General features: G+C 67.4%; 57 protein-coding genes and 1 riboswitch (2 of these 58 running past the window's edge). Of the genes, 26 read left to right on the forward strand and 31 right to left on the reverse strand.

The window, feature by feature from the left end; all coding sequences use genetic code 11:
- The 5 genes from RC2_RS00845 to RC2_RS00865 form a co-directional block, all read left to right on the forward strand.
- A protein-coding gene (locus RC2_RS00845) for a hypothetical protein (RefSeq protein WP_072680904.1) crosses the window boundary here: on the forward strand, positions 1-1297 show its 3' portion. 32 nt of this gene lie to the left of the window's left edge; 1297 of the gene's 1329 nt are visible here — the last part of the coding sequence; its start codon lies beyond the left edge, outside the window; it ends in the stop codon at positions 1295-1297.
- Between the two features lie 124 nt (positions 1298-1421).
- Positions 1422-3407, forward strand: a complete 1986-nt coding sequence (locus RC2_RS00850) for a CocE/NonD family hydrolase (protein WP_072680934.1) — start codon at positions 1422-1424, stop codon at positions 3405-3407.
- Between the two features lie 29 nt (positions 3408-3436).
- Positions 3437-3533: riboswitch (adenosylcobalamin (AdoCbl) riboswitch) on the forward strand.
- A 52-nt stretch (positions 3534-3585) separates the two neighbouring features.
- Complete coding sequence (locus RC2_RS00855; protein ID WP_068153396.1) at positions 3586-4611, forward strand: ABC transporter substrate-binding protein; 1026 nt, start codon at positions 3586-3588, stop codon at positions 4609-4611.
- Positions 4608-5654 (forward strand): FecCD family ABC transporter permease, encoded by a 1047-nt coding sequence (locus tag RC2_RS00860; RefSeq protein WP_245810898.1) that lies wholly within the window; start codon positions 4608-4610, stop codon positions 5652-5654. The genes RC2_RS00855 and RC2_RS00860 overlap by 4 nt, the downstream gene beginning before the upstream one ends.
- Before the next feature lie 94 nt (positions 5655-5748).
- Entirely contained in the window at positions 5749-6624 is an 876-nt protein-coding gene (locus RC2_RS00865; RefSeq protein ID WP_068153404.1) for a type IV toxin-antitoxin system AbiEi family antitoxin domain-containing protein, read from the forward strand.
- Between the two features lie 62 nt (positions 6625-6686).
- On the opposite strand, the gene RC2_RS00870 is transcribed toward RC2_RS00865, so the two are convergent.
- Entirely contained in the window at positions 6687-7334 is a 648-nt protein-coding gene (locus RC2_RS00870; protein ID WP_169818426.1) for a class I SAM-dependent methyltransferase, read from the reverse strand.
- Positions 7335-7355: 21 nt separating this feature from the next.
- Positions 7356-9077 (reverse strand): EAL domain-containing protein, encoded by a 1722-nt coding sequence (locus tag RC2_RS19250; protein ID WP_139277212.1) that lies wholly within the window; start codon positions 9075-9077, stop codon positions 7356-7358.
- Between the two features lie 242 nt (positions 9078-9319).
- Here RC2_RS19250 and modA point away from each other — a divergent pair, with 242 nt between their 5' ends.
- The 3 genes from modA (at position 9320) to RC2_RS00890 (ending at position 11012) form a co-directional block, all read left to right on the forward strand.
- The gene (modA, locus tag RC2_RS00880) at positions 9320-10114 is read left to right on the forward strand and encodes a molybdate ABC transporter substrate-binding protein (protein WP_068153412.1); all 795 of its coding nucleotides are present in this window, start codon (positions 9320-9322) and stop codon (positions 10112-10114) included.
- A gap of 71 nt (positions 10115-10185) precedes the next feature.
- The gene (locus RC2_RS00885; protein WP_068153415.1) at positions 10186-10749 is read left to right on the forward strand and encodes a dihydrofolate reductase family protein; all 564 of its coding nucleotides are present in this window, start codon (positions 10186-10188) and stop codon (positions 10747-10749) included.
- A gap of 65 nt (positions 10750-10814) precedes the next feature.
- Positions 10815-11012 (forward strand): hypothetical protein, encoded by a 198-nt coding sequence (locus tag RC2_RS00890; protein WP_068153418.1) that lies wholly within the window; start codon positions 10815-10817, stop codon positions 11010-11012.
- Between the two features lie 225 nt (positions 11013-11237).
- On the opposite strand, the gene RC2_RS00895 is transcribed toward RC2_RS00890, so the two are convergent.
- Complete coding sequence (locus RC2_RS00895) at positions 11238-12281, reverse strand: zinc-dependent alcohol dehydrogenase family protein (protein WP_211266837.1); 1044 nt, start codon at positions 12279-12281, stop codon at positions 11238-11240.
- Between the two features lie 74 nt (positions 12282-12355).
- On the opposite strand from RC2_RS00895, the gene RC2_RS00900 reads away from it, so the two are divergent.
- Positions 12356-13237, forward strand: coding sequence for an amidohydrolase family protein (locus RC2_RS00900; RefSeq protein WP_068153426.1), 882 nt, complete (start codon positions 12356-12358; stop codon positions 13235-13237).
- A gap of 36 nt (positions 13238-13273) precedes the next feature.
- Here the strand turns inward: RC2_RS00900 and RC2_RS19255 are convergent, their stop codons facing one another.
- The 10 genes from RC2_RS19255 to RC2_RS19360 all read right to left on the reverse strand — a co-directional run bounded on the left by RC2_RS19255 (position 13274) and on the right by RC2_RS19360 (position 23606).
- Positions 13274-13888, reverse strand: coding sequence for a CatB-related O-acetyltransferase (locus tag RC2_RS19255; RefSeq protein WP_068151779.1), 615 nt, complete (start codon positions 13886-13888; stop codon positions 13274-13276).
- A gap of 116 nt (positions 13889-14004) precedes the next feature.
- Complete coding sequence (locus RC2_RS00910; RefSeq protein ID WP_068151781.1) at positions 14005-15003, reverse strand: GDP-mannose 4,6-dehydratase; 999 nt, start codon at positions 15001-15003, stop codon at positions 14005-14007.
- Between the two features lie 311 nt (positions 15004-15314).
- The gene (locus RC2_RS18530) at positions 15315-16136 is read right to left on the reverse strand and encodes a hypothetical protein (RefSeq protein ID WP_139277213.1); all 822 of its coding nucleotides are present in this window, start codon (positions 16134-16136) and stop codon (positions 15315-15317) included.
- Between the two features lie 584 nt (positions 16137-16720).
- Complete coding sequence (locus RC2_RS18535) at positions 16721-18100, reverse strand: lipopolysaccharide biosynthesis protein (protein ID WP_139277214.1); 1380 nt, start codon at positions 18098-18100, stop codon at positions 16721-16723.
- Positions 18101-18102: 2 nt separating this feature from the next.
- Positions 18103-18636 carry a serine acetyltransferase gene (locus RC2_RS19350; RefSeq protein ID WP_082895701.1) on the reverse strand — a complete coding sequence of 178 codons (534 nt, stop codon included), beginning with the start codon at positions 18634-18636 and terminating at the stop codon, positions 18103-18105.
- A complete protein-coding gene (locus RC2_RS00920) occupies positions 18633-19469 on the reverse strand; it encodes a glycosyltransferase (protein WP_139277215.1) in 837 nt (278 codons plus the stop codon). Before RC2_RS00920 ends, RC2_RS19350 begins: the two co-directional genes overlap by 4 nt.
- 196 nt (positions 19470-19665) lie before the next feature.
- Positions 19666-20478, reverse strand: a complete 813-nt coding sequence (locus RC2_RS19355; protein ID WP_282955893.1) for a glycosyltransferase family 2 protein — start codon at positions 20476-20478, stop codon at positions 19666-19668.
- A gap of 166 nt (positions 20479-20644) precedes the next feature.
- Positions 20645-21718, reverse strand: a complete 1074-nt coding sequence (locus tag RC2_RS00930; RefSeq protein WP_169818410.1) for a glycosyltransferase — start codon at positions 21716-21718, stop codon at positions 20645-20647.
- A 59-nt stretch (positions 21719-21777) separates the two neighbouring features.
- Positions 21778-22566 carry a WecB/TagA/CpsF family glycosyltransferase gene (locus RC2_RS00935; RefSeq protein WP_346243065.1) on the reverse strand — a complete coding sequence of 263 codons (789 nt, stop codon included), beginning with the start codon at positions 22564-22566 and terminating at the stop codon, positions 21778-21780.
- A 197-nt stretch (positions 22567-22763) separates the two neighbouring features.
- Complete coding sequence (locus RC2_RS19360) at positions 22764-23606, reverse strand: glycosyltransferase family 2 protein (protein ID WP_072680910.1); 843 nt, start codon at positions 23604-23606, stop codon at positions 22764-22766.
- 293 nt (positions 23607-23899) lie between these two features.
- Here RC2_RS19360 and gmd point away from each other — a divergent pair, with 293 nt between their 5' ends.
- From gmd to RC2_RS00965, 6 genes are all read left to right on the forward strand, one after another.
- The gene (gene gmd, locus RC2_RS00945; RefSeq protein ID WP_174552277.1) at positions 23900-24922 is read left to right on the forward strand and encodes a GDP-mannose 4,6-dehydratase; all 1023 of its coding nucleotides are present in this window, start codon (positions 23900-23902) and stop codon (positions 24920-24922) included.
- A 5-nt stretch (positions 24923-24927) separates the two neighbouring features.
- Positions 24928-25899, forward strand: a complete 972-nt coding sequence (locus RC2_RS00950; RefSeq protein WP_068151786.1) for a GDP-L-fucose synthase family protein — start codon at positions 24928-24930, stop codon at positions 25897-25899.
- A 1240-nt stretch (positions 25900-27139) separates the two neighbouring features.
- Positions 27140-27736, forward strand: coding sequence for a GAF domain-containing protein (locus RC2_RS00955; RefSeq protein ID WP_068151787.1), 597 nt, complete (start codon positions 27140-27142; stop codon positions 27734-27736).
- Positions 27736-27939 (forward strand): ANTAR domain-containing protein, encoded by a 204-nt coding sequence (locus RC2_RS00960; protein ID WP_139277217.1) that lies wholly within the window; start codon positions 27736-27738, stop codon positions 27937-27939. The genes RC2_RS00955 and RC2_RS00960 overlap by 1 nt, the downstream gene beginning before the upstream one ends.
- A 90-nt stretch (positions 27940-28029) precedes the next feature.
- The gene (locus RC2_RS18790; RefSeq protein ID WP_156509768.1) at positions 28030-28179 is read left to right on the forward strand and encodes a hypothetical protein; all 150 of its coding nucleotides are present in this window, start codon (positions 28030-28032) and stop codon (positions 28177-28179) included.
- Positions 28176-29051, forward strand: a complete 876-nt coding sequence (locus tag RC2_RS00965; RefSeq protein ID WP_068151796.1) for a type II toxin-antitoxin system death-on-curing family toxin — start codon at positions 28176-28178, stop codon at positions 29049-29051. Before RC2_RS18790 ends, RC2_RS00965 begins: the two co-directional genes overlap by 4 nt.
- Positions 29052-29057: 6 nt before the next feature.
- On the opposite strand, the gene RC2_RS00970 is transcribed toward RC2_RS00965, so the two are convergent.
- Both RC2_RS00970 and RC2_RS19260 read right to left on the reverse strand, forming a co-directional pair.
- Complete coding sequence (locus RC2_RS00970; protein ID WP_068151804.1) at positions 29058-29243, reverse strand: hypothetical protein; 186 nt, start codon at positions 29241-29243, stop codon at positions 29058-29060.
- Positions 29244-29307: 64 nt separating this feature from the next.
- The gene (locus tag RC2_RS19260) at positions 29308-29439 is read right to left on the reverse strand and encodes a hypothetical protein (RefSeq protein WP_281250834.1); all 132 of its coding nucleotides are present in this window, start codon (positions 29437-29439) and stop codon (positions 29308-29310) included.
- A 59-nt stretch (positions 29440-29498) separates the two neighbouring features.
- Here RC2_RS19260 and RC2_RS18540 point away from each other — a divergent pair, with 59 nt between their 5' ends.
- The 3 genes from RC2_RS18540 (at position 29499) to RC2_RS00980 (ending at position 32016) form a co-directional block, all read left to right on the forward strand.
- A complete protein-coding gene (locus RC2_RS18540; protein WP_139277218.1) occupies positions 29499-29687 on the forward strand; it encodes a hypothetical protein in 189 nt (62 codons plus the stop codon).
- Positions 29684-30955 carry an O-antigen ligase family protein gene (locus RC2_RS00975; protein ID WP_068151806.1) on the forward strand — a complete coding sequence of 424 codons (1272 nt, stop codon included), beginning with the start codon at positions 29684-29686 and terminating at the stop codon, positions 30953-30955. The genes RC2_RS18540 and RC2_RS00975 overlap by 4 nt, the downstream gene beginning before the upstream one ends.
- Positions 30956-31215: 260 nt before the next feature.
- A complete protein-coding gene (locus tag RC2_RS00980) occupies positions 31216-32016 on the forward strand; it encodes an SGNH/GDSL hydrolase family protein (protein ID WP_139277219.1) in 801 nt (266 codons plus the stop codon).
- 139 nt (positions 32017-32155) lie between these two features.
- Here the strand turns inward: RC2_RS00980 and RC2_RS00985 are convergent, their stop codons facing one another.
- From RC2_RS00985 to RC2_RS18550, 4 genes are all read right to left on the reverse strand, one after another.
- Entirely contained in the window at positions 32156-32725 is a 570-nt protein-coding gene (locus RC2_RS00985; protein WP_068151808.1) for a hypothetical protein, read from the reverse strand.
- Positions 32726-32946: 221 nt separating this feature from the next.
- Complete coding sequence (locus RC2_RS18545) at positions 32947-33312, reverse strand: hypothetical protein (protein WP_139277220.1); 366 nt, start codon at positions 33310-33312, stop codon at positions 32947-32949.
- A 308-nt stretch (positions 33313-33620) separates the two neighbouring features.
- Entirely contained in the window at positions 33621-35876 is a 2256-nt protein-coding gene (locus RC2_RS00990) for an outer membrane protein assembly factor BamB family protein (RefSeq protein ID WP_068151811.1), read from the reverse strand.
- A 350-nt stretch (positions 35877-36226) separates the two neighbouring features.
- Positions 36227-37003 carry a variant leucine-rich repeat-containing protein gene (locus RC2_RS18550; RefSeq protein ID WP_139277222.1) on the reverse strand — a complete coding sequence of 259 codons (777 nt, stop codon included), beginning with the start codon at positions 37001-37003 and terminating at the stop codon, positions 36227-36229.
- Between the two features lie 709 nt (positions 37004-37712).
- Here RC2_RS18550 and RC2_RS01005 point away from each other — a divergent pair.
- Positions 37713-38054, forward strand: a complete 342-nt coding sequence (locus tag RC2_RS01005; protein WP_068145324.1) for a hypothetical protein — start codon at positions 37713-37715, stop codon at positions 38052-38054.
- Positions 38051-38200, forward strand: a complete 150-nt coding sequence (locus RC2_RS18795; protein WP_156509721.1) for a hypothetical protein — start codon at positions 38051-38053, stop codon at positions 38198-38200. Before RC2_RS01005 ends, RC2_RS18795 begins: the two co-directional genes overlap by 4 nt.
- Before the next feature lie 299 nt (positions 38201-38499).
- Here the strand turns inward: RC2_RS18795 and RC2_RS01010 are convergent, their stop codons facing one another.
- Positions 38500-39192, reverse strand: a complete 693-nt coding sequence (locus RC2_RS01010; RefSeq protein ID WP_068145405.1) for a GAF and ANTAR domain-containing protein — start codon at positions 39190-39192, stop codon at positions 38500-38502.
- 168 nt (positions 39193-39360) lie between these two features.
- On the opposite strand from RC2_RS01010, the gene RC2_RS01015 reads away from it, so the two are divergent.
- Genes RC2_RS01015 through RC2_RS01025 form a run of 3 tightly spaced genes read left to right on the forward strand, consistent with a single transcriptional unit; the run spans position 39361 to position 41572 of the window.
- Positions 39361-40104 carry a polyprenol monophosphomannose synthase gene (locus RC2_RS01015; RefSeq protein WP_068145327.1) on the forward strand — a complete coding sequence of 248 codons (744 nt, stop codon included), beginning with the start codon at positions 39361-39363 and terminating at the stop codon, positions 40102-40104.
- A gap of 29 nt (positions 40105-40133) precedes the next feature.
- Complete coding sequence (locus RC2_RS01020; RefSeq protein WP_068145329.1) at positions 40134-40847, forward strand: GAF domain-containing protein; 714 nt, start codon at positions 40134-40136, stop codon at positions 40845-40847.
- Entirely contained in the window at positions 40844-41572 is a 729-nt protein-coding gene (locus tag RC2_RS01025; protein WP_068145330.1) for a GAF domain-containing protein, read from the forward strand. The genes RC2_RS01020 and RC2_RS01025 overlap by 4 nt, the downstream gene beginning before the upstream one ends.
- 10 nt (positions 41573-41582) lie before the next feature.
- On the opposite strand, the gene RC2_RS01030 is transcribed toward RC2_RS01025, so the two are convergent.
- Genes RC2_RS01030 through RC2_RS01040 form a run of 3 tightly spaced genes read right to left on the reverse strand, consistent with a single transcriptional unit; the run spans position 41583 to position 44305 of the window.
- Positions 41583-42701 (reverse strand): hypothetical protein, encoded by a 1119-nt coding sequence (locus tag RC2_RS01030; protein WP_245810900.1) that lies wholly within the window; start codon positions 42699-42701, stop codon positions 41583-41585.
- A gap of 9 nt (positions 42702-42710) precedes the next feature.
- Positions 42711-43820: a GGDEF domain-containing protein gene (locus RC2_RS01035; protein ID WP_068145335.1), complete on the reverse strand. Its 1110-nt coding sequence runs from the start codon at positions 43818-43820 to the stop codon at positions 42711-42713.
- Complete coding sequence (locus tag RC2_RS01040; protein WP_068145338.1) at positions 43817-44305, reverse strand: Lrp/AsnC family transcriptional regulator; 489 nt, start codon at positions 44303-44305, stop codon at positions 43817-43819. Before RC2_RS01040 ends, RC2_RS01035 begins: the two co-directional genes overlap by 4 nt.
- Before the next feature lie 224 nt (positions 44306-44529).
- Here RC2_RS01040 and RC2_RS01045 point away from each other — a divergent pair, with 224 nt between their 5' ends.
- Positions 44530-46032 (forward strand): tyrosine-protein kinase domain-containing protein, encoded by a 1503-nt coding sequence (locus tag RC2_RS01045; RefSeq protein ID WP_068145342.1) that lies wholly within the window; start codon positions 44530-44532, stop codon positions 46030-46032.
- Positions 46033-46036: 4 nt separating this feature from the next.
- Here the strand turns inward: RC2_RS01045 and RC2_RS01050 are convergent, their stop codons facing one another.
- The 6 genes from RC2_RS01050 to RC2_RS01075 all read right to left on the reverse strand — a co-directional run bounded on the left by RC2_RS01050 (position 46037) and on the right by RC2_RS01075 (position 52766).
- Positions 46037-47356 (reverse strand): MCE family protein, encoded by a 1320-nt coding sequence (locus tag RC2_RS01050; RefSeq protein WP_068145344.1) that lies wholly within the window; start codon positions 47354-47356, stop codon positions 46037-46039.
- Positions 47357-47399: 43 nt separating this feature from the next.
- Positions 47400-48134, reverse strand: a complete 735-nt coding sequence (locus RC2_RS01055; protein WP_068145347.1) for a TetR/AcrR family transcriptional regulator — start codon at positions 48132-48134, stop codon at positions 47400-47402.
- A gap of 15 nt (positions 48135-48149) precedes the next feature.
- Positions 48150-49769: an FAD-dependent oxidoreductase gene (locus tag RC2_RS01060; protein ID WP_068145408.1), complete on the reverse strand. Its 1620-nt coding sequence runs from the start codon at positions 49767-49769 to the stop codon at positions 48150-48152.
- On the reverse strand, positions 49769-50740 hold the full coding sequence (locus tag RC2_RS01065) for an AurF N-oxygenase family protein (protein ID WP_068145349.1): 972 nt from the start codon (positions 50738-50740) through the stop codon (positions 49769-49771). Before RC2_RS01065 ends, RC2_RS01060 begins: the two co-directional genes overlap by 1 nt.
- 327 nt (positions 50741-51067) lie before the next feature.
- On the reverse strand, positions 51068-51583 hold the full coding sequence (locus RC2_RS01070) for an arsenate reductase/protein-tyrosine-phosphatase family protein (protein ID WP_068145352.1): 516 nt from the start codon (positions 51581-51583) through the stop codon (positions 51068-51070).
- A 22-nt stretch (positions 51584-51605) separates the two neighbouring features.
- The gene (locus RC2_RS01075) at positions 51606-52766 is read right to left on the reverse strand and encodes a diguanylate cyclase (RefSeq protein ID WP_068145355.1); all 1161 of its coding nucleotides are present in this window, start codon (positions 52764-52766) and stop codon (positions 51606-51608) included.
- 195 nt (positions 52767-52961) lie between these two features.
- Here RC2_RS01075 and RC2_RS01080 point away from each other — a divergent pair, with 195 nt between their 5' ends.
- Positions 52962-54308 (forward strand): NAD(P)/FAD-dependent oxidoreductase, encoded by a 1347-nt coding sequence (locus tag RC2_RS01080; RefSeq protein ID WP_245810902.1) that lies wholly within the window; start codon positions 52962-52964, stop codon positions 54306-54308.
- A 137-nt stretch (positions 54309-54445) separates the two neighbouring features.
- Positions 54446-55924: a DUF7159 family protein gene (locus tag RC2_RS01085; RefSeq protein ID WP_068145362.1), complete on the forward strand. Its 1479-nt coding sequence runs from the start codon at positions 54446-54448 to the stop codon at positions 55922-55924.
- A gap of 91 nt (positions 55925-56015) precedes the next feature.
- Here the strand turns inward: RC2_RS01085 and RC2_RS01090 are convergent, their stop codons facing one another.
- On the reverse strand, positions 56016-56567 hold the full coding sequence (locus tag RC2_RS01090) for a YdcF family protein (protein WP_068145365.1): 552 nt from the start codon (positions 56565-56567) through the stop codon (positions 56016-56018).
- A gap of 6 nt (positions 56568-56573) precedes the next feature.
- A protein-coding gene (locus RC2_RS01095; RefSeq protein ID WP_139277224.1) for a sugar transferase crosses the window boundary here: on the reverse strand, positions 56574-57671 show its 3' portion. The gene runs 477 nt beyond the window's last position; the window shows 1098 of its 1575 coding nt (coding positions 478-1575); its start codon lies beyond the right edge, outside the window; it ends in the stop codon at positions 56574-56576.

Below are 57671 nucleotides of genomic sequence, written 5' to 3' on the forward strand. Positions count from 1 at the left end.
CGGTCTCGGCGGGTCGACGGACCTGCCGATCCCCGTCACCTACGCGCTCATCGGCGGGGCATGGGCGCTCGCCGCGTCGTTCGCCATCCTGTTGGTGGCGTGGAAGACCCCGCGTCTCGACGCGAGTCGGGTGCGTCGTGTGCTGCCGGGACTCACGCGGGTGGTCGACTCGCCGGCCTTTCGCGGCGTCGTCGGCGTCCTGTCGGTCGCGTTGGCCGTGTGGGTCGCTCTGGCCTCGGTGCTGGGTCCGCAGGACTCGTCGAACGCCCTGATGGGGGTGTTCTATGTGCTGGTGTGGGTGGGGTTGGTGCCGGCCTCGCTGATCGCCGGTCCGGTGTGGCGGGTGGTCTCGCCCGTCCGCGCGCTGCACCGCGGGGTGTGTGTCCTGCTGCGGCGCAACCCTTCTCGCGGCGCGGTACCGATCCCGGCCGTCGGAGTGCTCCCCGCCGTCGTGGGGCTGTTCGCCTTCGTGTGGCTCGAACTGGCGTCCTCGGACCCCGGTTCCGTTGCCGCGGTGCGACTCTGGTGCCTGATCTACGTGCTGGTGCTGCTGGTCGGTGCGCTGGTGTTCGGTGATCGGTGGTTCGCCGCCGCCGATCCGTTCGAGGTGTTCTCGGACGTCGTGGCGCGCCTGTCCTGGCTTCGTCGTGACCGGGAATCGGGGCAGCTCGCGGCGGTGAGCCCGCTGGACAACGCCTCGTCGCTGCCGATCCGTCGCGGCACCGTCGCCGTGATCGCGACCCTGCTCGGGTCGACGGCGTTCGATTCCCTGGCGCAGACACCGTTCTGGAAGGACCTGGCCCGCGGAGCCGGTGACCCGGTGATCGCCCGCACGCTGGGCCTGCTCGCCTGCATCGCGATCGTGGGCGCCGCCTTCTGGCTCGCCGCCCGCACCACCGGCGGGGTCACCCGTGCAGAACGCGCGAGACTGCCGGGGCTGCTGGCACATTCGCTGATCCCGATCGTCGTGGGCTACTTCGTGGCCCACTACCTGACCTATCTGGTCGAGAAGGGGCAGCAGAGCGTCTACACGCTGTTCGATCCGTTCGACCGCGGCTGGAATCCGCTCGGCATCGCCGATGCGTCGGTGAACTACGCACTGTCCTCGCACCCGTCGGTCCTCGCGAGCATCACGGTGCTGGCGGTGGTGATCGGCCACATCGTCGGCGTCACTCTGGCGCACGACGCGTCGTTGCGCATCCTGCCGAAGCGGCACGTGCTCACGGGGGAGTTGGCGCTGATGATGGTGATGGTGCTCTACACGTTCCTCGGGCTGTATCTCCTGTTCGGAGCGTGAGCGTCGGGCCGGACGGATAGGCTCCGGACACCGTCACGTAGGTGACCGCCCGGCGTGGGGCTCGGGCACGGACCAGCAGGGGGTTGCGGTGGGGTTCTCGCGAGTCGTCCGGTCGACCGCGGTGATGGGCACCGCACTCACGGTCCTGATCGGAGCGGCGGCCACCCCCGTCGCCGCCGACCCCACGGGCGGCGCGGACGCCGCCGCGTGGACCGCCGCGGCCGACGCGCCGCCGCAGTACCCGCAGGTGGCCGTCGACTGGGACGTCCCGGTGACCATGAGCGACGGAACCGTGTTGCAGGCCAACGTCTATCGGCCCGCGGACGCCGCCGGACGGCCCATCGACACCGCCCTGCCCACCGTTCTCAACATCACCCCGTACACCAAGCTGGTCGGCAATCTCATCGATTCCATCCAGCAGATCCCCGGCGTGAGCGAGCCGGTGCTCGACTTCCTGGCCGGGCTGAACTTCGCGGGTACGCCGTTCGACGGCATCACCGAACTCACGCAGGCCGTCGACGGCGGCGGGCTCCGCACCTTTGGCGTCAACCGCAACCTGGTGCAGAACGGCTACGCGCAGGTGGTGGTCGACGCCCGCGGAACGGGGTTCTCGCAGGGCACCTGGGACGTCCTGGGTCCGCGTGAGCAGCAGGACTCGGTGGAGATCATCGACTGGGTGTCGCGGCAACCGTGGTCCGACGGCGCGGTGGGCATGTCCGGCATCTCCTACTCGGCCATCAACTCGGTCCAGGCCGCGGCGCTGCGCCCGCCGGCGCTGAAGGCGATCTTCCCGGTGGAGCCGGGCAACGATCTGCTGCGGGACATCGTCGGCACCGGCGGTGCGCTGGGTGTGGGCTTCATGCCGCTGTGGCTGACGCTGGTCAACGTGCTCAAGTTCGTGCCGAACGTGCAGTCGATCCTGCAGGGCTCCTTCGACTCTCGGTGGTTGCAGTCCCGTCTGGACGATCCGGCGATCCTCATCCCCGAGCTGGCGAACGCCCTCACCGCCCCCACCATCGCGGACGTGCGGCCCAGCACGCTCGACGTGGCGCAGGACGGACAGTTCTACGCCGACCGCAGCGCGGACACCGCGAACATCACCGTCCCCACCATGGTCTACGGCGGGTGGCACGACATCTTCACGAACTCCGAACCCCGCATCTACCAGGACATCCCGCTCGAGCCCGGTCGCAAGCAGCTGATCATGGGCGACGGCTACCACGTGAACCCCGGCGCCGGGTTCGGCCGCCCGGGCAATCCGCCGCGGCTCGACGCGCTGCAGCGGGCGTGGTTCGACCACTGGCTCAAGGGAATCGACAACGGCATCGAGAACTACGGCCCGGTCACGCTGTTCCAGCAGGGCGGTGGGTGGACCACCACCTCGCAGTTCCCGCGGCCCGGCGCGCAGTCGGAGCGGGTGTACCTCTCGGCCGCGCCCAGCGGCACCGCCGGCCACAGCCTGCACGACGGCAGCCTGACCGCGCAGGCCGTCCCCGACACCGCGCGCCTCACCGTCGCCCCGGGTCTGCGCGGCCTCTGCTCGCGGGACGCCGCGGTCGGAACGGCCGGAGCGGCCGCCATTCTGGGCTCGGCATGCACGCGCGACTCGCGGTTCAACGAGGCCGAGGCACTGACGTTCACCGGCGCGCCCATGACCGCACCGACGCAGATCTCCGGGGCCACCAACGTCCGGCTCAACACCGTGCTCGATCGGCCGGACGGCTTCTGGGCGGCCACCCTGAACGACGTCGCACCCGACGGCACGTCGACCCCGCTCACCCACGGCGCCCTCACGGCGTCGTTGCGGGCGGTCGACGAGGCGACGAGCACCCGCAGCGCCAACGGCGACTACGTCGACGCGAAGCCGGCGCTCACGCTGGCGTCCCGGCAGCCCGTCGTTCCGGGGCAGCCGACCACCGTGGACATCAATCTGCTGCCGACGGACGCGGTGATCCAGCCCGGGCACCGGCTGCGGCTCGACGTCTACGCCGCGTCCGTGCCGCGGTACCTGCCGCTCGGCCCCATGCTGGTCGACTCCGGTCTCGCGCCGCAGCACATCCAGCTGGACCCGAGCCGGCCGAGCTTCGTGAACGTGCCGTTCGTGGACTGACGCCGCCGGGTTAGGGTGGCCGGGCACACGTCGTCCGGCGAGGGAATCCGGTGAAAATCCGGAACTGGCGCGCAACGGTGACGGACCCGTCCGACGGGTCCGAAGTCCGATCGCTCGCCGGCCGACACCACCCTCGGGGCTCCGCGCACGGGCCCGTAGCAGGACGGCACAACCGAACATGTCACGAACCATCGCACTCACCGCTGCCCTCGCGGCGGCCATTCTGCTGGCCGCGGGCTGCTCCACCGCCGCCTCGGACACCACCGAATCGGCGGTGCCCGGCTTCCCCCTCACGCTCGAGAACTGCGGACGCACGGTCACTGTCGACGCTCCGCCCCAGCGCGCGGTGTCGCTCAACCAGGGCTCCACCGAGATCCTGTTGTCCCTCGGGCTGGCGGACCGTCTGGTGGGCACCGCCACGTGGACGGACCCCGTCCGCGAGAACCTCGCGGAGGACAACGCCCGTGTTCCCCGCCTCGCCGACGACAAGCCGTCGCTCGAGGTGGTGTCCGACGCCGACCCCGATTTCGTCAGCGCCTCCTTCGGTGGCACGCTCGGCCCGGGCGGGGTGGCGGATCGAGACCGGTTCGAGCAGTTCGGCATTCCCACCTACCTGTCGCCGACGGACTGCGTCGGCATGGCGGCCACGAGCGTCAACGCCGACGGCGCCCGCGCCGAGCCGCTGCGCCTCGAGACGGTGTACCGGGAGATCCGCGACCTGGCCGCGATCTTCGACGTCCGGGAGCGCGGCGAGCAGCTGGTCGCCGACCTCACCGAGCGTGCGCAGCGCGCCGCGGACGGCGTCCCGCCCGGTGATCCGACCGTCGCCTACTGGTTCTCCGACGTCGCCGCCCCGTACATGGCGGGGTGCTGCGGGGCGTCGGGCATCATCTCGTCGGCGGTGGGGGCACGGAACGTCTTCGCCGACACCACCGACGAGTGGCCCCAGATCGGGTGGGAGGCCGTCGCCGACCGCAATCCCGACGTCCTGGTCCTGGCCGACCTGTCCCGCCGCACCATCGACGGAGACGCGCTGGAGAGCAAGATCGCGTTTCTCGAAGCCAACCCCGTCACCAGCCGGATGCGGGCGGTGATCGACCGTCGCTACGTCGTCGTCAACGGGGCGGATCTGAACCCGTCGATCCGCACCGTGGACGGGATCGAGAAAGTGGCAGCGGCACTGAAGGAGTGGGGCACGAGGTGAAGCGCGCCGCAGTCGTGCTCGGCGTGCTGGGGGCCGTCCTTGCGTCGATCGCGGTGTCGATCACGGTGGGCCCGGCGAACCTCACCACGGCCGACGTGGTGGCCGTCGTCGTCGCTCACCTCGGGGGTCCGGCCGCCGAGGTGAGCCGCATCCAGGACGGCATCGTGTGGGAGATGCGCTTGCCCCGTGCGGTTCTCGCGGCCCTGTGCGGAACGGGCCTGGCCCTGTGCGGCGCGGTGATGCAGTCGATGCTGCGCAACCGGCTGGCGGACCCGTTCGTCCTCGGCATCTCGTCCGGGGCCTCGACGGGTGCGGTCACCGTAGCGGTGCTGGGGATCGGCGCGGGGGTGCTGTCCCTGTCGTCCGGCGCCTTCGTCGGGGCGCTGGTGTCCTTCGTGCTGGTGATGATGCTCGCGACGGGTGCGGGCGGCGGCACCGGGCCGGTCATCCTCGCGGGAGTGGCCGGGACGCAACTGTTCTCGGCACTCACGTCGTTCATCGTGCTGTCCTCGGCGGACGCGGAGCAGACCAGGGGAGTGCTGTTCTGGTTGCTCGGCTCCCTCGCCGGCGCGGACTGGGCCGACGTGTGGGCCTGCGCCGGGGCCGTGGGCGTCGGAATGGTGGTGTGCGTGATCGCGGCGCCCTCCCTCGACGCGATGACCCTGGGGTCCGACACCGCCACCGCCCTCGGCGTTCCCATCCTGCGGCTGAAGGTGATCCTGCTCGGGGTGACCGCGCTGATGACGGCCACCATCGTCGCCGCGGCGGGGGCCATCGGCTTCGTCGGGCTGGTCCTCCCGCACGCCGCGCGGTTGCTGGTGGGGCCCCGGCACAGCCGCCTGCTCCCCACCACCATGGCGATGGGTGCGGTGTTCATGGTGTGGGCGGACACGCTGGCGCGCAGCATCTTCGGCCCGCAGGAGATCCCCGTGGGGGTGGTCACCGCGCTCGTGGGCGTCCCCGCCTTCGCCGCGATCCTGCTGCGCGGTCAACGGTGGGGTCGCGGGCTGCGCAGCGCCCCTCGCCTGGTGGCGGCGCGGTAGGGCGAATCGTGGAATCCAAGCCCCGGCAACCGGGGTCCAGAGTTCACGATCCGGGGCCGGGAGCCATCCGAGCCGCTGCGACGTCCAAACCCCCGTGGACCCGTGCTCAGCGATCGCAGCCCGACACGACGGCGTCATCACGAGGGCGCAGGCCATGGCCGCCGGCCTGTCGTCCAGTGCTCTGGAGCGGCGGGTCGCCAGTGGCCGGTGGACCCGTCTCGGCCGGGGGATCTACATGCCGGCCGGTCAGCCGCGGACGGACGCGATGGCCCTCCGTGTCGCCGTCCATTGCGCCGGAACGGACGCGGCCGCCACGGGGCCCAGCGCCGCCTGGTGGTTCGGGCTTCTGGACCGTCCGCTGCCCCTGACGTGGGTGACGGTTCCGTGTCGGCGTCGCTACGACAGCCCGGGTGTGGTGGTTCGCCGCCGGGATCTCGACGCGTACGACCTGCGGGTTCACCGCGGGCTGCGCCTGACGACGCTACCGCTGACGGTGGTGGAGACAGCGACCATCCTGGAAACGAGGCGCGCAGGCGACGGCACGACGTTTCTCGACCGCCAGCTGCAGACGCGGGTGACTCTGCCGATGGTGCAGGACGCGCACGATCGCAACCGGGGGCGCACCGGGGCTCCCACCGCGGAGTGGATGCTGCGCCAGGCCGCGAGCGGCGGCGAGTCCGAGGCAGAACGGATCTTTCTCCGCGAGCTGCGGCGTTCGGGTCTGCGCGGGTGGGCGACGGCGGTCAGGGCGTGCGGGTACGTGCTCGATGTGGCGTTCCCTCGGCACCGGGTGGCCATCGAGATCGACGGCTGGGCCTATCACCGCACACCTCAGCGCGCGGCGCACGACGCGGTGCGTCAGAACGCGCTGGTCAACGACGGGTGGACGGTCCTCCGGTTCACCTACCACCGCCTGGTGGCGGAGCCGGACCGGGTGATCGCGGAGGTGCGACGGGCACTTGATCGGTGAATCGTGGAACCCGGGCCCCGGAAAGCGGGGCGCAGACTCCACGATTCAGCCGAACCGCCCGCTCAACACCCCCGCCCCGGCCGCAGCTCCAGGTGATCCCGCGACCGCGCCACCACGAACGCCTGCGCCGCGCTCTCCCCGGCCCGCTTGTCGGCGGAGCGCAGGGCGTCCCGGTGCAGCACGTACCCGCAGTCCATGAGCATCTCCTGCACCTCGTCGACGTCGTGGCGGAGGAAGTCCAGCGACACCTCGTGCCCCCACGCCTCGCGCACTTCGAGCGTCGGGGCGGCGGTCTGGAACGCCAGGAGCAGCCACCCGTCGTCGCGCAGCACCCGGCGGAACTCGGTGAGCACGGCGGGCAGCTCGACCGTCGGGGTGTGCACCAGCGAGTACCAGGCGCAGACGGCGTCCACGGCTCCGTCCCGCACGGGCAGCGCTTCCAGATCCCCGATCACCGCGCGCTCCAGCGACGCCAGCCGCACCATCGCCGCCGACCGGTCGAGCCCCACCGAAGAGAGCCCGGCAGCAGCCAGCTCCCGGGCCGCGGTGCCCGGGCCGCAGCCCACGTCGAGCACCGTCCGGCCGCCGGCCGCGGTCACCGAGCGGGCGAACGACGCGAGCACTCCGCGATCGAACGGCGCGAGAGTGGAGAAGGCGGCGGCGTAGTCGTGGGCGATGGCGTCGTACTGCGCGGCCACTCGGGAGGTCACGACGGTCAGCGTAGGTGCGGGTCAGGCGGTGTGTCCGACGGACAGGGGGACGGCGGTGGGCCGGCCGAGGAGGAAGCCCTGGACGAGGGCCGCGCCGAGGGCGCGGGCGGCGGTCAACTCGTCCTCGGTCTCGATGCCCTCGTAGATGCACTCCACGCCGATGTCGACTGCGAAAGAGGTGAGGGCCTTCGCGGCGGCGCGGCGCATGCAGTCGTGGTCGAGGCCGCGGACGATGGAGGCGTCGAGCTTGACCACGTCCGGCTTGATCTCGACCAGCTGACGTAGGCCCGAATGGCCGGCGCCGACGTCGTCGACGGAGATGGACAGGCCCGCGGCGCGCAGGTCGTCGAGGGCGAGGGTGAGCTGGTGGTAGTCGCGCACCAGGTCGTGTTCGGTGATCTCGACGATCACCCGCCGCTGCGTGGCCAGGGGCAGCAGCAGCCGAGTGAGGTCCGCCGCCATGATGGTGCCGGCGGAGACGTTGATGGCGAGGAACGCGTCCGGCTCGAGGTGGTGGGAGGCGAGCACGGCGCGCTGCACGGCCGCCAGCTCGAGGGGGGTCTGCAGACCGGCCGCGGCGGCGTCGGCGAACCAGGTCTGCGGGGTGCCGTGGCCGGCGGGGAAGCGGGAGAGGGCCTCGTACCCGGCCACGGTTCCGTCGGCCACGCGGACGACGGGTTGGAACACGATGGTCGGGCCGCCGTCGGCGAGGAGGTCGACGATGTGGTCGTGCTCGGGGCGTCGTTCGTCGCCTTCGAGCGTGCCGGAGTACCGCGCCAGCGAGGCCGACGCGATGAGTCGGCCCAGCACCACCAGCCGCGAGGCGCCGTCGCCGAGGTGCGCGCGGGACGTCGTGCACGTCAGCGGGGTGGACGCGCTGCGCAGGCGGAGGGATTCGACGTCGTCACGCAGGGAGTCGAGGTCGGCGCTCACGCTGTCGGCGCCGCCGAGCAGGACGCACACGAATTCGGCGTGCCGGATGCGGGCGATCAGCGCGCCCGGAGCGCTCTCGCGCAGGGCGGCGGTGAGTTCGGCGACCACCTCCTTGGAGGTGGTGCGGCCGTGTCGGGCGTCGACGTCCTCGAGGGCGACGTGAATCAGCGCGAGTCCCATGGACAGGTCGGCGGTGCGCAGGTGTTGGACCTGCCCGATGGCGGCTTCGAGGCCACGGCGGTTCAGAAGTCCGGTCGTGGTGTCACGGCGGGAGGTGGACACCTGGTCGCGCAGGTACGCGACGTAGAGCTGCACCAGGAACGGGGTGGTGCCGGCGCCCAGAATGATGACGGTGCGGGCGGCGAGCAGCATGGGGTCGGCCTCGCCGGCGGCCATGACGGCCAGGACGAGGATGACCACCACACTGAACGTGATGTGCGCGCGCAGGACCCGGCTGGTGGTGAACACCACCCCGTAGAGCGACACCAGGATGAGCAGCACGGCGCCGGGCAGGGCGTCCCACGACGACTCGAAGCTGAGCAGCACGGTGGTGATACCGATGTCCGAGTACAGGATGAAGAGCGGGGCCAGCGCGCTCCACCGTCGTGGCCACCGCCGCCAGGCGATCGCGACGGGCACGGTGGTGGCCGACACCACGCCCACCAGCCAGAGTGCGCCGGGTCGGAGTTCGCCGGACAGGGCGACGAAGGTCCCGGCGGATCCCACGACGACGATGAGCATCACGACGGCACGACGCGACGATCGGGCGATCCGATCGCGAGTCGGCACGGGTGCCGGGGTGCGCAACATCGATTCCACGCTCCATCGTCGGGCCCCCCGGCCCGACCCCGGGTGACATCCAACAAGTGATGACAGATTCGTTGACGCAAGCATATTCGGACGGCAAAACGTTTACCAGACCCCGCAGCGGATGCGGGGTCCGATTCACCCCGTCGTTCCGGTCGGCGCGGACGGCGTCGTGCGGAAAGGCGGGCACCCGTATCGTCACCGACGGCGGGAGAACCCGCTCCGTCCAGAAGGGTGCCTCTGCCGTGACCACCACCTTCCGCGTCGCCGCCGCGTCGTTGTCCGCCGCGTCCCTCGTGCTTGCGGGCTGTTCGTCGTCGACCACGGACGACGCCCCCACCACCGGAAGCGCGGACGGCGCGATCACAGGGGAGATCACGGTGTTCGCGGCCGCGTCGCTGAAGGCGACGTTCACCGAGCTCGGGTCGCAGTTCGAGGCCGCGCATCCCGGCACGACGGTCACCTTCACGTTCGCGGGGTCGTCGGATCTGGTCACCCAGCTGACGCAGGGGGCGCCGGGGGACGTGTTCGCCTCCGCGGACACCGCGAACATGACGAAGGCGATCGACGCCGGGTTGATCGCCGGTGAACCGACGAACTTCGCCACGAACACCCTCACCATCGTCACTCCGCCGGACAACCCGGCGGGCATCACCTCGTTCGCCGATCTCGCGACACCCGGCGCCAAGGTCGTCGTCTGCGCGCCGCAGGTTCCGTGCGGATCCGCCACGGCGAAGCTCGAGTCGGCCACGGGGGTCGACATCACCCCGGTCAGCGAGGAATCGGCCGTCACCGACGTGCTGGGCAAGGTCGTCGCGGGCGAGGCGGACGCGGGTCTGGTCTACGTCACCGATGCGTCCGGGGCGGGGGACAGCGTCGAGACCGTCGCGTTCCCGGAGTCGGCGCAGGCCGTCAACACCTACCCCGTCGCGGTTCTGGGGGAGTCGCGGAACGCCGCGGCGGCACGGGCTTTCGAGGATCTGCTCACCGGACCCGAGGGTCGCGCGGTGTTGGAGAAGGCCGGGTTCGCCGCGCCCTGACGCTCGCCGCGGTGAGTTTTCGCGCCGACGCGAGTCGGAAGAGGTATCGGTCCCACATCGGAGGAGAAGCCATGCGCCAGTTGATCGTCACCGCGTTCGTGTCCGTCGACGGAGTGATGGAGGGACCGGGCGGGGAGCCCGGCTACCGCAACTCGGGCTGGACGTTCCAGGCCGTCGAGTTCGACGAGGCGGCGTACGAGATCAAGGGCCGTGAGCAGTCGGAGACGACGGCGTTGCTGCTGGGTCGCACGTCGTACGAGGCGTTCGCGCCGATCTGGCCGACGATGGACGACTTCGCGGAGTACAACGCGATGCCGCGGTACGTGGTGTCGACGACTCTCGAGCGTGACGACGAGCGGTGGCCGGCCACCGTGCTGCGGTCCGTCGACGACGTGGCCGCGCTCAAGGAGAGCGAGGGCGGGCCCATTGCGGTGCACGGCAGCGCGACGCTGGGGAAGTCGCTCGCCGACGCGGGCCTGGTGGATCGGTACCACCTCTTGGTCTTCCCGGTGCTGCTGGGCGCGGGTCGACGGCTGTTCAGCGAGGCGGACAAGGACATGCAGAAACTGACGCTGGTGGAGCACGAGGTCTACTCGAACGGCATTCAGAAGCAGGTGTTCGACGTCCAGCGGTGATGTCGTGGGGGGCCGGCCGCGTCGAGCCTGAACCCCGGCACCATCCATTACGAAGGCTGTGTCGAATGGATCACATGATGTGGCTGATCGTCGCGGTGGCCGTTCTCGCGGTGTGGACCGTCGGGGCCGTCGTCGTGGGCGCCAAGATGGGCCTCGCCATCCGCCGGGCCGACGAGCGGTCCGAGACCGATCGCGCCGGCGCCTACCTCGAGCTGGTCTGGTTCGAGTCCAAGACCGAGAACACCCTGCTCACGCGCGTGTAGTCAGAGCAGGCCCTTGGCGGCGCAGAGCGCGAGCAGGCCAGTGAGGATAACGCCGCTCATACCGAGCAGCGCAGCCTCGAGCGGTCGCGGTTTCCGGGGGTCACGAACGGTGGAGGTCCTCTTCGCCATACCGGGAGTGTTCCGTATCCCGGTTTCGGGCGCAAGAACAGCGGAACCGTCGTCCTTCGAACGAACGACACGGGGGATTGGCCCGGAATGGACGAATCATCCGAAGTCGATCATCACCTTCAGGGCCTCACGGTCGTCCATGGCGCGATACGCGTCCGGGACGTCGTCGATGCGCACGGACCGGTCGAACACCTTGCCCGGCGTGATGGTGCCGTCGAGCACCTGCGGGATGGCCTGCTCGAGGTAGGCGCGGACGGGAGCGACGCCGCCCGTCAGCGTCACGTTGTGGCCGAACAGCGAGGCCCACCCCACGGGTGCGTCCTGGTACTGCGGCACACCCACGCGCGAGATGACGCCGCCGGGACGGACGATGCCGTAGGCCTGCTCGTACGCCGGCATGTGCCCGACGGCCTCGAGCACCACGTGGCTGCCCTCCCCGCCGGTGAGTTCCTTGACCTTCTCGATGCCCTCGTCGCCGCGCTCGGCCACCACGTCGGTGGCGCCGAACTCGCGGCCGAGGTCGGTCCGGGAGGTGTGCCGGCCCATCAGGATGATGCGCTCGGCGCCGAGCTGCCGGGAGGCCAACACCGCCGAGAGGCCCACCGCGCCGTCGCCGATCACCGTGACGGTCTTGCCCTGCTCGACGCGGCCCATGACGGCGGCGTGGTAGCCGGTGAGGTAGACGTCGGACAGCGTGAGCAGCGAGGGGAGCAGGTCCGAGTGCTCGTCGACGCCCGGCACCGCCACCAACGTTCCCGACGCCTGCGGAATGCGCGCGTACTCGGCCTGCAGTCCGCCGGTCTCGGCGCTGCCCCAGCCGCCGCCGTGGACGCACGAGGTGTGCAGCCCTTCGCGGCAGAAGACGCAGGTGTTGTCGGAGTACGTGAACGGGGTGATGACGAAGTCGCCTTTGCGCAGTCCGGTCACCTCGGCGCCGAGGTCCTCGATCACGCCGATCAGCTCGTGGCCCATGGGCCGACCCTCGCTGCGGGGCTTCAGCGAGTGGTAGGGGTGCAGGTCGGAGCCGCACACGCACGCGCGGACCACGCGGACGATGGCGTCGGTCGGCTCGAGGATCTGCGGGTCGGGCACGGTCTCGACGCGGACGTCGCCGGCTGCGTACATGAACGTTGCTTTCATGCATATGTCTCTACTCCTCCGAGGTCATCCGAGCACCCCCGGGGTTGGTCCTGTCGCGGTGCCATAGTGAGGGCGTGCCCGAACTCGATCACGACGTCGCCCGCGTCCGCGCGCTCCTCGCCGACCTGGGGCTGGACTCGATGGTGGACATCCACACCCACTTCATGCCGCACAACGTGCTGGCCAAGGTGTGGGGCTACTTCGACGCGGTCGAGCCGCGGCTGGGTCAGCCGTGGCCCATCGAGTACCGCACCGAGGAGGACGCGCGGACCCAGCGGCTCCGCGCCTACGGCGTCGAGCGGTTCACCTCCCTGCTCTACCCCCACAAGCCGGGGATGGCGCAGTGGCTCAACGGGTGGGCGGGGGAGTTCGCGGATCGGACGCCGGATTGCGTCCGCACCGGCACGTTCTATCCGGAGGCCGAGGCGGCGTCGTACGTCCGGACGGCGATCGACGACTGCGTGGGCATCTTCAAATGCCATGTGCAGGTGGGGGATTACGACGTCCACGACCCACTTCTCGACGAGGTGTGGGGCGCGATCCAGGACGCCGACGTCCCGGTGGTGATCCATTGCGGGTCCGGTCCCGAGCCGGGTCGCTTCACCGGTCCCGACCCCGTCGACGCGCTGATGCGCCGCTTCCCGCGCCTGCCGTTGGTGATCGCGCATATGGGCATGCCGGAGTACGCGCAGTTCCTGGACCTCGCCGACCGGTACGAGAGCGTGCGGCTGGACACCACCATGGTCTTCACCGCGTTCAGCGAGCGGCTCGCGCCCTTCCCGGTGGATTTGCGGCCGCGGCTGCTGGACCTGCAGAAGCGCATCCTGTTCGGCAGCGACTTCCCCAACATTCCGTACCCCTACGCCGACGCCCTCCGGGCCGTCATGGAACTCGGGCTCGGTGACGACTGGGCGCGGGACGTGGTGCGGGAGAACGGGCGGGGGTTGGTGGGGTAGGGGTTACGGTGCCCGACTGCCTCGGGCGGGTGGAGACTAGGACGACAGTGAGGCGGCGTGCCGGCGCAACGAAATCAACGCTGCGCGTGTGTCTTTCGCGACGAGCTCGTCGGCGAACCGTTCGACGTCCGCGTCCGGCCAGTTCCACCAGGCGATGTCGAGCATCTCCTGTGCAACGTCGGGGTCCAGTCTCGGTCGAACCAGCCGAGCCGGGTTGCCGGCCACGATGGTGTACGGAGCAACATCCCGCGTGACCACACTCCCTGCGCCGACCACGGCGCCGGTGCCGACCGTCACACCGGACACGATGGTCACCCCGGTGGCGATCCACACGTCGTGTTCGACGATGATGTCGCCCTTCGACGAGGGGTGCCCGTCCGACCCTGCACCGGGGAGGCCTCGACGCATCCGGACCGGGAAGGTGGAAAGTCGGTCGGTCGGATGATTTCCACCCGCGATCAATCGGACGTCCTCGGCGATGGAGCAGTAGCGACCGATCCTGATGCGGGTGTCGTCGTGCTCGAACAGGCGGACTTCCGGGATCCCGTACGTGTGTGCCCCCACCTCCACTCGCCCGGACTCGACCAGTTTTCGAAACACGCGGAGGCGGTAGCCCTCCGGGACGAACAGGCGGAGCGCGGTGTCGAGCACGTGGGACCTCTCGCGGCGGGACGTTCGTACTCGGTCACAATACCTACCGGCCGGTCCTGGCAGGGTGGACGTCACGCGAGTGAGCGCAACGCGCGAGAGCGGGCGGGGGTTGGAGGTTACGACGCCAGTCCGGCGGCGCGCTTGGACTGCTCGTCGACGTCGTGACGCACCATCATGCGCACCATCTCGTCGAAGCCCACCTGTGGCTCCCACCCGAGCGTGCGACGAGCCTTGGACGAGTCACCGACCAACTGCATGACCTCGGCCGGCCGGACGTAGGCCGGGTTGATCTCGACGTACTGCTCCCAGTCGGTGAGCCCGACCTCGTCGAACGCGACGTCGAGGACGTCGCGAATGGAGTGCGTCTGTCCGGAGGAGATGACGTAGTCGTCGGCCTCGTCCTGCTGAAGCATCAGCCACATGGCCCGGACGTAGTCGCCGGCGAAGCCCCAGTCGCGACGCGCGTCCAGGTTGCCGAGCTCCACCGTGGGTTGCAGGCCGAGCTTGATGCGGGCGACGGACTGCGAGATTTTGCGGGTGACGAACTCGGTCCCACGCCGGGGCGACTCGTGGTTGAACAGGATGCCGCTGCTGGCGTGCATTCCGTAGGACTCGCGGAAGTTGATGGTCATGTAGTGCGCGTAGACCTTGGCGACGCCGTAGGGGGAGCGGGGCCAGAAGTGCGTGGTCTCGGCCTGCGGCACCTGCTGGGCCTTGCCGAACATCTCGGAGCTGGACGCCTGGTAGAAGCGGACCTGCTTGCCGGAGCTGTCCTGATAGAAGTGGATGGCCTCGAGCAGGTTGAGGACGCCGCCGCCCGTGACGTCGCTGGTGAGGCGAGCGTTCTGCCACGACGACGCCACGAAGGACAGAGCGCCGAGGTTGTAGACCTCGTCCGGCTGGCCCTTAGCCACCGCACGCATGAGGCTCACCAAGTCGAGAAGATTGCCGCTGATCAGCTCCACGTACGGGTGCGTGACCTGCAGTTTCTCGACGCGGGGGTTGTTCTGGCCGGCGACGAGCCCGAAGACGTCATAGCCCTTGTCGTGGAGTAGTTCGGCCAGGTACATGCCGTCCTGACCGGTGATGCCGGTGATGAGTGCTGAATTGGTAATGCCGACCTCCGAATATCGGTGCGTTGGCCCCTACCTACCCTTCCCTCGAGGTTCGAAACTTAGTGCGCCATCTTGTCTGTTCTCCAGACCTGCACGCCATCTGACTCGCCTCGTGGCTATGGCAGGATTTCTGTTCGCCCGGTCAATGTGGGAGCAATGGCCGTGTTATTGGCGGCACGGCGTGAGGCACTCTGTTGGGGACAGGCGGACGGGATCCTGCGATCACTCGCAGGCATCAGCGCTGTACGTCTTCTGAACCTGCGGTGCCCTGCTTCAGTTCAGCGAAGCGTCTCGTGCTTGCATGTCGACGGTTAGTCTTCGACTGTGATGCTCCCTGATCCGAGGTCGACGCAGGTGAAGCGAAGTGGGCGAGGTACGGGAACGACCGACGCATGCTGGATGGCGCCAAACCAGGAGCGCGAGGCCGATCGAAATCCCGAAATGATAATAATTTGCGCGAATAGGAGAGAAAATAGATTCCAAATGCCCTGAAATGTGACATACATTGGCAAAGCTGATCGGATAAGGGGGCTCGCTATCGACAGCGCAACTAGGGTACGAACGAGGAGTATCAGGAATACTGCCGCCAACGCGAGGCCGACGATACCCATTGCGACCCACAGATCCCATGCTATCGAGTGGAGTTCAATGCGACCTCCGAACATCACGTCGTCGACGCTAGTCCCCCCAGCGACGGATCCGATTGCACGCATCCCTTCTTTACCAGCTTCCATATCGGAACTGGTCGGAATTTGCGAGAAACCGTAACCAGATGGACTCGTTTTCAATAGCTCGATGAAAGCTCCCCATTCAACCCGGCCGCCGAATATTCCGCTCTGCTCCTGCTGGATTTCTTGACGCGCGGCAATGGTCGAACCAAAGAATCCAGAAAGATTTAACGCCGTCAGCAAGCGTAACAGGATGAAGACCCCAACTGCGGCTGCGGTAGAGAAAACAACAACGCGTCCGACAGAAATATTCCGATTCCTCGAACCTTTGGCGGCAACGGTCAGGGCAGCCGACAAACATATAGTTCCGAATAGATACCGGGTAACCAAAAGTGCGGACACAAAGGGCAGGGACACCGCTACTGCGACCTGCACCAGTGGTCGCCGATACAAGTCCGACGCCAAGAGCAGGATGATAACGCCTCCTCCCCCGCCATATTTCCAGAACGCCTCCAAATCCAGATTCGGACGCGTTACGGAAGTGTCGACTAGTATGCCTAGGCCAGACACCGCCGCCGCTGCTCAAACACCAACCGTTGATGAGCAGAAAAGAAACACACCAGCACAAATCACCATAGATATGATTTGTGTAGCTTCGATAAGTGCCTGGAGTGTTCCGGCGGGGGGGAGTAGAATCACCACGGCCGAGGAAGAGAAAAAACCCGAAGTTAAAGCTATGCCCGCAACCGCCAAAATCAATCTGAAAAGGGCGTTCCGGGATGCAGCGGAAAGGGCTACTGGCGCGCAGGCTACACCAATCGCAGCCCCTATAGTGACCGACTCGAACCCAGGTAGCCGGACTGGCACCGTCAGCGCCAGGAGCGCAGCGAAGTACCACTGAAACCCTCGGACTACGCTCACCGGGGTTTGTGGATTCACTACTGGACTACTCATCGTTGATCCTGTCGGTTACGCCCCTGGACGAGTTGAGGTGCTTGTTCGGTAGCCTAGTCGACCGCGGCGGGCCACGCGCAGAGTGGCCCAGGCCGTCACGCTTCTTTGTTTCCGACGTTCACCGCAAATACCTCCGTGTTTAGACGACTTAAACGAATATACCTTCGAGCCGCCAAGAACGTTGGCCACAGCTGGGCCAAAAAGATCGACAGGCTCAACGCGACCAATGCGCCCCCGACTCCGTATCGTGGCACGAGGGCCAGGGTCAGTCCTACTGATAAACCTGCCATTACTGTTACAAGAACGGCTTGTCCGAGTAGGCCGCCTTTGCTAGTCAGCAGCATGGCGCTCGGTTGATGCAATGCGAACGCGATCAAGTAAGGAACGGCGCATAAACAGGTACCAAGCGACACCGCGACCGCTCCTGAAAGCAGCCAGCGGCTTACTACTGTCACAGAAACTACCAGCAGGGCGCCGCCGAAAAAGCCGAGAAGTCCGAATATCAATACGTGCCTTCCCAGGTCGCCTTCTCCCATGTAGCCAATGCGACTCCGGTACGTGGGCCATAGCGCCTGAGCTATAACACCAATTACGGACATGGTTGGCAGAAGGTACTGCATTATCAGAGAGTATTCAGCTAGCGCGGACGCTGTGGAAAGATGGGAAACCAATATTCGCTGAAATTGCAGCCCGACCGTTAGTCCAATCGATATCACCAGAAACGATGCTGACTGACCGACTACTGCCTTCACGTGGAACCCCGATGCCCCCGAGAAACAGAAGAATTTGAGACGCCCGCCTGCTTGTCGCCTTCCAAGTCGGTCCGTGAGTAAAGCGACCAGTAGGAACGCAACGGCGGGAAGTACAGCTAACTGGGAAGCTGACGTCGCAATAAGGGCAACTGGGATCACGCAAGCTATTTGAAGAAGCGGGTTCAAAATCGCGACTTTTGTGACTAAATGCATCTTGCCTGAGCCTTGCAGCGCACGTGCGCCTGTTCCGAGCGGAATTGATACTGCAAGTAAAGCGAGGACTGCCCCGCACGCCACATTAGTCGCAGGGTCCTGCGGAAGGCCGAGAACAGATGGCCAGCCAATGGTGACTGCGACCGCGAGGTCGGCTGCAATTAGTGTAAGTGCAATTTTTGTCAACAGGGCCCGCACACTGCTGAAGGATTTCTCGAACGCATGGTTGCTGATGCGACCTGCACTGCAATCCGAGGACGCATTGAGTACGGCTACTCCCAAGCCAAGGTCTGCAAATGGCAGCATTGTTAGCAACGCACTTAGCAGAGCAAAGATGGCAAAACCAGATGCTCCAAATTTCTCCACAATAACAAACGCGGACAGGGTTCCGGATGCTGCACCCAACACGAGGCTTATAGACCGGTATGCCCCGACTTTCGCGAATCGAGACTTAACGACTGCCGCGACCTTCGCACGAGGCGAAGGCTTGACCACGCCCATGTTGTCCACGTTCAACTCTTGCGCGGCTTCACCGCTGCTGGGTTTCCGTATGCGATATGGGCGGGAGGTACTGATTTGGTGACCACGCTACCCGCACCGACTGTAGAACCTGCTCCGATGGTAAGCCCGCCGATGACTACAACATTGGCGCCCAGCTCTGCGCCGTCTTCTAGCACCGGGCACGGCCCACCGGGGTATGCGTGCCCAAGGGTAGTACTCTGCCGGAGTACGACGTCCGCGCCGATGACACATCCGTCGTTCACTACCAACCCGAACCCGTGATGAATGCTCAACCCAGGTCCGCACACGGTCTTTGGGCGTAGCTCGATTGACAGAAGCACTTCGGTGTAGATGCGGTACGCGACTATCATCGGATATGCGCGTTTCTTTGGGGAATCACGATCGGCCATAAGGAACTGCGTTACTCGGAACAAAAAAAGCGCGATCTGTATCCGCGGGTTACGGCGGTTTGCCCTGATATCCCGCCGGATAAACGGAAATACGCTCTTCCTGGTGGGCCAGTAGTCAACGTTTGTAGCCGTCATTGCCGCGCCCGAATCTGCCTGCTCGCCAGGTCTTTTAGAACAGCAATACCTGTGAGGCAAGCGGTGGCGGTACTATCCAGAAATTTCGGTCCGACCTGTAGTCCTAGCGCTCTACGCGCGGCCTGCATATCTTTATAGTGGTGCCTCTGGGGACGTTCCGTGCCCGCGCCTGTTATGTCGAAGTCGCAGAGAAAATGCGGGACAACTATTGGCGGCGTGATCGTTGCGCATTTCATCATGAACAGTTGGTCGGCGCCCAGGCCGTGGGCGAGATCGTAGTCGCCGGCCGACGCCAAGACGTTCTTACCGAAAAAGGCAGCCTGATGGGGAATCGACTTCCCGCCGAGCGAGAACCTGGCAAGATTGAACGGTGCGCTTCCAAAAGCCCCGTGAAACTGGCCGCGCGGATCGAAAAGCCGTGCCAGACCGTATCCCCATTGCGCGGGGGGATCGGTCAAGTGCTTCAGAGTCGTGGCGAGCGCAGTGTCGTTAGTAAACACGTCGCTTGAGTGCATGAACCAAACCAGGTCCCCGGTTGCCATGCGGATCCCTTTGTTCATCGCGTCATAGCGGCCCTGGTCCGGTTCAGACAAGAATCGCCGGGTGAACAAGTCTTTGTCCGGAAGGGGCGGGCATTCGAAGTTTCGACTCCCCCCATCGACAATTAGGTGCTCCAACTCAAACTCACCTAACTGTCCCTCAACACTTGCAGCTGTTCGACGGAGGCCGTCAGCGTCGTTGTACGAGATGGTGACCACGCTTACACGCGTCCGATTCTTGTCGAGGCCGGCCTGGCCAGCAGACGAGGCAATGTCCATCAGCACACCCTTCACGTCCTTCGCGGACTAGCGGTCCGAGGCAGAGTACTTTGACCACCGCCGCTACAGCGACGCCATACCGAAATCATCTCACATGGCATCCGACTCTTCTGACCGAGCGAACCGGCCCACGGAGTTGCCAGCAAGCGCTTTGGGCGGCGCGATCGGTACGCCGCGGGTGCGCCCATCGCGGAAGCTAGCTGATGACAACTCAGCCGTTCGAACGTGGTTTTCGATAGGACTCGCGCATCGACCTCCGCAGCCAGCGCAGCGTCGACCGGATGTCTGTGAGCACGCGCGTTGTTGACCGGAGTTCCAGGTGATTGTTGTCTCGACCAGCGAGAATTTGACGCGCTAGCTGCGCCCACTGGCCCTCGCGAAGAACGTAGCCGTACTCGACCGGCCTTGTTGTGCGATACATCACGAGTGGGTCAGGCGAGCAATGGAGAACGACTGGGAGTCCGCTGAATTTGAGCAGCAAGCCGTAATCTTCAGCGCGTTTGAGACGTTCGTCGTACCCGCCGACGGCCAGGACGAGCGATCTACGAAAGGTGACCGAAGGATGGGGGATCGGCATCTCATGCTTGGATTGCCGTCTACGGATACCGCTTGCATCGCAGGGCCAGTACGAGAGAACTGGACCGCCCCACCGGCCGAACTCGAGCAGTTGGCTAGATGTTGCGCCGACCTCGGGTCGTCCATCGAGGAGCTCGACTTGCCGTTCGAGTCGCGTCGGGAGGGCGACATCGTCTGAATCTAGGATCGCTGCGTACGGGGCCCTTGCTTCTCGTAACCCGAGGTTGCGAGAAGCGGCAGCACCGTTCTGGCCGGCCGTTCGAATATGCTTGATCCGGGCGTCATTGGCCGCGTAGGAGGCAACCGTCCTATCCGTACCATCAGTCGAGCCATCTGAGACCACAATCAGTTCCCAGTCAGTCAGCGTCTGGGCCAATACCGACTCAATGGCATCAGCCACCGTCAGTTCCGAGTTCCACGCGGCCATAATGACTGAAACGCGAACCAACGCTACCCACCTTGCGAGCTTGCCGTTGCAGGGCGATCAGCCGTGCTCGGACGAGCCTACCTGCACAGCGATGGCTTTCAGCCTGGTCGTGGGTAGTGAGGCCAAAAGTCATCCGTTCGGACGACAGCACGGTTGCGACGCATCTACTACGCGGCACTGAGCATGCTTATCGGACTTCAAGCACAGTCTCGTAGAAGTTCTGTATCGCGGATAGCCACACGTCTGGGGTGAACCGCCGTCGGAAGAGTTCAACAGCACCGCTGGTGGCGCTAGGAGAATTGATGCCGGAAGAGAGTGCCGCTTGTTTGTAGTTTGCGTTGTCGGCGCGGCGCATGACCCAGCCAGACTGTAGGGATGTGAGCAGCGGGGCGGCTGCGACATTTTGCGTAAGAATAATCGGCGTACCGACGGACAGCGCCTCGATGGCGACTGTGGGTATTCCTTCCCTCCAGAGGCTTGGCATCACCAAAGCTTTAGCCGACCGAAGTAAATCGAGCACTTGATGTCTTGGCAGTGATCCGCGAAAGACGAAGTTTGGGTCCAAGTTGGCGCGGCGCTGCACGGCATCCTCTAACGGCCCACTTCCCGCTATGTGGAGCGGTATCTCATTAGGCCATTCATCGATCAGAGTCTGAACGCCTTTCTCTCGTGTCAGGCGACCTGCGAAAACGAAGTTTGTCCGGCTCAGGTCGTTGGCAGGTTGCGTCCGGCCGAAATTGGGGATGCATCTCACCGGTGTCAGGGGGCTGAGCTGTCCAAATAGCTGCTCGGCATGAGGATTCAGCACTACTATTCCGGCTACTGAATGCACAGTTTTAGAATGGGCTCCGTTGCTGCGCGATGCGATTGCGAGAGGCAGGGTCGCAAGCCTGGAATCGCGGTAGCATCGGTGGCGAACGGCGCGAATTGTTCCGTGTTCGAGGCACTCGTCGCAATCATGGCCGTCGCGCCACAAGGTAGAGGCTGCACACACTGAACGATAGTTGTGCAACGTGGCTACCGTTTTATGTCCCCACTTCGAGATCCACTGATGTCCCCAATTCGGAAAAAGGTTATGCACGTGCACAATGTCTGGGTTGAACTCGGATAGTTCTTTGGTCGGATCGGGACCCCACGCGCCGGCAGCGCTGATCGCTGCACCAGCTTTATAGATAATGGATGGATTTGTATCGGGTGAACGTCGCGCTACTGTCCGAACGTCGTGGCCGGCTTCCGTCAATGCTCGAGCTTGGTCGTTCACGGCGATATTTTCACCGCTAGGTTGTGCGGTCGAGTAGAAACTGTGGACCAGTGCTATCCTCATCGCGCCGAACGCTTCGCATACAGATAGGCGGCCCACAGAAAATGAACGTTTCCGATTAGGTAACGTCGCCACAACCGCCTTGGCTCACTGACGAACCGGAAAAACCACTCGAGATGCCAGTTCTGCATCCAGGTCGGAGCTTCACGAGCAGTGCCCGCTAGGAAGTCAAAGGCAGCGCCAACGCCTACCGCCGGTCTGCCGACGGCGTCTACAAGAGCAGCAGTGAAGAAATCCTGTTTCGGGGTTCCGAGCGCTACCCACACGATGTCTGCATTCGAAGCCTTCACCCGCGCGGCCGTCTCCTCTACAACTTTGTCGTCCACCGCTCCGAACGGGGGCGAAAAGGTTCCCGCTATTCGGATTCCCGGAAAACGAGCGCGGGATTCTGCCACCAGTCGGTTGAGAGTGCCATCGGTCGTGCCCACGAAGAAATGCGAAACTCCAAATTGACGACCCCGATCCAAGCTGTGTGTAAACAAGGAGGGCCCCCTGACACGCGAAGAGTCCCGCCGCCCGGTGCCGGCATTCATGAACCAGACAACAGGCGACCCGTCGGGCAGGGTCAATCCTGGCCCGTTCAGTACGTCTCTGTATTCGGTTCTTTGTTGCGCCAGCGCCACGCAGTATGCGTTCGAAAGTCTGACTGCTTTGGGTGTTCGCTCTCTTGCTAGCGTCAGCACCTCACCGACTGCGGACGCCAAGTCCGTTATCTGGAAGTTCACACGCGCTACGACGGCGACGTTGGACTGGCTCTGACCGTCATGCGCGTGTTCAATGCTCATCATACTCCCAAAGGCCAACTAGTTGCGTGTATTTGCCGTGTCTGCAGATTCGGCGCCGTGTAGGTGGCGCCCCGATCGAAGGGTAGCGGAGTCACGTCGCGCGTGACTCCGACGTGATCCGAAGCAACTTCTTTCGTGTGACGCAGGGCGTCTGCCGGGTCTTGCTGCGGCGCGTGCGAGCTTCCAGCGGGTGAGTGGTGCTATCGATACCGAGAAACTGCACCGGCAGTCAACTTCACGGTCTCCGTATCGGAGATGCCGCGCTCGTTCATTCGGCGGCGACCCCACTGCGCAATAGAACGTGCGTCGGCTAGTGTTGATTGAGGGAACCGTGCTGGTCGAATATCGCACGCTCCCTTCAACACCCGTTTCCGCGCAAGCGAAGCGAACCGACCACTCCAAATCGCGTATTTAATACTTAGTGGTCTTTGAGTTCGATACGAAACGAGGACCGTATTTAGACATGCCAGTCGATCCCGCCGCAGCTTCAGGAAGAGTGCGTAATCTTGCGACCTCTTACAGTGAACGTCGTAACCCCCGACTTCACGCACCCTGTCTGTGCGGAGCATGCAGGAGGGATGTGGTAGCGGCATTGCGTTCCGGCGCTGCCGATTTTCAATTTCTAAAGTTGACGTCGGCCACGAACTCGTCGATGGGCCACCCCAATCGCCGAACTCCTCTAGTTGGCTGGCGACTGCGGTGAAGCTCGGATTGTCCTGTAGGAATTCGTACTGTAACCGCAATCGGCCTGGCTTAGAGCGGTCGTCTGCATCTGCCACCGCGAGCAAGGGCGCGCGCGCGCTCTCGATTGCGAGGTTACGACAAAAGCCGGAACCGCGGTTGCTCGGGAGGGATATGACACGTATTCGTGTGTCTTTGTCCGCAAAAGCTCGTGCGAGAGAGAGGGTTCCGTCGGTAGAAGCGTCATCTACTACGATCAGTTCCCAATTTTGAAATTCCTGGTCGATTATTGATTGAATGCAGTCAGCAATTGTCGCTTCTGCGTTGAAGGCTGCGGTAATTATCGATATCGCTGGTAGCATCCTGTTCTCCGACTCTGGGGGCACGTCTTGGATGGGCCTGGTGGGCGGGGTCTGGGAGCGTGTCTCGCTGGATGGTAGACGCGAGGCAAAGGTCGCGCGAATCGGGCGGCACCAATCTGGGGCCGCGTCCCGTTTTTGCTGCGAGATTTGGTGTCGTGTCCCAGGCAGGGTCGACGAGGGTGGCGCCTTCCCAGTTTCTACGCTGTTGGCGCTCGATTGCCTTGGCGAGCGGCGGTGCTACTGGTGCGCTACCGTTGGCCTGCGCTATGAGTACAAGGATATGGGGACTTACTGTGAAAACTGCGCTTATCACCGGTATAACCGGTCAGGACGGCTCGTATCTTGCCGAGTTGTTGCTGTCGAAGGGTTACACGGTCCATGGCTTAATTCGTCGGTCGTCGACATTCAATACGTCGCGTATCGATCACCTATACGTCGACCCCCACAACCCCGACGCAAAGTTGTTCTTGCACTACGGCGATCTCAGTGACGGCGCACGACTCATCACCCTGATGTCTGAGATCGATCCCGACGAGGTGTATAACCTCGCGGCCCAGTCCCACGTGCGCGTTAGCTTCGACGAGCCAGAGCACACCGGCGACACCACCGGCATCGGGTCCATCCGCCTGCTGGAGGCCGTGCGCCTCGCCGGCGTGAAGTGCCGCTTCTACCAGGCGTCGAGCTCCGAGATGTTCGGTGCGTCTCCGCCTCCGCAGAACGAGGAGACGCTCTTCTACCCGCGCTCGCCCTACGGTGCGGCCAAGGTCTACTCCTACTGGGTGACCCGCAACTACCGCGAGGCGTACGGACTGTTCGCGGTGAACGGCATTCTGTTCAACCACGAGTCTCCTCGGCGTGGTGAGACCTTCGTGACCCGCAAGATCACGCGCGCCGTCGCCCGAATCAAGGCGGGGCTCGAGAACGACCTGTACATGGGCAACCTCGACGCCGTGCGGGACTGGGGCTACGCCCCCGAGTACGTCGAGGGCATGTGGCGCATGCTGCAGGCGGACGAGCCGGACGACTACGTCCTGGCGACCGGTGGCAACTACAGCGTCCGAGACTTCCTGACCACGGCCTTCGAGCACGCCGGCCTGGACTGGGAGAAGCACGTCAAGTTCGACGAGCGCTACCTGCGCCCCACCGAGGTCGATGCGCTCGTCGGTGACGCGAGCAAGGCCGAGCGGGTCCTCGGGTGGAAGCCCTCCGTTTACACGCCCGACCTGGCGAGGATCATGGTCGACGCCGACATCGCCGCGCTGGAGCACGAGGGTCGCCCCTGGATCGATCGCCCCGACCTCCCCGACTGGGCGTGAGGGCGGTGGAGCAGAGCACCTTCACACCGGCGCCGCTCGATCGCGATGCCGTCACCTACGTCGCCGGCCACCGGGGACTGGTCGGGTCCGCCCTGTGGCGGCACTTCGAGGACCAGGGGTTCACGAAGCTGGTCGGACGGACCTCGTCCGAGCTGGACCTGAAGGACCGCGGCGCCGTATTCGAGTTCTTCCGCGAGACGCAGCCTCGGGTGGTGGTCCTGGCGGCCGCCAAGGTGGGTGGCATCCTCGCCAACAGCACCAATCCCGTCGACTTCCTGTCCGAGAATCTGCAGATCCAGGTCAACGTCCTCGACGCGGCGCTCGAGCAGCAGGTGCCGCGGGTCCTGTTTCTCGGCTCGTCCTGCATCTACCCCAAGTTCGCGGACCAGCCCATCCGCGAGGACTCGCTGCTCACCGGACTGCTGGAACCTACCAACGATGCGTACGCCATCGCCAAGATCGCGGGCATCCTGCAGATCCAAGCCGTGCGTCGTCAGTACGGCCTGCCGTGGATCTCGGCCATGCCCACCAATCTGTACGGGCCCGGAGACAACTTCTCGCCGACCGGCTCCCACGTTCTCCCTGCACTGATTCGACGCTACGACGAGGCCCTGGCCTCGGGCGCCGAGTCGATCACCAACTGGGGGACGGGCTCGCCCCGTCGAGAGTTCCTGCACGTGGACGACATGGCCTCGGCCTGCCTGCACCTGCTCGAACACTTCGACGGACCGCAGCAGGTCAACGTCGGCACCGGTGAGGACCAGACGATCAATGAGATCGCCGATCTGGTCGCCGCTGCGGTCGGTTACACCGGCCGCATCGAGTGGGACACCACCAAGCCGGACGGGACGCCGCGCAAGCTCCTGGACGTGTCGACCCTGCGGGACAGCGGATGGTCGCCTGCGGTTCCGCTGGATCAGGGCATCCGGAGCACCGTTGAGTGGTACCGAGCGAATGCGGGACACGTGCGCGGCTGATGTAGAACGCCTTCTTCGCCGAACGCACGGGGCGTTATGTGACGACGAGCCGCGGCCGGAACGGTTGTGGCGGACCACGCGTTCCCCGACGGCCAGTTGGCCGAGGCGGTGCCCCCGTCCGGCGGCGTCTCCAGCTCGGCGCCGGCCCTTTGGTGCGGAGCACGCCGCCGTACGGGATGTAGGTGCCGTCGCGGCCCGACATGGCCGACGATCGCTGCGCCAGAGCCGTCGAGTTGTATACCAGTTCGGTCGCGTGGCGGGCGGTGGCCGACGCGCCCGCACGGAACACGCTGCGGGCAACGGTGGCCCCACTTCTCGCGCTCCCATTCCACGCCGTCGACATTGACGACGGTGGGAATGCCGCGGGAGCGCAGCATCGGCAGCCAGAAGCCGTTGGCGACGTATATCACCAGCGCGACTTCCGGTCGCACCCGAACGGACGCGTGGACTGCCGAGGTGAATCCGTAGGTGATGGTGCTGAACGATTCTCTGTCGAGTCCTCGGGTGGTGACCGCCTCCACGCGGCGGTCGCGCTCGGGATCGTGCTGGTCGACGTCCGCAGGCCTCCCGTAGACGACGACGCGCCAGCCGTGGTCGACCAGGTAGGGAGCGAGCTGCCGGACGAGCTTTTCGAACCCACCGTAGTAACTGGGTATCCGCGGGTGCCGATGATGCAGACGGTTCTACCCACGCAGCACGCTCGTTTCGATGGCCACCGCAGTTCCACTCCTCGTCCCGGAATGAATGTCTGTTCCCGCAGCCATCTTCGACTGACGCGCGAAAGATCAACCGACGGTGGTCATTTGCGCTCTGTGACGGCGACACGCATTCCTGTGAATGCCGTCGCCGTTCCTGCGGTCGGCGTCCTTTCGGGCCGGACGCCCGTTTCCGGTCGGGATGCGATCGGCGGGACCGATCGGAGAGCCCGTGGCAGCCGTCGCGCGGGACCGCCGAAGTGGGGAATGCCTCGAACCGGGCGCGGTGAGGATGGGGTACGTTTCCGGTGCTCGGTACATCCTCCTGCCGATCGATCCGTATTCGCATCGATGCGGTGTGGCCTCGTTCAGGCCCGCCCCCGCAGGAGTGATCGTGACTTTCTTTCCCGCCGCGTCCCTCCGCCCTGGTGCCGGGGGTGATTCCGCCATGCTCCCCGCGGCACCGGGCTGAGCGTCCCGAACCACCACACCGTCACCCTGTCTCCTCGCCCGCGTGGCTGCTTCCGGTTCGGAGTACCTCTCGAATGCTCACCAACTCGTCCGACAACGATGCCGACGACGTCCTCCTGTCGGTGGCCGACACCGTGTCCGCTCTCTCCACGATCACCGACGTCGACGCGACGGTCGAACGGATCTGCCTCGACGCGGTCGACTCGATCGACGACGCCGAGGCGGCCGCGGTGACCGTCGTGCGGGACAGCGGCCCGGACACCATCTGCTCGACGGTCGAGGGCGTTCTGGACGTCGACGCCGCGCAGTACGAGACAGGGGAGGGGCCGTGCCTCGAGGCGATCGCCACTCAAACCCTGGTGGTCGCCAACGGGACGGCGCCCGCCGATCGTTGGCCGGCGTTCACCCGGCGCGCGGCCGGCAGCGGCTACCAGAGCTTCCTCTCGGCACCGCTCGCGATCGATGCGGATTACTCCGGTGCGCTCAACCTGTACAGCCGCCAGCCCGATGCCTTCTCGACGGTCGATGCCGCGGCCATGCGCATCTACGTCAGCGTCGCCGTGACGGCGTTGAGTGCCGCGCGCCGGGCCGCGGCGGCTCAGGCGCAGGTGCAGCGGTTGCTGGGCGCCATGAACTTCCGTTCCAGCATCGAGCAGGCCAAGGAATCGTGATGGTGATGCTGAACGTCTCCGACGAGAAGGCCTTTGACCTGATCAAGTGGCGGTCGCAGGAGACCAACACGGCGGTGCGGGTGCTGTGTCGGCAGCTTCTGGCCGATGTGGCCGCCAACCCCCTGCTGGATCAGAGTGTGTCGGCGGAGTTCGCGAAGTTGCTCATGACCGCGCACGAGCGGGTGGGGGAGAGCGGGGCATAGGCACCGCTATCGACTGAGATCGAACCGCGGTCCTCGCGCGATGGTCCGCCCGACAAGCCACTTCTTGACGGCGCACGTACCCTCGTGGGCATGGGAAAGGTGCGCGCCGACGCTGACCAGCGGACCGAGCACGTCTCGGACGACCGCGATGGCGTCACGTACATGGACGAGACGAAGGCCGATCGCTTGCTCGACAAGCACATGGCCCGCTGGTCCACCCTGCTCGAACGGCTGAAGTGACCATCGAGTACCTCTCCGTCGACACCCTCATTGTCATCAACGCGCGCCAGGACGGTGACGTTGGTGTGCGTGAGATGGAGGGGGTCGAGGCCAACGCCTTCCGCCCGCAGTCGGGGTTCGGTGAACAGGACGTATTCGAGGACGTGTGGTCTAAGGCGGCTGCGTACGCCCATGGCATCGCCTCCACCCAGTATTTCCACGACGGCAACAAGCGCACGGCGTGGCTCGCTGCCAACATGTTTCTCGACGGCAACGGCTACGAATTGCCGCCGATCGCGGACATCGAAGCCGAGATGTTCATCAACGCCGTCGCGCTCGACGCCTGGAAGGCCGATGGCGACAGGGCAACGATCGAGAAGGCCGCGGAGTGGTTCCGGTCGCGATGGGAGAACTCGCGGGCCGGCTCGGTCCACGACCCTCGAATCGAATTCGCCTATCTGGCGCATGGCGTTGTTCCGAACGGCACCGGAACGTGGTCTGCGTACGATCTGGGGGCTTACCAGGTTCAGACCTTGTCGGACTTCCCCTTGAAGCAGGACGTTTCCGTGATATGTCGAATCCACTGGCGTCCCGATGATGTGCCGGCCGGTCTAGCGGTTGCCGCGACGATCCTGCCTGCGAATGCCAGTGACGCCCGCCGCCCCGATCGCTACAAGGCTCAGTTCCAGAAGGCGCACACACCGCCGAGTGGGCACCAGCACCATCGCTTCGGCGTGATGCCCACTCTCGCGGCCGTGACTCTGGAACCGCTATTCCACGATCCCGGCGATTACACAGTGCGGCTGTACCTCGGCGACGATCTCGCAGCCGAGATGCCGTACCGCGTGAGTGCAGGATCGCCCACGCCCGACACCGTGCCGACCTGGAAATAGCGTCCGTCAGACCTCGTACGTCACCGGCGACGGGGGCGACAATGCCTCCGCGACGGAATCCGGCTTGTCTCCATGTTCGCGCATCAAGTCGGCCAGATCACTGGACGACACGATGATCCGATATCCCGGCTCGTCCGGGAGGTCCGACGCATCCCCCGACCACACGTGCAGATCGACGAACGTCGCGACCACACCGTCCTCCGCTTCGGCTGCAGTACGGATGTCGTCGGCGGTGACTCTGAACGTGGCGTTGTTCCTATCGGGGTGAGACGGCGGTGGCGCCGAGGCGGGCCAGCAGCGCGTTGCCGCGGCTGGAGAAGCGGACGGAATCCGACCGCATCCCGTAGGGGTCGGAGCTGTTGATGGTCGACGGGATCGACGCCCCCATGCACCGCTATCGCCCCGCTCGACAGGCGCCGAGACCGGGCGGTCGGGCATGATGCGACGATGGACAACGATCCCTGGCGCGTCGGAGATCGACCCGCCCAAGTGGGCTGGTTCGCGGCCGGCGCTCTGCTCGCGGGCCTGTCCGCTCTTGCCGTGACCACCGAGTACCGCGCGTTCGCGGCCTTCGGCGTCGTCGCGGGGCTGATGTGGACGTTCCTTGCGTGGCGCACCGCCAGGAGCGAGCAGTGACCGCCGCGCTGCGTCCCGCGCTGCCGTTCACGATCCTCGTCGGTGCCCTGTTCCTCGCATCCGGCGACGGACTGCGCCAGTTCCGATTCGGCGCACTGAACGGGTCGTCGATCGTCGGCCTGCTCGCGACGTTCGCGCTCATCGTGGGCGTTCTGCTCCGACTCGTCGACAACGGCACCGTGTCCGCAGGGAAGCGCGAGCGGCGACTGCGCCCGTTCCACGCCGTGCCGATCGCGCTCGTTGTGTGGCTCGGGTGGAGCCTCGGCATCACCGCGCTGACCGGCGGCCTGAGCGGCACCATCGCGCACCCGATCACCATGTACATCGGCCTGGTCGCCGGGATGTGGCTGACCGCGCAGCGGTCCAGCGTCGGCACCCCGGACGTGCTACTGAAATGGTTCCTCGGAGCGAGCACGATCCTAGCCGCCATCTACGCGACGCAGATCGCGCAGTACGGGTTCGAGCCCGACGGAGCGATCACACGCCGCGCGTTCGCGCTCACCGCGATGGTCGCCATCGCGTATCTGTCCGCGCACTGGAAGAAACTGGGCGTGCTCGGCCGGCTGCTCATCCTGCTACTCGGCTTTGAGATCGCGATGAGCGGGTCCCGCACCGCCCTCCTCGCCGCGGCAGTTGCGTTCGCGCTCGCCGCGATGGCCCGCAACCGCGGCCGACTCCGCACCGTCTTCCTGCGGTCGCTCACCGGCGTCGCAGTGCTCTACGCCCTCGTCACCTACTGGGCGCCGCTGCGCGACCGGTTCCTCGAAGGTGACGGCGGCAGCATCGGCGGCCTCCAGATCAACACCTCCGGCCGCGAGTACTTCTGGGGCAACCTGCTGCGCGCCTACCGCGAGAACCCCGAACTCGGCGGGGGAATCGGTGAGGCCGAACGGGTGATGGTGCGCTACACCCCGACCATCAACCAGCCGCACAACGACTACCTGCGCATCCTGGTCGACACCGGACTCGTCGGGCTCGCGCTATTCGTAATTGGTGTCGCCCTGCTCGCCTACCGCCTGTGGCGGTTGGCGTTCCTGGACGACACCGATCACCGCGAGCTGCACGTCGCCGCGCTCCTGGTGCTGCTGACGTTCCTGGTCGCTGCCTACACCGACAACCCGATCGTCTACCCGTTCGTGGTCTACCCGATGGCCGCGATCATCGGGTGCTCGCTTAGCCGCATGGCGTTGGCGCAGCGATCGAAACGGGCCGACCAGGGCGGCGCACGTGCTGTCGACCTCCCCGCTCATGACATGGTGCAGCGATGAGCGCACTGCGGTCGGCCCTCGCGTGGCTCCGTTCGAAGGCAGCGCGAGGGCCGATGCCGTCCGACACCGGGTGGTGCGACTGGTGCGAAACCGAGCCGTGCAGCCCCGAGTTCGGCCTGTCGTCGTTTCAGGGCTCCTCGGCGTACTGCTCTGAGAATGCATCAGCGAGGCCGAGCAGTACAACAGGGCGTGGTGACGTCCGGCTATCGGCGCCTCCGCTCGACAGGCGCTGAGACCGCCCGGTCGGGCATGATGCGTCAGTGACTTCCACCCGCGCCCGCAACGCCACCCTCGCTGTCGTCGCGGTGGTCGTCCTGCTCATCGGCGTCGGCCTCATCTGGGATTACCAGCGCACCACGGCGCCCGCCGAAGCGACAGCCGAGCGGGTCGCGCCGCCGAGCCTGGACCGGCTCGCGCGGATCACCGTCCCGGAGAATCCGACGCTGCTCATCATGGGCGACTCCTACACCGAGGGCTACAACGCAGCGAACCAGCGCGAAAACGGCTGGGCCTACCTCGCAGCTCGCGCGTTGAACTACCCCCGCTGGTCCGTCGACGGCGTCGGCGGCACCGGGTTCACATGGGGTGGCGGAACCGCCGGCGACACCGACATTTTCAATCGGTACGACCAGCGCATCCTTCGCAGCGCCGAGAACGGGCTACAGCCGAACATTTTGGTGCTGCAAGGCGGTCAGAACGACTACCGCGCCGAGTCGGAAGACTTGACCGCCGCCGTGCTGTCCACGATGCAAACGGCCCGAGACGTGTGGCCCGGCGTGCAGATCGTGCTCATGACACCCTCGGCCCCGCAGCCCCTCGGGAACACTCTCAAGCCGACGGCCGACGCAATCAAGTCGGCGGCGCTCGCCACCGACACACCGATCATCGACCCACTCGCCTACGGGTGGTTCACCGACGCAAACTCCCCGCAGTACGCGAACTTCGACGGGTCGCACCTGAACACCGAGGGGCACCTGTTCCTCGCCGAGCGATTCCTCGAGCAGTACGCGAAGCGGGGCGGCCCGAACCCGCCGCCCCCGCTCCCCGCTCCGGCCGTCTGATACTCAGGCCGCGATCCCGAGCATCCGCGCTTCCGCGGCGGCGGCGACGTCGTATCCGGCCGCGTTGGGGTGCAATCCGTCCGGCATGAGCAACGCTGCCAGACCTCGGGGACCGGATGCCATTCAGGTGGCCGAGGCGTCACGCCCACGTCGTGAGCTGTCTCCGCGCCTGGTGCGACCAGAGGTAGCCGTTCCACATCACCATCTCGCCCGGTGTCGCACTCGGGTAGGACTCCAGGAGTTCGGCGCGCGCACCGGGGTAGGCGATGGCGAACAACACTGACCGGTTTCCGCCGGAGGTGTTGTCGTTCGCGATGCAGTAGTAGACCCCGGTGGCGGGGTCCACCGCGCCGTAGAACGCGGAGCGGAAGAACATGTCCCTGTCGACCATGCAGTTCCGGCCCGTCTGCGACCCGCCCGCGGCCTTGTTCAGTGTCACCGACGTCGCGGACTGCACCGCGTTGATGTAGATCGCGCCGCCGGAGTCGATCGCGGCGAAGTTGTTGACGAACCGGATGAGGCGGCCGACGTCGGCCTGAGTGAAGGCAGCGGTGGCACTGGTGAACGTGGTCGAGTTCTGCGTCAGGGCGCCATCGGTGAACAGGCCGCGGCCGGCGGGGGCGCCTGGCACGGCGGTGAGGTAATGCAGGTTCGGTGACGCGATCAGGGCCTGAGTGGGATCGTCGCGGTCGTTGGCGAACGCTGTCATGGTGCGGCATCGCCCGCGTCGTTCGAGGAGCCGACGAACTGGTTGACGGTGGCGTTGTACTAAATGGGATCCGCGGTGCGGTTCGCGGGCGACGAGGGAATGTTCGGCGGGCCATCGGTCGCCTGTCCGCTGCCATTGATGGCAGAGATGATGCAGCCTTCCTGGACCTACGCCGAGCTCATGCCAAACGGATTTTGTTTGGCATGAACTCAACGCGGGCTTTACACGTTGAAATGCTGGTTCGGCGCACTGACCCAAATGCGCTGACTGATGTTGTACACGGGAATGGCCACCGGGCGCCACCAAGACTTGCACCAAATGGCTCCGGTCAAGTTGTTGGCAGTCCCGACCTTCGCATTGATGCGAATGGTATCGCCAACGGCCTTGGGAACGCTGCCGTATTGGGACCCCATTTGCACGGCGACAACTCTGCCCCCACCCATCTGGCTGCACCGCCAATCCCCGAACTTGACCGTAACGGTCGGAAGGGCAGCTTGTGCGGTGGAGGGTGGAACGATGATCGGCCCCACTAGTCCAGCCGCGATGACACTCACCCCGGCAACGAACTTCTTCAACTTGTTGGACATGTTTGGCTCCCTGATGTCGGGGGGTGATTGGTTGGAGCGATTTGGTACCGATCGAATGCTCCTGACCGGAACCGTAGCGCAGGGCGGTCCATCTTCGCGTAGTGCGAACGGTCGAATTTCGAAATACGACTCGGGAGATGTGGACGCAATGCGGCACAGCTCGATCTTTTTTGAGGGAGCAGATTCTTTGGCGTGGAGGCGTAGGTTGATGGTCGCCATCACTAATGTTTCTGAGAAACAATTTGTGAGTTGGCGTTACTGCGCACCGGGGACATCTGCGGACGAAAGCCCAGCACGCCTGTCGTGGTTCACCGACTCGCCGTACTCCCCGCAATCGGGTGCGTAGCGCTGATCAGCTTCGCGAAACAGTGGTCGGCGTCGAGGCCGTTCTGGTCGCACCACCGGTTGGCTCCGGCGGGGTCCGAGAACGTGGCGCCGGCGGCCGTCACCCAGAAGTCCGAGAAGCTGAACACGCTCCACTCGCCGGACCACATGAGCTTGACGTTCGGGTACTTCAGGCGCAGGTCGAGGTGTTCGGCGAGGGTGGACGAGTTGTTCCACGTCATTCCGTCGGCGATCAGGCCCGGCTTCTTCGAGCTCAACTGCGGAACCCACCGCTCGCCGAGGTCCCGCAGGATGACGGGCCGGTCCGCGTTCGCGATCGCGCGCAAGGCGTCGAAGGCGGCGGACTCGGACGTGCCGGTGACCGGCTCGGCCGGCGCGGAGGCCGTGACCGGTTCGACGTCGGAGCCGAGCTGCGCCCGCGCGCCCGCGGAGTCCCCGCGGTCGCAGTCCACGACGTACCTGGTCCCAGCGGACGTCGAGCCCCTGGTCGAGCCCGTGGACGAGTCCGGAGGCAACCAGAAGGAGCCGACCGGGAAGCGGAACGACTGCTGGACCGAGCTTTCTCCACCGCCGCTCGAACCCGAGCCGGTGGTGTCGGATCCCGGAACCGCGAGGGGAGTCTCCGACATGTCGAACAACGCGGAGGCCACGTTCGCCCCGCCGCGCGTGATCGACAGCCGCATGGCATTGGACGACAGGACGTCACCCGCCGGGCAGGTGGCCCGCACCTCCATGGTCACCACCAACGCGCCGCTGTCGGTGGTCACCTCGGTGGGCGTGAACGTCGGCGGAGTCCCGCACGCCGTCACGTAGGAGTCGGACGAGTCCGAGCTCCCGGCGCCGGCGTCACCGGCCGCGATCGCCCCGGCGGGCGGGCCGGTCGGGTCGAAGCGGTGCAGTGCGTCCGATCCCGCATAGATCAGGCCGTCTCCCGCGGGCACCAACGTGCCACCCCGTTGGTCCACGGGGGACAGCGGAACGCTCCACAATTCCGATCCGTCCTCCAACGAGAAGGCGGCCAGCGTCGAATCCGCCGCCGACAGGAACGCGCGACCGTCGGTCGCATCGACGGTCGCGCCGCGGCGAGGCGCCGTCCACAGAGTGTCGCCCGTCGCGACGTCGAGTGCCTCCGTCCGGTCACCGGACGGCACGATGATCGTCGATCCGATCAACGCTGCCTCCGACGTCTTGTCCGCGAGATCGGGCCGGGCCCAACGGAGGTCGCCCGTCACGGGGTCGAGGGCTCCGCCGCCGCGATACAGAAATGGTGCAGACGGGTCCGCGTCGGCGACGAAGGCGTAGTCGATCGGAGCGTCGTTCGCGGTCGCCGTGGTGAGCCCGTCGCTGGAGACGATCGCCGGTGTGAACTCGCCGCTCGACGGGCTGTCGGGGCATCGATTGGTCATGACGGCGCGCCCGCCCAGTGGATACGAGTACCCGGTGTTCGAGATGACGAGGTCGCCGTCCGTGGTGTCCGCCACCACGGACGTGCCGGACATCTTGACCAACACGCTTCCCACCACGTCGAAGGTGCTGCTGTCTCCGTTGCCCGCTATCGAGCAGCGATCGTCCGGATAAGACCGAGACCACGAGGCGGTCGGATCGTCGATGGTCCCCTTGCTGATGACCGACGCCTCAGCATCCTGGTCCCAGCCGCTGACGTAGAGGTCGGATCCGCTCACGTAGACGGCGCCGACGTACGCCGCCACCTCGTGGGTGGAGTCGACCGAACCGGTCGAGGCGTCGAGGAATTGGACGCTGCTGGACCCGGGGGTCGAGCCTCGGTCGATACAGGGCAGCCGTCCGTCGAGGGTGGCGTTGGCGCACCCACCGAAGTTGTCGATCACGTGCGTCCACTCGACCGTGCCGTCGGTGGCGTCGACCGCCGCGATGGTCGTCGACCGTGTCGACCCGTCCCGTGCGGCCATAAAAGTGCGTTCGCCATCGACGATCGCCCCGGGCCGTTCGTAATCCTGCTCTCCGAACAAGGGGTTGAAGAAGTAGCTGTCCGGCCCCGGAACCACCGAGGACGGCTCCAGCGACCAGGCCGCAGTCGGTGCCGTGGGGAACGTTCCCCCGGTGAGGGCGTCTGCGACAGTCGCTGTCTCCGTGCCGGAATGGGGCCGCACGACCACGACGACGGCAGCCGCGAGGGCCACGACGACGGCTGCGACAGCAGCCCCCAGAAGGACGACGCGACGACGTCCCGACCGCGGCACGCTGCCCGGTTCCGTCGACGACGCCGGTGCGTCGCCCGAACCGGTGAGCGGTGTTGGTGTCGGCTCTTCGGGGGTTGCCGGACGGTCGAGCGCAGCCGGTGGGGCGGGGGTCGTGTCCGTGGTCGACGGCGGGGCGTCCGGCGTGGCGCGCGGTGACGTCGACAGCGACACAACGGGTGTGGTCGGTCGGGGCTTCTCGGTGCGCTTGGTCAGCGGGACAACCGGCCGCGCCTGCGGGGGCGGTGGCGGCGGCGGAGCCGACTCCGGACCGGCGGACGGGAGGGGTCCGGGCGGCGGCGGGGGCGGCGGTCCGGGTGGTGGCGGCGGCGGTGGCGGCGGGGGAGCCCCGGTCATACTCGTGCGGCCAGGGCGCGTTCGACCTCCGGGTCGCCGAGGCCGCGGAGCCAGTCGAGCAGTCCCGGATAGCAATTGGGGTTGGCTGCCACCGTGGACCTCAGTGAGGGCTCGTGCTCCGCGATCTGTGAGAGCACCGCCTGCGGAGTGGTGGGGTCCGACGCCTGCGCCGCGGTGAAGCGGGACGGAGCGGACGACGGGGCCGCCGACGTGGGCGCGGGGATGACGACGGTCGGGTCGGTGACCGGCGCCGCCGGAACCCCGGACTCCACGGGCTGCTCGCGCGCGAACACGATATCGTTCACCGCCCGCTTGGCCGCCTCCACCTTCGCGCGCTCCGATTTCGAGGCTGCAGCGAAGAGGACGCCACCACCGTGGTTGCGGAAGCCGATGCCGAGTTCGTGCGCCGTGTAGAGCAGAAACGCCCCCAACCCGATCACCAGCAGACCGATCACGGAGAGCGCGGGGCTCAGCGCAGCCATTCCCGCGGTCAGGTACAGCCCCATGATGACCCCGATGCCACCCTGGATGAGCTTCCGCGTCGAGAACGACTCCCCGGCGTTGATCTGGGAGACGTGGCGCAGTGGGCTTGTCTGTTCGTTGTAGCCCCTTGGAATGATGCCGAAGATGGCATTGGGCTGCCGCACGATGACCCGGCGGTCGGTGATGACCATGGTCGTCTTGAACTGCGTCAGAATGATGTTGGGGCTGAACTGCTCCGAGAAGCGTTCACGTTCACCGGGGGCCAGCGTGATGGCGGGGTCTTGGCTCACTGATGGTCCGTTCTGTGTGTATCGACCGGAGAGCCAGTGTTTCCCGTCGGATCGCCGGCCACCATCGCCCGAGTGAACGACAGCCAGGCGCCGACCGCTGCGGAGTTGTCGTCCGAACGAACCAATCTGCGGCACCAGCACGATCACGGGAGCCCGGCCGTGTGACCATCGCTCGTGGCCTCGAACATTCCTGGCATTGGTTCCGTCGGCGCGGGGTGGTCCGAGGCGCTGCGTGCCGAGTCGACCGGCCGCCCTCCCGTGCAGTCGAGGACTTTGTCGAGGGCGGGTGCGGGGGCGTCGCATACCCGGGCGTCAGCGCCCACAACTCGCGTCGAACGCCGGGATCCCGGCGATCGGACCGACTTCGGGGCACTCGCGCCCGCGAGTATCGCCACAAGATCCGCCCGATAGCCGCGAATCGGCGGGTTCTCACCCGATTGTGTGCCGACACTCGCGCTCCCACCTATCTCCGCGATACCCGGGGCGTGACGACTGCGCCGACCGGTAGTGGAATCTGAGCCCCGCTCTCCGGGGCCCACATTCCACAATCGAGGGCAGGTGACTCCAGGACGCGGGACCGACCTTGCGCCCGTGTCCCCGAACCACTTTCGTGCATCCACGTCATTCACACCCGCCCCGCCGACCCGTTGACTGAAGCCATCGGGGGAGCGGCATCCGGCCGCCCCGGGAACGATGTGGGAGAGACGAGATGGTGGGTTCGGCGATCGTGGCGGCCACGGCGATCACGGCGGCACTGGCGGGTGGGGGATCGATCCTCCCGCCGGACATCCAGGGCGTCGTGGAATCTGCCGAGGTGCAGGTGGACGAGTGCTCGCAGGCCGTGCTGTCCAACGGCATCGGCGCGGCCGGGCTGGGGGCGGCGATCGGGGCGTCCGGCGGATGGGTCGGGACGGCGGTCGGTGCCGTGCTCGGCGGTGCCGGCGGGGTGGCGGCGGGCGTCGTCACCGAGTGCCCCCGCGAGATCGAGGGACGGCCCGTGCCGGCGCCCGACGAGCCGCGGGTGGGACACAAGCGCAACTCGCACAAGTGACCCGGAGTCGGCATCTGTTCGTGGCCGCGTTGTTCGCCGCCGCGGCGTCGGTGGGGTTCCTCACCGGCGCCGGGACGGTGGCGTCGTGGTGCTTCGTCGCGGCGTCTGCGGTGTTCGTGACCCGCGCCGTGCTGGCACGCGAGTGACCGGTGGGGCGTCCGCGACAGCTGTGACTGCGAACCGCGCGCCCTTGTAACGATTCTGTCCGAACACCGAAGAACTACCGGGGAACGACGCCGGAAACGGTATCTTTCCCCGAAACGAAGCCCTTCACCCCGGGAGCACGAGATGCGACGTCCTCACTTCGGCCTTCATGCGGCCCTTCTTCGTCGCTACCCGATGAGCCCGTGGCTCCACTTGTTCCCGACCAGGCCGGCGGAGCAGGCAGCCGCGCCCACGCGGGTGAGCCCGCCCCGGACCACGCACGCCGCCTGACCGCAAGCGGCTACTGCAGCCGCGACTCCACGACCTGCTCGGCCAGGGTGACGACCGGGGTGTTGGTGTCCTGGGACAGCTTGCGCAGCATCTCGAACGCCTGCACGGCGTCCACCTTGTACTCCGCCATGATCATGCCCTTGGCCTGACCGATCACGTCCCGCCGAGCGATGGCGCTGGCGAAGCCGCCGAACTGCTTGCTCGCGTGCAGAGCCAGGGCCGCGTGGGTGGCGTAGACCAGGCCGATCTCGCCGGACTCGGTGTCGAACGCCCCGACCTGGTCCGAGAACAGATTGAGCGCGCCCTGCGAGCCCTGGTGGGTGAAGAGCTGGAAGGACATCGACGACCGCGCGGGCGTCTCGGCGATCACGCGCGCCGAGAAGTCCGGCCACCGCGGGTCGGTCTCGATCTCGTCCACCCGCACCATCGGCTGCTCCCACGCCGCCTCGAGGCAGGGCCCCTGGTCCGTCTCCTTCTGCAGCCGATCCAGCGTGTTCATCAGCGGATCGGTGGGGGCCAGCGTCTCGAAGGTCTTGTCCTTGCTGACCAGCAGCACACCGGCGTGCTGCGCGCCCGGAACGTGCTCGATGGCGCCGGCGGTGATGGCCTCGAGAACGCGGTCGACTCCGCCCTCGTCGCCGACGGCGGTCGCGTGCATCTGCCGTGCCGTCTCGGCGATGGCGCGATGGACGTCGATCGTCATGGTGCTCCTGCTCCTGCTTCCGCTCGGAAAATCGGACTCGTTCTCGGTACTCATCTCACCACGACCGATTCGACGCAGCGCCGAGAACCAGACGAGCGGGACCGCGCCGCGAACCGTGCCGTATGTCCGGTTCTTGCGATTCGCGAGCCGATCGATCACCATTCCACGGTGTCGGAAGCCCCCACAGACCCCCGCATCACCGTCGTGGTCCCCACGTACAACGAGCGCGAGAACCTCCCCAAGCTCGTCGGCATGCTCACCGACCTGCAGTTGCCGAACCTGGGAGTGCTCGTCGTCGACGACGGATCGCCCGACGGCACCGGCGACGTGGCGGAGCAGCTGAGCCGCGACGCCGCCATCCCGGTGAGTGTTCTTCATCGCACCACCAAGGACGGCCTCGGCCGCGCGTACGTCGCCGGCATCGTGCGGGCCCTGGACGACGGCGCCGACATCGTCGTCCAGATGGACGCCGACCTCTCGCACCCCTGCGAGGCCATCCCGCGCATGGTGGCCGAGTTGCGGACCACCGATGCCGCCGTCGTCCTCGGCTCCCGCTACGTTCCCGGCGGCGCCGTCGCCGAGGACTGGCCCTGGCATCGCAAGGCCCTGTCGAAGTTCGCCAATCTCTACGTCAACGCCATCCTGCGGTTGAAGGTGCGCGACGCGACGGCCGGCTTCAAGGCGTGGCGCGCGTCGACGCTGCGTACCATCGACGTAGCATCCGTGGGTAGCAACGGATACGCGTTTCAGGTCGAGATGAATTTTCGCGTCGTCGAGCACGGTCTCCGCATCGCCGAAGTGCCCATTCGCTTCGAAGAGCGAGTCGACGGCGCGTCGAAGATGAGTCTTGCCGTACAACTCGAATCGGCCGCCGTCCCCTGGCGGCTTCGGCGCTCCGGCCTCGGCAAGTAGCTCGACCCGATCGGAGGGAGCGTTGCCGGGTGAATCCGGAATACGAGGACTCCGACGCGGCTGCGCGGCGTCCCTCCTTCACCGGTGTCCGTAACCTCGTGGAGGCCTGCGCCCGTCTGACGGAGGCGGACGGCGCGGCCGTCGCCCTGCTCGGGACCTCCCGCAACGTGCGCCAGCTGGTCTACGCCACCGACCCCCGGTCGCTGCGCCTCGACGAGCTGCAATTCACCCTGGGCGAAGGGCCGTGCGCCGATGCTCACCGAGACGACGAGCCCGTTCGTATCGACGACATCGCCGGTCCCGAGGCGGCCTCACGGTGGCCCATGTTCTCCCGCGGAGCCGCTGAGCTGGGAGTGCGCGGACTCTTCGCCTATCCACTGGAGGCGGAGGTGCCGTTCGGCGTGCTCGAGATCCATCGGCTCACCCCGGGAGACCTGACGGCCGCCCAGCACGACGCGGCTCTCCTGTGCGCGGAGTCGCTCACCAACGGCATTCTCGCTACCTTCGCGCACCCGACGTTCGTGGAACGCGGCGGATCCCCGCCAGCGTCCGACGACCCGTACGACCGCCGTTCCGTCTATCTGGCCGCCGGGATGGTGGCCGTCCAGCTCCGCGCCTCCACATCCGTGGCGATGGACCGACTCCGCGCGCACGCGTTCGCAGAGGGGGCGAGCCTGACCGAGGTTGCCGCCGCCGTCCTGTCCCGCCGCCTCACCTTCAGGGACGAAGGAGACCGACCTTGACCACCCCCGTCGTTCGACTGGCTCTCGCCGACATCACCGCCACTCTCTGCACCCGCTTCGACATCACGGCGCTCCTCGAGAAGATCGCGGCCACGGCGCAGGACGCGTACGGAGCGCGAGGAGTGGTCATCGGCCTACTCGACGACGGTGGGGCGTTGCGCGCCGCGGTCACCACGCCCGTCGCCCGCGTGGCGGTCGACGAGACACTCCTGACCGACGGCCCGATCCTCGCGAGTGCGCGGGAGATCGCCGTCGCGACCGTCGCCGATACCAGCGCGGACACTCGGTGGAGCACCTTCGCCGCCGCCGCGAACGCCGCGGGGGTGGGCGCCGTCCGTGCCTTCCCCATCACGTCCCTCGGTGTCGGGTTGGGCTCGCTCGCCGTCCACGCCGCCGAACCCTGGGACACCGACCGGCCCGGCGACGTCGGGTCGACGTTGGCACATCTCGCAGCGTTGGCGCTGACCGTCGGTGGCGACGACGATCGTCGAGGACGTCCGGCGGCCGCGATACGCGGTGTCCTCGCGGTTGCTGCCCGGCTCGCGGAGGCGACGGGAGCGCTCGCCGAGCTCTTCGGCGAGGACGTCGATGCCGCGCGTGCCCGGTTGAGCCGACTGTCGCGAGCCCGAGGCATGACGGACACGGTCTACGCGGATGCCGTGGTGGAGCTGATGGACAGGGCGCCCGAGCGGCTCGCGTCGAGCGCGCTCCTCGACGAACGTTGATCCGCGCAGTTCAGTCGGTAGAGAGCCGGCTCTTCGCCGCTCGGCGCCGCGCGGCCTCCCGGTGGCCGAAGGTGGCGCCGAGAATCTGCTCCTGATCGGCGACGGTGGACCCGACGGCACCGGCGACGGTGCCCAGCGAGGCCGCGAGCCAGGCCAGCCGCACGTAGTCGACGACCCCTGCCTCGCGGTCGATCTGCATGGACAGGAACTCGGGGGAGATCACGACAGCGGACGCCGCGCCGACCACGAGGAACAGGGCAACGTACATGAACAGCACCCCGGCGAAGACGGTGGCGAGGGTCGCCATGTTGTACATCGCGCGGTCGACGCCGGTCTGACGGCGGGTCCTCCGTTCCCACAACCCGTTCGGCAGGATCAGCCACGCCGTGATGAGCGCGACGGCGATGACCGAGACGCACGTCAGGCGCAGCACCGACATGGACGCCGCCATCTGCCAGATGCTCGAGTAGAAGACGCCGAACGCGGACGTTGCCGTCGCCGCCGCCAGGGCGCCCGACAGTGCGGGCACCAGCCGCCACGGTCGGTTGGTGCGAATCATGCCCGCCACCATGCGTGTTCGGCCCAGCAGTGCCGGGGCGAGCAGAATGTCGTGACCCGAATCGACGGACCAGTGCGCGAGACCCGTTGCGGGCGTGGGGTGATCGGGAGCGACGGGACTGCCGTCGTCGGTGTCGTCGTCACGTCGTCGCATCGACTCGATCGCGGTGAGCGCGACCGCGCCGGCGCGCCGCGCCACCGCCCGCGCTCCGAACGACGGCACGTAGATCACCACCATCGACGTCCCGACGATCTCGGCGAGCACCGGACGCGACCCCACCCGCCGGGGAATCTCCGACACGCACAGCGTGATCGCGTCGGCGTTCTCCCCCTCCTCGGAACCGGTGGCGAGCAGCGAGGACCACGTCTCCATGTCCGGCCGCCCGCTCTCGACGGGGGGCAGCGGCAACGAGACCGCCTCGGCGTGCAGGACGGTGCCCGAGCTCAGTCGGTGCCCGTCCAGCCGAGCGCAGATCTTGTCGGCGACGGCGTCGGCCAGACCCTGATCCGCAGCGACCCGGACCGTACCGAGATCGCTGTCCTCCATCGCTTCCGCTTCCGCCGTGCTCACGGGGCCTGACTACCCTCGGCGACTCCCGTGAAACTGGACGTTGTCTCGTCCCGCGCTCTTCGCCCGGTACATCGCGATGTCGGCGCGGTGCATCCCCAGACGGACGGTGGACCGGACGTCCTGATCGGCGATGTCGTCCGGCGTCACCAACGACGCGCCCACGCTGGCCGTGATGGGCACCGCGTCGGCGGGAACGTGCAGGCGGTGTCGGGCGGACTCGGCACGGTCGATCAACTCGCCCTCGTCGACGTCGGCGGTGATCACCACCAGGAATTCCTCCCCGCCGCGCCGCGCGACCAGTCCGTCGTCGCCGACGAACGTCGCCAGGCGGGACGCGGCCAGCGCCAGTACGTCGTCGCCGACGAGGTGGCCGTGCAGATCGTTCACTCGCTTGAAGTGGTCGAGATCGACGAGCAGGAAGCCCAGGGTCACGTCGTCGTCGACCCGTCGCAGGACCATCTGCTCGAGCCCACGCAGGTTGAGCAGGCCGGTCAGCGGATCGGTCTGGGCGCGCCCGATCTGGGTGCTCAGGTTGCTGTGCAGGGTGGCGGAGGTCTGACTGATGACGGTCATCGTGCCGTTGACCGCCAGCCACAGCGACACGCCCGCGGCCGCGAGAGCGAGCGTGTCCGACCCCGGATCCATCGCGGCGCGCAGCGTGATGGTCAGGATGACCGCCGTCGTCGCCACGACGTGGAACACGACGGCGACGGACGTTCCGAAGAACGCGACGAACGACGAGACGACGGCGAACAAGGCGCAGCCGAAGAGCGCCGTGCCCTGGTCCCGGAAGAGCAGCAGGAAGGCAGCGGTCCCGACGTCGGCGTAGACGGTGAAGGCCAGGGCCAGAGACGCCTGACGGCTGGGTCTGTTGAACCACAGGAAGGCCGTGCGTGTCCGGTAGACGATCAGGGACACCGGCACGGTGCTCAGCAGGATGCCGATGGCCGCGATGCGCGGTGCGCCGGGCGGGGGCCCGGCCGGAGAGCCGAGAATCAGCAACGCACCGGGGAGCGCGAATGCGGTGATGAGCACGGCGATGCGCCGACGCACCAGGTCGACGATCGCGGGTTGGTCGGGAGTGTCCTTGGTGAACCGGCGATCCGCCGGCGGCGTCATCGCGACGCCCTCCCGTCGTCGTCGGCGAGACGCTCGATGAGTGGCTTGGTGCGATAGGGAATGGCCTCGCGCATGATGACCGAGACGGTGGTGCGTTCGATGCCGGGCACCGCCAGAATGAGGCCGGCGACGCGATAGAGATCGTCCGCATCGGTCGCGGACACACCGATATGGAGATCGGCCTCGCCGGATACTCCCACCACTTCGGTGACCTCGGGAATGTCGCGCAATCGGTCGATGACGGCTTCGAGTCGGTGTTGATCGGTGACCGCACCGACATAGGCGCGCAAGGGATAACCCAGATCGCGTGGTGAAACCAGACGATCGATGCGGCCCAACACCTGTGACTGATCCCACCGTGCGAGCCTGGCCTGCACCGTGTTTCGCGCGAGACCGAGCAACGACGCCAGATGAACGCCCGTCGCGCGCGGCACGTCGCACAGGGTCAACAACAGCCGCGCATCCGTGCGATCCAGCTTGCTCACGAGGGAAACTGTCTCACAGCGGGCGCGCCCGATCAGTGGTATCGACGTCGGGAAACCGGGCGAATTCCCGTTCGAGACCCCGGTCACGGTCACCGGTACCGACCGGTGTGCTCGAGGTGCTCACGCCCCGCGCAGTCGTTAGGGTGATGCGAACACGATCGAGTTCCGTGGCCCCACGCCGCGTCCTCGGCGCGGTGGGGCAACCCGGACGAGGAGCAGTTCAGGTGGAAATTTCGGATTACGTCAGGATCCTGCGCGCGCGATGGATCGTCATCGCCCTGACGACGGTCGTGGCCGCCGCCGCGTCCCTGGTGTTCTCGTTGGTCTCGACGCCGGTGTACGAGGCTTGCACTCGGCTCTACGTCTCCACCGGCTCGTCCTCGTCCTCGGTCACCGAGGTGTATCAGGGGAACCTGGCTTCGCAGCAACGCGTCGCGTCCTACACCCAACTGCTCGGTGGCGAGGCCGTCGCGGCCCGCACGGTCGATGCCCTCGGACTCTCGCTCACCCCGGCGCAGCTGGCGTCGAAGGTGCGCACCACTTCCTCGCCCGACACGGTGCTGATCGACACGTGCGTGTCCGACGCGAACGCCGTCACCGCCCGCGACCTCGCCAACGGCATCGGCACCACGTTCGTGGACTTCGTCGACGATCTCGAGACCCCGCCCGGCGGCGGCGCCGCGCTCGCTCAGGTCAGCGTCGTCGAGCCGGCGCAGGTGCCGGCCGCGCCGATCTCGCCGAAGACCACCCGCAACCTCGCGCTCGGCATCGCCGTCGGTCTGCTGCTCGGCATCGCCCTCGCGGTGATCCGCGACCGGCTCGACAACACGGTCAAGGATCGCGAGACGCTCGCCGGTCTGAGCGACGGTCCGGTGGTGGGCGTGGTGCCGTTCGACAAGACCATCAAGGAGGAGAACGCGCTCTCGTTCGCCGAATCCTCCTCCGGCACCGCCGAGTCGTTCCGCGAGCTCCGCACCAATCTGCAGTTCCTCGAGGTGGATTCGCCGCCGCGCGTTCTCGTCGTCACCTCCGCCGTTCCCGGCGAGGGCAAGACGACGACGGCCGTCAACCTCGCGCTGGTCCTCGCCGAGGCCGGGCACCGCGTCGTGCTCGTCGAGGGCGATCTCCGCCGCCCCCGCGTCTCGAAGTACCTCGGACTGGTGGGATCGGTCGGACTGTCCACCGTCCTGTCCGGACAGGCCGACGTGGACGACGTCCTGCAGCCCACCCGGTTCCCCGGCGTCGACGTGCTCGCCTCCGGCCCGCTGCCGCCCAATCCGTCCGAACTGCTCGGCTCCGAGGCGTCCCGCACGGTCATGGCCACGCTGCGCAGCCGATTCGACTACGTGGTGGTCGACGCGCCGCCGCTGCTGCCCGTCACCGACGCCTCCGTCATCACCGCCCACGCGGACGGCGCCCTGGTCGTCGCCCGTCACGGACACACCAAGCGGGACGAGATCGTCCGCGCCATCGGCAATCTCACGCAGGTCGGCGCGCCCGTCCTCGGCCTCATCCTCACCATGACGCCGACCAAGGGCCGCAAGGACTACGAGTACCGGCACTACTACGAGACCGACACCACCGCGCCGCGCCAGGAGGTCGCCCAGCGTCCGCAGGCACCCGCGGCGGTGCCCGAACCGGCGCGGACCGAACCGAAACCCCCCGCTCGGACCGAGCCCGGACCGCGCTTCCGGCGCGGCGCGTCGGTCCCGCCCCGCACGACCTGACGGGCTACCGGATCCGGACGTCGCTTCCGCGGATGGCCGGCGCGCCGACGAGCGCGGCCCAGCCGGGCACGTCCTGCGGATCGAGGCCGCTGCCCTGTCCGTAGACGACGGCGAGCGTGTCACGCTCGAGCTGCGACCCGGCGTACTGGGCGTCCGCGGTGGCGGGCAGCGGAGAGAACTGCGGCGGGCTCACGGTGGTCACCGTCGTGGGACCGGGGTTACGGGACGGCACCGCGTACGACCCGTCGTTGATACCGCTGCCGGGGTACTGCGGGAAGAACTTCCCGGGGGTGGTGACGTCCTCGTAGCAGGCGCCGGGACGGTCGTCGAAGAGCCGCGGCTCGTCCTGATTCGGCAGGTAGCGGCCGCGGGGGTTGACGAAGTTGATGGTGCCGCGGGCACCCGGGTACTTCTCGTTCACCCCGAGAATGCGTTGCGCCTCCGGGTAGAGATCGGCGAACTTCGGCAGCACACACGCCACGGTGGGGGAGAACTCGGCCAGCAGTTCCACGGCCCCACGCGAATCGGCGGCGAAGGACACGATCGACTCGGCGTTGGTGCTCAGCAGATCGGCCAGCGAGCCGGAGGCGCCCGCTGCGCTGCGCAGCAGGGTGTCGACGTCGCTGCGCCGTTCCACCACCGTTCCCGTGGGAATGCGCAGATCGTCCAATGCGGCGACCAGATCCGGTGCGGCCGTGGAATAGGTCTGGGACAGGTCGGCGAGACCGCGGAGATCCTCGCGAATGGTCGGGATCTCGCCCGCCAGATCGGTGACGATGGTGTCCAGCCGATCGATGGTGCGACCCAGTTGCTCCCCGTTGCCGTCGAGTGCGGACGCCACCGCGCCGAGGGTGGACGAGAGGTCCTCCGGCGGGATCGCCTCGAGCAGGGGCAGCACGGAATCGAGCACCCGTCCCACCTCGACGGCGTTGCCGGTGCGGTCCTGCTCGATCTCCGCGCCGTCGATCAGACCCGTGCGGCCGGGGTTCTCGGGAATCTGCAGGGCCACGTAGCGTTCGCCGAACAGCGTCTTCGGGAGCAGCCGGGCTGTGACGGTGGACGGGATCCGTTCCGCCTGTGCCGGGTCGAGATACAGAGACGCCACCACCCGGCCGTCCTCCGTCGCCGTCTCCCGCACGTCGCCCACCAGCACGCCGCGCACCTTGACGTCCGCGTTCAGGGGAAGGGCGTTGCCGGCGTCGTCGAGAACCAGGCGCACCCGGATCGAGTCGTCGAACGCGCGCGTGTACTGGGCGGTGGTGAATCCGACGAACCCGGCCAGCGCGACGAAGAACGCCAAGCCCGCGAGGCGTCGCTTCACCATTGCGGAATGGTATAACCGCACCGCCCTCGAAATGGGCGAATTGTCAGCGGGAAGTAGTCGATTCCGGATCGGCGAACAATGCCTCCAACGGCGTCTCCGGCATGGTGATGCCGCGCGAGGACGCCAATCCGAGAATCTGGATCCACACCGTGTCGGACAGGAACGCGACCACCTGATCGAGGCTCACGCTGTTCGGGCCCTGACCCTCCCACGCCCGCACCGACGCCATGCAGCCCGAGATCAAGCCCGCCACCCACGGACCGGTCAGGCGCTGATCGTCGGAGTCCAGCTCCGCGCCGACCAGGGCGAGGAAGCCGTCCACGGCGAACTCGATGAGCTCCGCGATACGGCCGATGACGTCCGCCATCGGGTTCTCCGTCGCGCCCGGCACCGCCCGCTCGGCGAAGCGCGTCCACGACGGATGCGCGACCACCCACCGCACGTACGTGTCCACCACCCGGTGCACCGCGGTGCGGGCCTGGCCCTCGAGCACCACCGCGCGGCTCAGGTCCGCCTGCAACCGGTCGCAGATCTCGCGCTGAATGGCCACGTCGAGATCGGTCTTGTCCTCGAAGTAGCGGTAGATGCCCGTGCGGTGGATGCCCGCCTCGTCCGCGATCTGCTGGGCCGTCACCGGACCGCCCGGATCGTCGTTGCGGTCGAGCACCGCGAGCGCCGCGTCGATCACGTGCGCACGGCGGTCCGCGTTGTGCTGCGCCCAGCGTCGTTTACGACCGTCGTCGGGTCGGCCGGCGGGCGAGGGCGTCTTCTGGCTCATGTGGCCAGAAGTGTCTCACGCCGGGACGACGCCCCATGCTCGCTTGGGGCGCGATGCCCTCGACCCCTCTCGGGACTCCTGGATCCGCGCCTGCTCCTGCGGGTCGGAGACCTTCGCGCGTGGGCGGCCCTCCGCCGCTCCGCGTGCCGTCTCCGCGGCGTCGAGGCGTCGCCACCCGTCGAGGTCGACACCGCGCCGTCGCGGCTGCGCGGTCGGTGTCGCGAGTCCGGCATCGAGATCGTCGAGGATCGATTCGACGGTCTCCTGCGCACACGTCTTGTTGGTGCCGATGAATCCGCGCGGGCCACGCTTGACCCACCCCGCGACGTAGAGGCCGGGTTCGACGCGACCGCGATCGTGGCGGGCGATACCGGTCACCGGGTCGGTGGGGAGGTCCGTGGTCTGCGACCCCCGGAAGCCGATGGCGCGGACGACGAGACCGGCGTCGACGACGCGAGTGGTGCCCGTCGGGACGCCGTCGGCGCCGGTGCGGGCGATCTCGACGGCGACCGTGCGGTCGTCGCCGATGATCTCGACCGGTGCGGCGTGGAACTCGAGCACGATGCGCGGGCGGGTGCCGGTCAGCGCTGGGCGCTCGGCTAGTTCCCGGAGGATGCGGGAATGACGGTCGGTGCCGGTGAGGGCGGCCGGATCCGCCTCGACGATCACGTCGACGTGGGTGGCCTGCTTCAGGCCCAGCAGCTCCGGCACGGTGAACGCGGCGTTCGCCGGCCCCCGCCGGCCGAGGATGCGCACCTCGCGGATGGCGCTGTGACGTAACTGGTTCAGGGCGTGCGGCGCGATGTCGGTGTGCTCGGCCAGCCACTGTGGGTCTCGGGTGAGCATGCGGGCGACGTCGAGGGCGACGTTGCCGTTGCCGATCACCACCGCGCGCTCGTGGCGGAGCGGAACGGACAGGTCCCGACGGTCCGGGTGCCCGTTGTACCAGCCGACCAGGTCGGTGGCGCCGAGCGAGCCGGCCAGGTGCTCGCCGCGGATGCCCAGTTGCTTGTCGGCCGACGCACCCACGGCGTACACCACCGCGTGATACTCCGAACGCAGTTGCGCCAGAGTCACATCCGTGCCGACGTCGACACCCAACCGGTAGTGGAACCCGGGCTGCGACTCGATGGCGGCGAACAACTCCGTGACCCGCTTGGTCGATCCGTGATCCGGGGCGACGCCGTGGCGAACCAGGCCGTGGGGAGTGCGCAGGCGGTCGTACACGTCGACCGTGTCGACCTCCGGATGCTTGAGCAGTTCGTCGGCGGTGTACAGCCCGGCCGGGCCCGCGCCGATCACGGCGACGCGGAACGGGCCCGTCCGGCGCAACCGGCGCTGCGCCGGTACCAGCGCCAGCGGGGTGCGATCCGCGTGCGGATTCTGCTGGTAGTACTGGGCATTGAGCTCCAGGAACGGCAACTCGGCGGGGGTCAGTGCCGTGTCGGGCTTGATGGCACCCACCGGGCACGCCGTCACGCACGCACTGCAGCCGACGCACGTGGCCGGATCGACGAACAACATCTCCGTGGTGCCGAACCCCGGTTCGCCGGGGGCGGGATGAATGCAGTTGACCGGGCACGCCACCACGCACGAAGCGTCGGCGCAGCACGACTGCGTGACGACGTGCGGCATCAGGCCGCCGCGGACGCGGGCTCGCTGCGGAACCGCGAGGGCCGGCCGTCGATACCCAGAGCGCGCCACACGCGTCGGGACACGGGGTTCATGAGGTTCAGGTCGTCGGCGAGCATCCGGACGTCGCCGAACATGTCGCGCAACATCTTTCGCGACGCGTCGCCGTCCCACCAGACCTCGTCCACCACGTGGTCGGGGATCTGCAGATCACGGCGCATCGCGCGGGTGGGCTTGATGATGGCGTCGCACAGCACGCGCATGATCACCGGCATGATCACCGAGATGAGGCCGCGCTGGTAGGTCTTCAGGCGCGGGGCCTTGTGGCGCAGGTACTGGTGGGCGAAGCCGATGTGGCGCGCCTCCTCCGCGACGTGGATCTGCATGATGCGGGTGATCAGCGGGTGCCGGTTCTCGCCGCTGCGCAGGATCGACTTCTGCACGTGGTCGATCGGCTCCTCGCCCGCGAGCACGCCGACGAAGAAGCCGAAGGACAGCGGGCCCGCCGCCAGCGGCATGATCGGAGCCAGGGCGCGGAACCAGCGGGGACCGCCGGCCACCTCGATGCCGATGCGGTTGACCAGCTCCTGGAACATCTGCGTGTGGTGGCACTCCTCCGTCGCCTCGTGTGTGGAGTAGCGGAACTCGGCCTGGCCGTTGGGGAGCCGGAAGGCGTAGTTCATCAGCCCGGCGATGAGGATCTGCTCGAACTGCAGACCCACCTTCATGATGTTCGCCTGCCGGTACATCCCGATCTCGATCTGCCGCTCGGTGCTCAGCGAGCGGTACCAGTCCGTGGCGCCGAGGGGGTCCGCGGCGGGGAGGATCCAGCGCGGATCTTTCGGGACCACCGCGTACTCGGGGTCGTCCCAGGGAATGTCGGTGAACGCGTCGAAGTGACGCTCGACGGACGCCTCGGACAGGATGCGCAGCGTGTCCTGGTAGGCGGTCGGGTTCTCGTGCAGAGCGGTCATGGTGGGTCCTCCGCAGGCAGCCGGGGTGTGTGCAACAGCGTGTTGCAGACAAAGTTAGTGCAACTGGCTGTCGCAGACAAGGGGCGAGTGGGGATCCGGCCGTGAGCAGGGGGTGCGCCACCCGATCCGCGGCAGTTCCAGCAGTCCGCTGCAGCTGCAGCCGACGCGGATCACCGGAAGTCCCGCGGATCCGGCCGCGCTGCGCAGCCCGCCCAGCAGGGGGGCGCCGCCCGATCCGCTGCAGTTTCAGCAGTCCGCTGGAGCTGCAGCCGACGCGGATCACCGGAAGTCACGCGGATCCGGCCGCGCTGCGCAGCGGGCCCCCGACTACCGCGCCCGGTACCAGGCCTCGAACAGCGGCTGCAGGCAGTCGGCGATGACCTCCCCGACGGCCTCGAAGACGGCCGAGTCCTGGCCGATGGGATCCTCGATGTCGAGGTCGGTGACGGGGGAGGCGGCGCGGGCGGAGAACCAGGCCGCGGGGTCGACCACTCCGGTGCGGCGCGCGAACTCGGCGGCCTCGCGGAGGGTGTAGGTACGACGGAGGGTGCGCGGGGCGACGGTCAGGACCTCGTCGCGATGCCCGGCGGTCATGGTGACGACGATGTCGGCGTCGGTCGCGATGGCCGGGGTGAGCCGTCGGGCGGCGAAGCCGGTGGGGTCGCCGCCGAGCGATTCGAGGACGGCGGCGGCGTGGGACTCGACGCCGTGGCCGACCACCGCGCGCACGCCGGCGCTCTCGGCGGTGACGTCGACCTGCAGCTCGTCGGCCCACGCCGTCGTGAGGCGTTCGGCCGTGGGGGAGCGACAGATGTTGCCGGTGCAGACGTAGAGCACGCGCATGAGCGGAAGTGTAGGGGCCGGGTCAGGCCACGTCGTCGTACGGCCGCCGGTGCGGCGTGGAGTCGGAGCGCGTCGTCGAACGGTCGCCGGGAGCATCCGGTGGGCAGTGCGCGGTGTCGAGGCGGTCGCCGCCGTCGCGCTTCGCGTCGTACATGATGCGGTCGGCCCGTCGGAGCAGGTTGTCGACGTCGCTGTGATCGCGCCGGAGCCCGTCGGCGCTCTGCCACGCGAGGCCGGAGCTGGCGGTGACGGGCACGGGATCGTCGCCGGAGTGCACGGACTCGTGGACGGCGGTGAAGCGGGTCCGGAACAGCGACGCGGGCACGGCCGCGACCACGCCGAATTCATCGCCGCCGAGGCGCGCCGCGACGGCCCACCCGTCCGTCGCGGCGCGCAGGCGTTCGCCGACGCGGCGGAGGACGTCGTCACCGCCGGCATGGCCCAGGGTGTCGTTGACGTGCTTGAAGCCGTCGAGGTCGATGACCAGGGCACCGACGACGTGATCGGCCGGTAGGTGCATGTGACTGTGGCCGGCCACCATCTGGTGCAGGCCGCGTCGGTTGAGCACGCCGGTGAGGGGGTCGTCGGCGGACCGGTAGGCATCGTCCCGGAGGTGGAACAGCGGCACCTGCGTGAGCAACGGCATGAAGGCGAACAGGGCGGCCAGCACCAGCAGCTGGACGACGAGGAGAGTCGTGTCGCTGTCGGACCCGCGCGCGGCGATCACCATGAGGATCGCGGACCCCGACACCGTCGCGCCGACGTGGAGAAACAGCGCCGTCATCGGCAGGAAGTGTCCGCAGTAGACGCCGACCACGAGGAACGCGGTGGCCAGGGTGAACGCCGTCGGCGCATCGGCGACGGACAGCAGCGCGCAGAAGATCAACAGGTCCGCGCAGACGACGAAGAGCACGGACTGGTGGTACGTCGGCCACGGTCGCGTCCACCAGAGCACGGCGACCACGATGCCGCCGACCATGCCGGTGGTCATCAGCGCCGACCCGGCCGCTCCGGTCGGTCCGATCGGGCTGAGGAACAACGCTCCGCCCGCCACGACCATCGTCAGGACGATCCCACCGATGCTGCGCCGGTAGTGATCCAGCAGCCCGTGTCGCCGCATGTAGTCCGGGAGCGCTGCGTAGTCGAACGGCAGGCGCCGCCACCGAACCAGCAGACGGAACATGAGGACAACTCCCGAGACACAGGGGGATGAGCGACGCGAAGCAGGACCGAATCTCGTGAGAAGAGTACCGAAACCTACCGACTGGATCGTTAGTGCGTCCGAAGTGTTACAGAAGCAACGTTCGTCGGGCGGTGAGACGACGGACAACCGGGTACACCTCGACGCACCGTTCGCACGCCGAGGAGGATGACCAGGGTGACCGCCCAGCAGATCGACCCCGACGCCGATCGACTCCCACGTCGCCGCCCGTCCGTCGTCGTCATCGGGGGTGGCTTCGGCGGCCTCTACGCCGCGCGACGACTTCGTAAGGTCGACGGCGACGTCACCGTGCTCGACCGCGGCACCTCGCACGTCTTCCAACCTCTGCTCTACCAGTGCGCGACGGGACTGCTGTCCGAAGGATCGATCACCTCTCCGCTGCGCCATCTGCTGCGGCGGCAGAAGAACACGCACGTGGCGCTCGGCGAGGCGTCGGGCATCGACCCCGAGAACCGAACCGTCACCGCAACGCGCATGGACGGGTCGACGTTCGAGTTGCACTACGACTACCTCGTGGTCGCCGCGGGCATGCGGCAGAGCTACCACGGGCACGAGGAGTTCGCGCAGCACGCGCCGGGGATGAAGACCGTCGACGACGCCCTGGCGATCCGACGCAAGCTCATCGGTGCGTTCGAGATGGCCGAATCGCTCCCCACCCCGGAGGAACGACGCCCGTGGCTCACGTTCGCCGTCTCGGGTGGCGGCCCGACGGGGGTGGAGATCGCCGGGCAGATCCGCGAACTGGCCACGCGTGCCCTCGAGCACGAGTTCCGGGCGATCGATCCCGGCGAGGCGCGGGTGTTGCTGTTTCACGGCGGCGATCGCGTGCTGGAGTCGTTCGACGAGCGCCTGTCGGCGAAGGCGCAGAAGACGCTGGACGCCGTCGGCGTCGAGACGCACCTGGGCGTGCACGTCACCGACGTTCGCGCCGACGGCATCGAGACGACGACGAAGAAGGACGAGAAGGTCACCTCTTACGACTGCCGAACCGTCCTGTGGACGGCGGGTGTCGAGGCGGTGCCGTTCGCCGGGACTCTCGCTCGGGCCCTCGGAGTCTCTCAGGATCGCGGCGGCCGCATTCCGGTCCAGCCCGATCTGTCCGTCGCCGGCCACCCCGAGATCTACGTGGTGGGCGACGTCAGTGCGCTGAACGACCTGCCCGGTGTCGCCGAGGTGGCCATGCAGGGCGGACACCACGCCGGGGCGATGATCGCGAAGAGCCTCGAGCGGGGTCAGCGGCACTCCACGCCCTTCCGGTATCGCGATCTCGGATCCGCCGCGTACATTGCTCGTCGTCACGCGTTGCTGCAGGCGGGTCCGATCCAACTGTCGGGGTTCGCAGGATGGGCGGCGTGGGGTGCGATCCACATCGCCTTCCTCTCCGGCCGGCGCAATCGGGCCGGAACCCTGATCAACTGGGCGGCCACGCTGGCCTCCGGAACGCGCCGCGAGCGTGCGGTGACCTTCGGCGATCCCGAGACCGCGCGCAGACCGTACACCTGACCCGAACCGGGTCGCGCGTTCGTGGAGAGCGAGTAAAACCGTCGGGGTGACGCCTGTCGGTGTGTTTCGTTACACTTCGGGACGGAAAGCAGCGCCGGTGGTCCGGTCCGCTGCACGCGAACTGTCGAAGGCGGCTGATGAGCTCGGTTCTCGGGGTGTCCGTGGGCACCAGTGCGGTGCGCATGGCCAGCCCCGTGCGCGAGGTGCACGCGGGGTCGACCGCGCGGTTCCGCCACCGTGTCATCGACACCAGCTTCGACCCGGCCGAGCAGCTCGCCGCCCAGTCCATCGGTGAGGTGCTGGCAGATCCGGCCATGCCGGACCCCATCGCGGCCACCGGCGTCGCTTATCGCGACGATGCGCAGGCCGGTGCCGTCGCCAAGGCCATGGCCCGCCAACACATCGCGAACTACCGCCTGGTGCCGGAAGTCCACGCCGCGATCGGCTTCCTGCGGACCACCGGCGACCTGGAGGGGTTGCGGACGGTCGCGTTGTACGACCTCGGCAGTTCCGGCCTGTCCGTCACCGTCGTCGATCTCGAGACCGGCGAGGTCCTGGCGTCGGAACGCAGCTTCGTGGTCAGCGGCAATCTGTTCGACGCCCTGATCCGGGACAACCAGATCGGACGCCAGCAGCCGGGCGCCGACGGCGTCGACGAGCGGGAGTTCGAGGCTCGCTGTCGAGTCGCCAAGGAGCAACTGTCCACCAACGGCGCGGTGTGCATACCCGGGATGGGCGGCCTGATCCTGCTCTCCCGCGAGGCGTTCGACGCCATGGCGACGGTCCCGATCGAATCGTCGGCCCGGCTGACGCGGGACGTCCTCGCCCGCGTCGACCGTCCGGTCGACGCCCTCGTTCTGGTCGGCGGCGGTGCCCGTATCCCGCTCGTGCAGGAGACGCTCGCCTCCTGGGTGGGTCTGCGCACCATCACGCCCGACGAGCCGGAACTGGTCGCCGCCAAGGGCGCTGCTCTGTCCGCGACGCCGGTCGAGCACGCTTCCACCGTCGTGGCGCCGATGGGGCACGCTCCCACCGTCGCGGCGCCGGTCGACGACGCCCGTCCCGCGCCGGTCGCTCCTCGGCCGGGGCCGCCCGTCGACCCGGGGCCGGCCGCCGACGAAACCGCACCCGAGGACGCTCCCCGGTCGAGCGGCATGGCCTACAGCGAGGTCGCGGATCCGCGCTCGGCGGAGACGCCGGCATGGCTGTCCGGGGACACCGGTGCACCGTCGTCGGAGGGGTATCGACGGCGCTCCAAGGCGCCGCTGTTCGCCGCGCTCGGTCTGGCCGTCGCGGCAGCGGTCGGCCTCGTGCTGGGCTACGGCGGCACCTCGTCGCGAGCGGTGGACGACGCGTCCACCGGTGCCGAGGTCACGACGACGGTGCCCGTGACCACCACGCCGCGAGCAACGACCACCCCGCCGACGACCACGCCCCCGCCGCCGTCGCCCACCACCACCGTCGCACCGCCCGTCGAGGACTCGGCGCCGGTGTACGAGGCGCCCGCTCCGGCGCCTGCGCCGGCTCCGGCCCCGGCGCCGCTGATCCCGGGCCTGCCGCAGTTCCAGCTGCCGCCCCCGATTCAGTTGCCCCCGTTGGTTCTTCCGCGCTTCTGATACTTCCGCGCTTCCGGTACTTCCGCGCTTCTGATACCGACGCGAGCGCCGTAGCCCCCCGACGACGCCACCGCGAGGGGTGGCGCCGCTGCTACGGCGATCGCGTCGGTGTGCACTCGTTGTCGAGTGCGGCCTTGAGGTATCCGGCGGTCTGATAGACGTAGCTCCACGCCCACTCGACGACGTTCTGCGAGGTGGGGTTGGCTGCCATGGTGACGCGGCCGGAGAAGCACTGCTCCACGATGAAGCGCGCGCGGGACAGGTGCGGGGTATAGGTGACCACGATGACGTGGTGCCAGTTCTTCTCCTCCGCGAGCGCGGCGATTTCCTCGGCCTCGCCTTTGGTGGAGTACGGATCGGGGAGGAAGCAGCTGACCGTCACCGAGTAGTCGCCGTCGCAGATCTGTTGCATCCGAACGTCGTCCGGCCCGACGGAATTGGACAGCACCACCTCCGGTGCGTATCCGCTCTCGGCGAGGTCGATGCCGTAGTGGAAGCGGGCGTAGGGCTCCCCGCCGAGCACGACGACGGCGTCGGCGGGCTCGAGGGGATCGACTTGCGGGTGGACGTACACGGGCCATCCCGCCGCGATCACCACCGCGAGCAGAGCCGTGCACGCCACCAGGAGGCGGCGGAGGGTCATGGTCGATCAGCCGCCGGTCCGCCGGAGCACGGCCATCACCGTGCGGAGGAGAATCTTGACGTCGAGCCAGAGCGACCAGTTCTCGATGTAGTAGTTGTCGTAGAGCGCGCGGTCCTGCAGCGAGGTGTCGCCGCGGAGTCCGTGCACGGCGGCCCACCCGGTGAGTCCTCCCGGAACACGGTGTCGCGCACTGTATCCGGGGATCTCGCTGGCGAACTTGTCCACGAAGTGCGGTCGCTCGGGCCGCGGGCCCACCAGGTCCATGTCTCCCTTGACCACGTTCCACAGCTGCGGGAGTTCGTCCAGCGAGGTCGCGCGGAGGAACCGGCCGAGGCGACCGATGCGCGCGTCCTGCGAGATGTTCCAGGTGGTGTCGGCTTCCTCGCGCGACGCCGGTTTCATCGAGCGGAACTTCAGGCATTCGAACACCCGACCGTCCGCGGTGACGCGGATCTGGCGGAAGAGCACCGGTGCCGTGGGATCCGACAACCGCACGGCCACCGCCACCGTGGCGAGGACGGGGGCGAGGGCCACCATGGCAAGCGCGGCCAACAGGCTGCTCACCACGCGCTTGACGCCCCACGCGAGGGACCGGTGCACGTCGCGGCGGATGCGGACCAGCGGGATGGCGTGCAGACGGTCCATGTCACCGGAGACCGACACGAACTCGAACAGCCGAGGGACGACGAAGATCTCGCAGTCCATGCGGTCGCACTCGCGCAGCAGCGTGAGCAGAGCGGACTCGCGCATCGCCGAGAAGGCGATGACGACCGTGTCGATCTGCCGCACGGCGATGTAGGCCCGCAGTTGGTTGGCCAGCGGCTCCACCGGGATGCGGCTGGCCACGATCGCCGGCATCGGCGAATCGTCCAGCAGCGCATGGGGTGCGAGCCCGTGCTCGGGATAGGCCTGCATGCTCTCGACGAGTCGCCCCGCGACCTGGCCGCTGCCGATCACCACGGTGCGACGCTGGAACCGGACGGACCGGCGCAGGCGACGGGTCACCACGTAGGAGAGCTGTCGGCCGACGATCATCGCCACCAGCACGGCACCGGCCACGGCGGTGGCGCCGCCGACGGACGTCCAGGGCGCGGTGATCACCAC

It is taken from the genome of Rhodococcoides corynebacterioides NBRC 14404, assembly GCF_001894765.1.
GTDB lineage: Bacteria > Actinomycetota > Actinomycetes > Mycobacteriales > Mycobacteriaceae > Rhodococcoides > Rhodococcoides corynebacterioides.

What these genes read in the sequence shown, in the direction of transcription:
- RC2_RS00850 (WP_072680934.1), top strand. Translation starts at nt 1,422, where the DNA reads ATGGGCACCGCACTCACGGTCCTGATCGGAGCGGCGGCCACCCCCGTC.
- RC2_RS00855 (WP_068153396.1), top strand. Translation starts at nt 3,586, where the DNA reads ATGTCACGAACCATCGCACTCACCGCTGCCCTCGCGGCGGCCATTCTG.
- RC2_RS19250 (WP_139277212.1), bottom strand. Translation starts at nt 9,077, where the DNA reads ATGTTGCGCACCCCGGCACCCGTGCCGACTCGCGATCGGATCGCCCGA.
- RC2_RS00885 (WP_068153415.1), top strand. Translation starts at nt 10,186, where the DNA reads ATGCGCCAGTTGATCGTCACCGCGTTCGTGTCCGTCGACGGAGTGATG.
- RC2_RS00890 (WP_068153418.1), top strand. Translation starts at nt 10,815, where the DNA reads ATGGATCACATGATGTGGCTGATCGTCGCGGTGGCCGTTCTCGCGGTG.
- RC2_RS00895 (WP_211266837.1), bottom strand. Translation starts at nt 12,281, where the DNA reads ATGAAAGCAACGTTCATGTACGCAGCCGGCGACGTCCGCGTCGAGACC.
- RC2_RS19350 (WP_082895701.1), bottom strand. Translation starts at nt 18,636, where the DNA reads ATGACGGCTACAAACGTTGACTACTGGCCCACCAGGAAGAGCGTATTT.
- RC2_RS00935 (WP_346243065.1), bottom strand. Translation starts at nt 22,566, where the DNA reads ATGATGAGCATTGAACACGCGCATGACGGTCAGAGCCAGTCCAACGTC.
- RC2_RS19360 (WP_072680910.1), bottom strand. Translation starts at nt 23,606, where the DNA reads ATGCTACCAGCGATATCGATAATTACCGCAGCCTTCAACGCAGAAGCG.
- RC2_RS00955 (WP_068151787.1), top strand. Translation starts at nt 27,140, where the DNA reads ATGCTCACCAACTCGTCCGACAACGATGCCGACGACGTCCTCCTGTCG.
- RC2_RS00960 (WP_139277217.1), top strand. Translation starts at nt 27,736, where the DNA reads ATGGTGATGCTGAACGTCTCCGACGAGAAGGCCTTTGACCTGATCAAG.
- RC2_RS18790 (WP_156509768.1), top strand. Translation starts at nt 28,030, where the DNA reads ATGGGAAAGGTGCGCGCCGACGCTGACCAGCGGACCGAGCACGTCTCG.
- RC2_RS19260 (WP_281250834.1), bottom strand. Translation starts at nt 29,439, where the DNA reads ATGGGGGCGTCGATCCCGTCGACCATCAACAGCTCCGACCCCTACGGG.
- RC2_RS18540 (WP_139277218.1), top strand. Translation starts at nt 29,499, where the DNA reads ATGGACAACGATCCCTGGCGCGTCGGAGATCGACCCGCCCAAGTGGGC.
- RC2_RS00985 (WP_068151808.1), bottom strand. Translation starts at nt 32,725, where the DNA reads ATGACAGCGTTCGCCAACGACCGCGACGATCCCACTCAGGCCCTGATC.
- RC2_RS18545 (WP_139277220.1), bottom strand. Translation starts at nt 33,312, where the DNA reads ATGTCCAACAAGTTGAAGAAGTTCGTTGCCGGGGTGAGTGTCATCGCG.
- RC2_RS01005 (WP_068145324.1), top strand. Translation starts at nt 37,713, where the DNA reads ATGGTGGGTTCGGCGATCGTGGCGGCCACGGCGATCACGGCGGCACTG.
- RC2_RS01010 (WP_068145405.1), bottom strand. Translation starts at nt 39,192, where the DNA reads ATGACGATCGACGTCCATCGCGCCATCGCCGAGACGGCACGGCAGATG.
- RC2_RS01035 (WP_068145335.1), bottom strand. Translation starts at nt 43,820, where the DNA reads ATGACGCCGCCGGCGGATCGCCGGTTCACCAAGGACACTCCCGACCAA.
- RC2_RS01050 (WP_068145344.1), bottom strand. Translation starts at nt 47,356, where the DNA reads ATGGTGAAGCGACGCCTCGCGGGCTTGGCGTTCTTCGTCGCGCTGGCC.
- RC2_RS01055 (WP_068145347.1), bottom strand. Translation starts at nt 48,134, where the DNA reads ATGAGCCAGAAGACGCCCTCGCCCGCCGGCCGACCCGACGACGGTCGT.
- RC2_RS01060 (WP_068145408.1), bottom strand. Translation starts at nt 49,769, where the DNA reads ATGCCGCACGTCGTCACGCAGTCGTGCTGCGCCGACGCTTCGTGCGTG.
- RC2_RS01065 (WP_068145349.1), bottom strand. Translation starts at nt 50,740, where the DNA reads ATGACCGCTCTGCACGAGAACCCGACCGCCTACCAGGACACGCTGCGC.
- RC2_RS01070 (WP_068145352.1), bottom strand. Translation starts at nt 51,583, where the DNA reads ATGCGCGTGCTCTACGTCTGCACCGGCAACATCTGTCGCTCCCCCACG.
- RC2_RS01075 (WP_068145355.1), bottom strand. Translation starts at nt 52,766, where the DNA reads ATGTTCCGTCTGCTGGTTCGGTGGCGGCGCCTGCCGTTCGACTACGCA.
- RC2_RS01085 (WP_068145362.1), top strand. Translation starts at nt 54,446, where the DNA reads ATGAGCTCGGTTCTCGGGGTGTCCGTGGGCACCAGTGCGGTGCGCATG.
- RC2_RS01090 (WP_068145365.1), bottom strand. Translation starts at nt 56,567, where the DNA reads ATGACCCTCCGCCGCCTCCTGGTGGCGTGCACGGCTCTGCTCGCGGTG.